The sequence below is a fragment of the Curtobacterium sp. GC_Cur_3 genome, assembly GCF_026544205.1.
Lineage (GTDB): Bacteria > Actinomycetota > Actinomycetes > Actinomycetales > Microbacteriaceae > Curtobacterium.
Genome location: NZ_JALNUI010000005.1, coordinates 1 through 55,983, shown reverse-complemented (window position 1 = coordinate 55,983; position 55,983 = coordinate 1). Strand labels below are relative to the sequence as shown.

At 72.7% G+C, this 55,983-nt stretch carries 54 protein-coding genes (1 of these 54 only partly in view); 39 read left to right on the top strand and 15 right to left on the bottom strand.

Going from position 1 to position 55,983, the window contains the following annotated elements:
- Nucleotides 1–1,636, top strand: the 3' portion of a protein-coding gene (locus OXR63_RS03730; RefSeq protein ID WP_267420163.1) for a serine/threonine-protein kinase. It extends 2 nt beyond the left edge of the window; 1,636 of the gene's 1,638 nt are visible here — the last part of the coding sequence; its start codon straddles the left edge of the window (only 1 of its three bases is visible, at nt 1); it ends in the stop codon at nt 1,634–1,636.
- A 3-nt stretch (nt 1,637–1,639) separates the two neighbouring features.
- On the opposite strand, the gene OXR63_RS03725 is transcribed toward OXR63_RS03730, so the two are convergent.
- Entirely contained in the window at nt 1,640–2,500 is an 861-nt protein-coding gene (locus OXR63_RS03725; RefSeq protein ID WP_267420162.1) for an NmrA family NAD(P)-binding protein, read from the bottom strand.
- Nucleotides 2,501–2,586: 86 nt separating this feature from the next.
- Between OXR63_RS03725 and OXR63_RS03720 the strand changes: the two genes are divergently transcribed.
- Genes OXR63_RS03720 through OXR63_RS03705 form a run of 4 tightly spaced genes read left to right on the top strand, consistent with a single transcriptional unit; the run spans nt 2,587 to nt 7,202 of the window.
- On the top strand, nt 2,587–3,288 hold the full coding sequence (locus tag OXR63_RS03720) for a TetR/AcrR family transcriptional regulator (RefSeq protein ID WP_267420161.1): 702 nt from the start codon (nt 2,587–2,589) through the stop codon (nt 3,286–3,288).
- A gap of 40 nt (nt 3,289–3,328) precedes the next feature.
- A complete protein-coding gene (locus OXR63_RS03715) occupies nt 3,329–6,499 on the top strand; it encodes a GH92 family glycosyl hydrolase (protein ID WP_267420160.1) in 3,171 nt (1,056 codons plus the stop codon).
- Between the two features lie 34 nt (nt 6,500–6,533).
- Nucleotides 6,534–6,878: a hypothetical protein gene (locus OXR63_RS03710; protein ID WP_267420159.1), complete on the top strand. Its 345-nt coding sequence runs from the start codon at nt 6,534–6,536 to the stop codon at nt 6,876–6,878.
- 33 nt (nt 6,879–6,911) lie between these two features.
- Complete coding sequence (locus tag OXR63_RS03705; RefSeq protein ID WP_267420158.1) at nt 6,912–7,202, top strand: hypothetical protein; 291 nt, start codon at nt 6,912–6,914, stop codon at nt 7,200–7,202.
- A gap of 3 nt (nt 7,203–7,205) precedes the next feature.
- On the opposite strand, the gene OXR63_RS03700 is transcribed toward OXR63_RS03705, so the two are convergent.
- Nucleotides 7,206–7,676, bottom strand: coding sequence for a MarR family winged helix-turn-helix transcriptional regulator (locus OXR63_RS03700; protein ID WP_267420157.1), 471 nt, complete (start codon nt 7,674–7,676; stop codon nt 7,206–7,208).
- Between the two features lie 207 nt (nt 7,677–7,883).
- Between OXR63_RS03700 and OXR63_RS03695 the strand changes: the two genes are divergently transcribed.
- From OXR63_RS03695 to OXR63_RS03685, 3 genes are all read left to right on the top strand, one after another.
- On the top strand, nt 7,884–8,537 hold the full coding sequence (locus tag OXR63_RS03695; protein ID WP_267420156.1) for a hypothetical protein: 654 nt from the start codon (nt 7,884–7,886) through the stop codon (nt 8,535–8,537).
- A 103-nt stretch (nt 8,538–8,640) separates the two neighbouring features.
- Nucleotides 8,641–9,525 carry a S26 family signal peptidase gene (locus tag OXR63_RS03690; RefSeq protein ID WP_267420155.1) on the top strand — a complete coding sequence of 295 codons (885 nt, stop codon included), beginning with the start codon at nt 8,641–8,643 and terminating at the stop codon, nt 9,523–9,525.
- Nucleotides 9,522–10,382 (top strand): LamG domain-containing protein, encoded by an 861-nt coding sequence (locus OXR63_RS03685; protein ID WP_267420153.1) that lies wholly within the window; start codon nt 9,522–9,524, stop codon nt 10,380–10,382. Before OXR63_RS03690 ends, OXR63_RS03685 begins: the two co-directional genes overlap by 4 nt.
- A gap of 144 nt (nt 10,383–10,526) precedes the next feature.
- Here OXR63_RS03685 and OXR63_RS03680 read toward each other — a convergent pair whose 3' ends face one another.
- Together OXR63_RS03680 and OXR63_RS03675 are read right to left on the bottom strand one after the other, a co-directional pair.
- A complete protein-coding gene (locus OXR63_RS03680; RefSeq protein ID WP_267420152.1) occupies nt 10,527–11,465 on the bottom strand; it encodes an aldo/keto reductase in 939 nt (312 codons plus the stop codon).
- Between the two features lie 88 nt (nt 11,466–11,553).
- Nucleotides 11,554–12,192 (bottom strand): CG0192-related protein, encoded by a 639-nt coding sequence (locus OXR63_RS03675; protein ID WP_267420151.1) that lies wholly within the window; start codon nt 12,190–12,192, stop codon nt 11,554–11,556.
- Between the two features lie 41 nt (nt 12,193–12,233).
- On the opposite strand from OXR63_RS03675, the gene OXR63_RS03670 reads away from it, so the two are divergent.
- Nucleotides 12,234–13,106, top strand: a complete 873-nt coding sequence (locus tag OXR63_RS03670) for a putative RNA methyltransferase (protein WP_267420149.1) — start codon at nt 12,234–12,236, stop codon at nt 13,104–13,106.
- Nucleotides 13,107–13,248: 142 nt separating this feature from the next.
- On the opposite strand, the gene OXR63_RS03665 is transcribed toward OXR63_RS03670, so the two are convergent.
- Nucleotides 13,249–13,677 carry a VOC family protein gene (locus OXR63_RS03665; RefSeq protein WP_267420147.1) on the bottom strand — a complete coding sequence of 143 codons (429 nt, stop codon included), beginning with the start codon at nt 13,675–13,677 and terminating at the stop codon, nt 13,249–13,251.
- A gap of 62 nt (nt 13,678–13,739) precedes the next feature.
- Here OXR63_RS03665 and OXR63_RS03660 point away from each other — a divergent pair, with 62 nt between their 5' ends.
- From OXR63_RS03660 to OXR63_RS03625, 8 genes are all read left to right on the top strand, one after another.
- The gene (locus OXR63_RS03660; RefSeq protein WP_267420145.1) at nt 13,740–14,732 is read left to right on the top strand and encodes a helix-turn-helix transcriptional regulator; all 993 of its coding nucleotides are present in this window, start codon (nt 13,740–13,742) and stop codon (nt 14,730–14,732) included.
- 40 nt (nt 14,733–14,772) lie between these two features.
- Nucleotides 14,773–14,907 (top strand): hypothetical protein, encoded by a 135-nt coding sequence (locus tag OXR63_RS03655; protein ID WP_267238431.1) that lies wholly within the window; start codon nt 14,773–14,775, stop codon nt 14,905–14,907.
- Complete coding sequence (locus tag OXR63_RS18315; protein ID WP_267420144.1) at nt 14,904–14,993, top strand: potassium-transporting ATPase subunit F; 90 nt, start codon at nt 14,904–14,906, stop codon at nt 14,991–14,993. Before OXR63_RS03655 ends, OXR63_RS18315 begins: the two co-directional genes overlap by 4 nt.
- Nucleotides 14,993–16,681, top strand: coding sequence for a potassium-transporting ATPase subunit KdpA (gene kdpA / locus OXR63_RS03645; protein ID WP_267420142.1), 1,689 nt, complete (start codon nt 14,993–14,995; stop codon nt 16,679–16,681). The genes OXR63_RS18315 and kdpA overlap by 1 nt, the downstream gene beginning before the upstream one ends.
- Nucleotides 16,678–18,819: a potassium-transporting ATPase subunit KdpB gene (kdpB, locus tag OXR63_RS03640; RefSeq protein ID WP_267420140.1), complete on the top strand. Its 2,142-nt coding sequence runs from the start codon at nt 16,678–16,680 to the stop codon at nt 18,817–18,819. Before kdpA ends, kdpB begins: the two co-directional genes overlap by 4 nt.
- Nucleotides 18,820–18,824: 5 nt before the next feature.
- Complete coding sequence (gene kdpC / locus OXR63_RS03635; protein ID WP_267420139.1) at nt 18,825–19,427, top strand: potassium-transporting ATPase subunit KdpC; 603 nt, start codon at nt 18,825–18,827, stop codon at nt 19,425–19,427.
- Between the two features lie 114 nt (nt 19,428–19,541).
- Nucleotides 19,542–22,034 (top strand): ATP-binding protein, encoded by a 2,493-nt coding sequence (locus tag OXR63_RS03630; RefSeq protein ID WP_267420138.1) that lies wholly within the window; start codon nt 19,542–19,544, stop codon nt 22,032–22,034.
- Complete coding sequence (locus tag OXR63_RS03625; protein WP_267420137.1) at nt 22,031–22,708, top strand: response regulator; 678 nt, start codon at nt 22,031–22,033, stop codon at nt 22,706–22,708. Before OXR63_RS03630 ends, OXR63_RS03625 begins: the two co-directional genes overlap by 4 nt.
- Before the next feature lie 16 nt (nt 22,709–22,724).
- Here OXR63_RS03625 and OXR63_RS18310 read toward each other — a convergent pair whose 3' ends face one another.
- Nucleotides 22,725–23,576: a LuxR C-terminal-related transcriptional regulator gene (locus OXR63_RS18310; RefSeq protein WP_267420135.1), complete on the bottom strand. Its 852-nt coding sequence runs from the start codon at nt 23,574–23,576 to the stop codon at nt 22,725–22,727.
- Between the two features lie 113 nt (nt 23,577–23,689).
- Between OXR63_RS18310 and hxlB the strand changes: the two genes are divergently transcribed.
- The 4 genes from hxlB to OXR63_RS03600 all read left to right on the top strand — a co-directional run bounded on the left by hxlB (nt 23,690) and on the right by OXR63_RS03600 (nt 26,780).
- Entirely contained in the window at nt 23,690–24,262 is a 573-nt protein-coding gene (gene hxlB / locus OXR63_RS03615; protein WP_267420133.1) for a 6-phospho-3-hexuloisomerase, read from the top strand.
- Nucleotides 24,263–24,281: 19 nt separating this feature from the next.
- The gene (gene hxlA / locus OXR63_RS03610) at nt 24,282–24,908 is read left to right on the top strand and encodes a 3-hexulose-6-phosphate synthase (protein ID WP_071276907.1); all 627 of its coding nucleotides are present in this window, start codon (nt 24,282–24,284) and stop codon (nt 24,906–24,908) included.
- 172 nt (nt 24,909–25,080) lie between these two features.
- Nucleotides 25,081–26,040: a bifunctional GNAT family N-acetyltransferase/class I SAM-dependent methyltransferase gene (locus OXR63_RS03605; RefSeq protein WP_267420130.1), complete on the top strand. Its 960-nt coding sequence runs from the start codon at nt 25,081–25,083 to the stop codon at nt 26,038–26,040.
- The gene (locus OXR63_RS03600; RefSeq protein ID WP_267420129.1) at nt 26,037–26,780 is read left to right on the top strand and encodes an alpha/beta hydrolase; all 744 of its coding nucleotides are present in this window, start codon (nt 26,037–26,039) and stop codon (nt 26,778–26,780) included. The genes OXR63_RS03605 and OXR63_RS03600 overlap by 4 nt, the downstream gene beginning before the upstream one ends.
- Here OXR63_RS03600 and OXR63_RS03595 read toward each other — a convergent pair.
- Nucleotides 26,737–28,083: an APC family permease gene (locus tag OXR63_RS03595; RefSeq protein WP_267420127.1), complete on the bottom strand. Its 1,347-nt coding sequence runs from the start codon at nt 28,081–28,083 to the stop codon at nt 26,737–26,739. The two genes, OXR63_RS03600 and OXR63_RS03595, sit on opposite strands and share 44 nt — an antisense overlap.
- Nucleotides 28,084–28,266: 183 nt before the next feature.
- Here OXR63_RS03595 and OXR63_RS03590 point away from each other — a divergent pair, with 183 nt between their 5' ends.
- The 3 genes from OXR63_RS03590 to OXR63_RS03580 all read left to right on the top strand — a co-directional run bounded on the left by OXR63_RS03590 (nt 28,267) and on the right by OXR63_RS03580 (nt 32,606).
- The gene (locus tag OXR63_RS03590) at nt 28,267–29,034 is read left to right on the top strand and encodes an HAD family hydrolase (protein ID WP_267420125.1); all 768 of its coding nucleotides are present in this window, start codon (nt 28,267–28,269) and stop codon (nt 29,032–29,034) included.
- Between the two features lie 65 nt (nt 29,035–29,099).
- Complete coding sequence (locus OXR63_RS03585) at nt 29,100–31,616, top strand: glycoside hydrolase family 65 protein (RefSeq protein ID WP_267420124.1); 2,517 nt, start codon at nt 29,100–29,102, stop codon at nt 31,614–31,616.
- A 222-nt stretch (nt 31,617–31,838) separates the two neighbouring features.
- Nucleotides 31,839–32,606 carry an SDR family NAD(P)-dependent oxidoreductase gene (locus tag OXR63_RS03580; protein ID WP_267420123.1) on the top strand — a complete coding sequence of 256 codons (768 nt, stop codon included), beginning with the start codon at nt 31,839–31,841 and terminating at the stop codon, nt 32,604–32,606.
- A gap of 1 nt (nt 32,607) precedes the next feature.
- On the opposite strand, the gene OXR63_RS03575 is transcribed toward OXR63_RS03580, so the two are convergent.
- Nucleotides 32,608–33,123, bottom strand: coding sequence for a DUF1697 domain-containing protein (locus tag OXR63_RS03575; protein ID WP_267420122.1), 516 nt, complete (start codon nt 33,121–33,123; stop codon nt 32,608–32,610).
- Nucleotides 33,124–33,214: 91 nt separating this feature from the next.
- On the opposite strand from OXR63_RS03575, the gene OXR63_RS03570 reads away from it, so the two are divergent.
- Complete coding sequence (locus OXR63_RS03570) at nt 33,215–33,790, top strand: winged helix-turn-helix domain-containing protein (RefSeq protein ID WP_267420121.1); 576 nt, start codon at nt 33,215–33,217, stop codon at nt 33,788–33,790.
- Nucleotides 33,787–35,124: an MFS transporter gene (locus OXR63_RS03565; RefSeq protein WP_267420119.1), complete on the top strand. Its 1,338-nt coding sequence runs from the start codon at nt 33,787–33,789 to the stop codon at nt 35,122–35,124. Before OXR63_RS03570 ends, OXR63_RS03565 begins: the two co-directional genes overlap by 4 nt.
- Before the next feature lie 25 nt (nt 35,125–35,149).
- Here the strand turns inward: OXR63_RS03565 and OXR63_RS03560 are convergent, their stop codons facing one another.
- Nucleotides 35,150–35,413, bottom strand: coding sequence for a hypothetical protein (locus OXR63_RS03560; protein ID WP_267420118.1), 264 nt, complete (start codon nt 35,411–35,413; stop codon nt 35,150–35,152).
- A 112-nt stretch (nt 35,414–35,525) separates the two neighbouring features.
- Here OXR63_RS03560 and OXR63_RS03555 point away from each other — a divergent pair, with 112 nt between their 5' ends.
- Nucleotides 35,526–35,978, top strand: coding sequence for a hypothetical protein (locus OXR63_RS03555; RefSeq protein ID WP_267420116.1), 453 nt, complete (start codon nt 35,526–35,528; stop codon nt 35,976–35,978).
- Between the two features lie 150 nt (nt 35,979–36,128).
- Here the strand turns inward: OXR63_RS03555 and OXR63_RS03550 are convergent, their stop codons facing one another.
- Nucleotides 36,129–37,598 (bottom strand): NCS2 family permease, encoded by a 1,470-nt coding sequence (locus OXR63_RS03550; RefSeq protein WP_267420114.1) that lies wholly within the window; start codon nt 37,596–37,598, stop codon nt 36,129–36,131.
- A gap of 55 nt (nt 37,599–37,653) precedes the next feature.
- On the opposite strand from OXR63_RS03550, the gene folE reads away from it, so the two are divergent.
- The 5 genes from folE (at nt 37,654) to OXR63_RS03525 (ending at nt 41,445) form a co-directional block, all read left to right on the top strand.
- Nucleotides 37,654–38,340, top strand: a complete 687-nt coding sequence (gene folE / locus OXR63_RS03545) for a GTP cyclohydrolase I (protein WP_308202134.1) — start codon at nt 37,654–37,656, stop codon at nt 38,338–38,340.
- Nucleotides 38,337–39,272 carry a dihydropteroate synthase gene (folP, locus tag OXR63_RS03540; RefSeq protein WP_267420112.1) on the top strand — a complete coding sequence of 312 codons (936 nt, stop codon included), beginning with the start codon at nt 38,337–38,339 and terminating at the stop codon, nt 39,270–39,272. The genes folE and folP overlap by 4 nt, the downstream gene beginning before the upstream one ends.
- On the top strand, nt 39,269–40,063 hold the full coding sequence (locus OXR63_RS03535; RefSeq protein WP_267420110.1) for a pyrimidine reductase family protein: 795 nt from the start codon (nt 39,269–39,271) through the stop codon (nt 40,061–40,063). The genes folP and OXR63_RS03535 overlap by 4 nt, the downstream gene beginning before the upstream one ends.
- 48 nt (nt 40,064–40,111) lie before the next feature.
- Nucleotides 40,112–40,765 (top strand): HAD-IA family hydrolase, encoded by a 654-nt coding sequence (locus OXR63_RS03530; RefSeq protein WP_267420108.1) that lies wholly within the window; start codon nt 40,112–40,114, stop codon nt 40,763–40,765.
- Between the two features lie 119 nt (nt 40,766–40,884).
- Complete coding sequence (locus tag OXR63_RS03525; RefSeq protein WP_267420106.1) at nt 40,885–41,445, top strand: type 1 glutamine amidotransferase domain-containing protein; 561 nt, start codon at nt 40,885–40,887, stop codon at nt 41,443–41,445.
- On the opposite strand, the gene OXR63_RS03520 is transcribed toward OXR63_RS03525, so the two are convergent.
- Entirely contained in the window at nt 41,442–42,011 is a 570-nt protein-coding gene (locus OXR63_RS03520; protein WP_267420105.1) for an MOSC domain-containing protein, read from the bottom strand. The genes OXR63_RS03525 and OXR63_RS03520 overlap by 4 nt on opposite strands.
- A gap of 255 nt (nt 42,012–42,266) precedes the next feature.
- On the opposite strand from OXR63_RS03520, the gene OXR63_RS03515 reads away from it, so the two are divergent.
- The 5 genes from OXR63_RS03515 (at nt 42,267) to OXR63_RS03495 (ending at nt 47,847) form a co-directional block, all read left to right on the top strand.
- Nucleotides 42,267–43,817: an AlkA N-terminal domain-containing protein gene (locus OXR63_RS03515; RefSeq protein WP_267420104.1), complete on the top strand. Its 1,551-nt coding sequence runs from the start codon at nt 42,267–42,269 to the stop codon at nt 43,815–43,817.
- The gene (locus OXR63_RS03510; protein ID WP_267420103.1) at nt 43,814–44,332 is read left to right on the top strand and encodes a methylated-DNA--[protein]-cysteine S-methyltransferase; all 519 of its coding nucleotides are present in this window, start codon (nt 43,814–43,816) and stop codon (nt 44,330–44,332) included. The genes OXR63_RS03515 and OXR63_RS03510 overlap by 4 nt, the downstream gene beginning before the upstream one ends.
- Nucleotides 44,333–44,491: 159 nt before the next feature.
- Complete coding sequence (locus OXR63_RS03505) at nt 44,492–45,301, top strand: alpha/beta fold hydrolase (protein ID WP_267420102.1); 810 nt, start codon at nt 44,492–44,494, stop codon at nt 45,299–45,301.
- Nucleotides 45,302–45,350: 49 nt separating this feature from the next.
- Nucleotides 45,351–46,223 (top strand): hypothetical protein, encoded by an 873-nt coding sequence (locus tag OXR63_RS03500; protein WP_267420101.1) that lies wholly within the window; start codon nt 45,351–45,353, stop codon nt 46,221–46,223.
- 148 nt (nt 46,224–46,371) lie between these two features.
- A complete protein-coding gene (locus OXR63_RS03495; RefSeq protein WP_267420100.1) occupies nt 46,372–47,847 on the top strand; it encodes an APC family permease in 1,476 nt (491 codons plus the stop codon).
- A gap of 127 nt (nt 47,848–47,974) precedes the next feature.
- On the opposite strand, the gene OXR63_RS03490 is transcribed toward OXR63_RS03495, so the two are convergent.
- Nucleotides 47,975–48,763 carry a LysE/ArgO family amino acid transporter gene (locus tag OXR63_RS03490; protein WP_267420099.1) on the bottom strand — a complete coding sequence of 263 codons (789 nt, stop codon included), beginning with the start codon at nt 48,761–48,763 and terminating at the stop codon, nt 47,975–47,977.
- Nucleotides 48,764–48,831: 68 nt separating this feature from the next.
- On the opposite strand from OXR63_RS03490, the gene OXR63_RS03485 reads away from it, so the two are divergent.
- Nucleotides 48,832–49,779: a LysR family transcriptional regulator ArgP gene (locus OXR63_RS03485; RefSeq protein ID WP_267420097.1), complete on the top strand. Its 948-nt coding sequence runs from the start codon at nt 48,832–48,834 to the stop codon at nt 49,777–49,779.
- Here the strand turns inward: OXR63_RS03485 and OXR63_RS03480 are convergent.
- Nucleotides 49,761–50,306: a TetR/AcrR family transcriptional regulator gene (locus OXR63_RS03480; protein WP_267420096.1), complete on the bottom strand. Its 546-nt coding sequence runs from the start codon at nt 50,304–50,306 to the stop codon at nt 49,761–49,763. The genes OXR63_RS03485 and OXR63_RS03480 overlap by 19 nt on opposite strands.
- A 135-nt stretch (nt 50,307–50,441) precedes the next feature.
- Between OXR63_RS03480 and OXR63_RS03475 the strand changes: the two genes are divergently transcribed.
- The gene (locus OXR63_RS03475) at nt 50,442–51,479 is read left to right on the top strand and encodes an aldo/keto reductase (RefSeq protein WP_267420095.1); all 1,038 of its coding nucleotides are present in this window, start codon (nt 50,442–50,444) and stop codon (nt 51,477–51,479) included.
- Between the two features lie 24 nt (nt 51,480–51,503).
- On the opposite strand, the gene OXR63_RS03470 is transcribed toward OXR63_RS03475, so the two are convergent.
- Both OXR63_RS03470 and OXR63_RS03465 read right to left on the bottom strand, forming a co-directional pair.
- Nucleotides 51,504–52,283 (bottom strand): DNA-formamidopyrimidine glycosylase family protein, encoded by a 780-nt coding sequence (locus tag OXR63_RS03470; RefSeq protein WP_267420094.1) that lies wholly within the window; start codon nt 52,281–52,283, stop codon nt 51,504–51,506.
- Nucleotides 52,276–55,983: Lhr family ATP-dependent helicase (locus OXR63_RS03465; protein WP_267420093.1), on the bottom strand; the 3,708-nt coding region annotated here is incomplete at its 5' end. The genes OXR63_RS03470 and OXR63_RS03465, both read right to left, overlap by 8 nt.

Here is a 55,983-nt window from a genome sequence, read left to right as displayed (position 1 = left end):
GGCAGAACGGGTCTTCGGCGGCAGGTACCGAGTCACAGGCACCCTCGGGCACGGGGGGATGGCCTCGGTGTACCGCGCGGTCGACGAGCAGCTCGGGCGTGAGGTCGCGGTCAAGGTCTTCCGGATGGGCGCCGTCGACCACGGGGAGCGTGCCCGCGCCGAGGCGGAGATCCAGGTCCTCGCGGGCCTCCGTAGTCCGTCCCTCGTGACCCTCTACGACGCCGCCCTCGACGACGCGGACGGGGACTCCTACCTCGTGATGGAGCTCGTGCCCGGCAGCGACCTCGCCACCCGACTCGGCGAGGGGCCCCTCGACCGCCCCACGACCGCGCGCGTCGGTGCCCAGATCGCCGACGGCCTCGCCGCCGTGCACGCGCAGGGCATCGTCCACCGCGACGTCAAGCCCGCGAACGTCCTGCTCGAGTCCGACGGCTCCCACGTCAAGCTCGCCGACTTCGGCATCGCCCTGCTCCGCGACGCCGCCCGCGTCACCGGCACGGGCGCCGTGATGGGCACCGCCGCCTACCTCGCACCGGAGCAGGTCACAGCCCAGGCCATCAGCGGCAAGTCCGACGTCTACGCCCTCGGCCTGGTGCTGCTCGAGGCCCTCACCGGCACCCGACCCTTCCCGGGCAGCGCGATCGAGTCCGCCACCGCACGGCTGATGCGCTCGCCGGAGATCGACCCGCACCTGCCCACCGCCTGGCGCACGCTGCTGCACGTCATGACGGCGACCGACCCCGCGGAGCGCCCGACCGCCGCCGAGGCGGCCGAGCGCCTGCGCGCACTGGGCCGCGCCGACGTCGAGCCCGCGACACAGCTCCTGCCGGGAGGCCCCGGTACCGTCACAGCGGCGGCGGCTGCGGCCGCCGGGGCGGCAGCAGCCACGGCCGCGATGGACGCCCCGGCCGCGATGGACACCCCGACGCAGGCCTGGGACGACCAGGCCACCCGCGCGATGCCCGTCGACGCGAACGGCGCCGGGGACGACGCGACGCGCCTGCTCCCGGCGGGACGAGCCTCCGACCAGGACGACGTGTCGACCACCGTCCTCGGCGCCCAGCGCGGCGGCGGTGGCACCGGTGGCGGTGTGCCCGCCGCGCCGGTGCGACCGGCACCCCGGCCGGAGGAGCCGGAGCGGAAGAGCCGGCGCGGACTCGTGATCACGCTCGTGGTCCTCGGCGTGCTGGTGCTCGCCGGCGTCATCGGGTTCCTGGCGTTCGGCAACGGCGGCGGGACGCCCGCGCCGACCGAGTCGTCGTCGTCCACGCCGGAGCAGCCGCAGCAGGAGCCGTCTGACGAGGCCTCCCAGCCCGCCGAGCAGCCCTCCCAGCCAGCGGAGCAGCCGTCCGAGCCGGCAGAGCAGCAGCCCTCCGAGCCCGCCGAGCAGCAGCCGTCAGAGCCCGCGGAGCCGTCCCAGCCGGCCGAGCCGACGACCGGCCCGCAGCCGACCGTCCAGCCGACGCTCCCCGTGCAGACGCCAGCGGGCGACACCGGGGCCGCCGGCACGTCGAACGGCACCTCCACGGGTACGTCCGCCGGCACCTCCACCGGCACGACCGACACGTCGGTGGTCGCACCGGCGAAGACCGGGCCCGGCAACTCGGAGAACGCGCCGGGCCACAACAAGGGCTGACGCTCAGCGGGCGAGTGCGGCCTCGATCGCCGCGCGGACGGGCAGCGGCTCCCGACCGAGCAGCTCGCCGAGCAGCGGGTCCACCTCGTCGAACTCCCCGGCCCTGGCGCCCTGGAACATCCCGAGCAGCAGGCGCGCGGCGGGTTCCGGCGTGCCGGAGGTGATCTGCTGGGCGAGCCACTCCTCGTCGTCGACGACGGTGCGCCGCACGGTCGTGCCGGTGACCTCGGACAGGACCCGGGCGACGTCGGCGAACGTGACGGCCTCGGTCGCGGTGAGTGCGGGCGTGGGGCCGTCGAACGTCGGGCCCTGTGCGAGCAGGACGGCGTCGCCGGCGGCCAGGTCCTCGCGGGCGGTCCACGAGATCGGGCCGTCCTCCGGCAGGAGCAGCTCGCCGCGCTCCACCGCCCCGGCGATGAGCCAGCCGACCGTGTGGGCGTAGAAGCCGTTCCGCAGCGAGGTCCAGGGCGTCCCGAGCCCGGCGAGCGCTGCCTCGGTCGCAGCGTGGTCGACGGCGAACGGCACGGGGGAGTCGGCCCGCGTGTCCTGGTGCGCCGTGTAGAACACCCGCTCGGCGCCGGCGTCCCGGGCTGCCCGGGCCGCGGCGGCGTGCAGGGCGACGCCCTCGGGTCCGAGCGTCGAGCCGGACACGACGAGCACGCGGTCGGCGCCCGCGAAGGCGTGGGCCAGGGAGTCCGGGTCGGCGAAGTCGCCCTGACGGACCCGAACGCCGAGCCCGGCGAGGTCCTGCGCCTTCGCGGTGTCGCGGACGCTCACCCCGACCTCGGTCGGCGGCAGGTGGCGGAGGAGTTCGTGGACGGTGCCGGAGCCGAGGGCCCCGGTCGCGCCGGTGACGACGATCATGGTGACGCCTTTCGTGTTAGCGGTGGAAACGCCAGAACCGTAGCACTGGTAGACCACCGGTAACAAGGTTCCGTTATCGTTGCTCAATGAGCATCGTCACGAACGAGCGCGACACCGTCCGGGCACGCATCGTCGACGTCGCGTCCGAACTGCTGGCCTCCGGTGGGCCCCAGGCGGTCACGACCCGGGCCGTCGCCGCTGCGGCCGGGGTCCAGGCGCCGACGATCTACCGGCAGTTCGGCGACAAGGACGGGCTGCTCGAGGCCGTCGCCGACCAGGTCTTCGCCGCCTACGTCGCCGGCAAGACGGTGCCCGACGACGTCGACCCCGTCGAGCACCTCCGCGACTCGTTCGACGCCCACGTCGCGTTCGGCCTCGCCAACCCCGGGCTCACCGCGCTGCTGTCCGACCCCCTGCGGCCCCACTCGGACGCCGAGGAGCGCGGCATCGGGATCCTGCGTGAGCGCATCCACCGGGTCGCCCTCGTCGGTCGGCTCCGTGTGCCCGAGGCCCGCGCGGTGTCGCTCGTGCACGCGATCGGCGTCGGCCTGGTCCTGGCGCTGCTCGGCACCCCGGTGGACGAGCGTGACCCGGCGCTGACCGACGCGGCGTGGGACGCGCTGGCGTCGGCGATCCTGACGGACGACGCCGAGGCCGGACCCGCCGCTGCCACGGACACGCGTGCCGCGGCCGTCCGGCTCGCCGCTGACGACCAGGCGCTCGCCGTGCTGTCCCCGGCGGAGCGCGGGCTGCTGCACGACTGGCTGGCCCGCATCGCCGCGGACTGAGCGGGTTTCGTCCATCCTGTGGAACAAATAGGGTGGGTACGTGCGAGAACTGCAACGGAGCGGTGGCCCGACGACGGCCGTCGCAGCCAGGGACCATGTCGGCTTCACGTCGCTCGAGGGGCTCATCGTCGAGCGACCAGCGGGGTCGGACACGGTCGACGCCCTCGTCCCCGGGTTCGCCGGGCGGACGATCCGGTCCGGGGACCGCCTGTCCTGGGTCTGGTTCCCCGAGCGCACGCTGCCCGACGGCCAGGACGAACCCACCGAGGCCGACCTCGCCCACTTCTGGGACGCGACCGCGTTCACCCTCGACGTCGTCTTCACCGACGGCTCCCGGCTGTCCGACGAGGCACGCGACCAGTACGGCGACGCCCTGACCCCGGCCGCGCAGGACACCGCCCGCAAGCAGTGGGTGGACCAGTGGAACCGGCGCGAGGTCGACCTGACGTCCGTCACGGGGCGCGTCGTCGACCGCCTGGAGGCCCGGCTCGGCTCCGCCCCGCCCGCTGCGGACACGGACACGCGCACGCCCGCCCTGCGCGGCTGGCTCGACGACGTCCGGATCGAGCCACCGCGCCGCCCAGTCCCCACCCGCCCGCTCGACCGCGTCAGGACCACCCGCGGCACGCAGGCGTCGTCCCGGTTCTCCCGCGGCAACAACGCCCCGCTCGTCGGGCTGCCGCACGGCGGGGTCTTCGGGCTGCCGATGACCGACGCCGCCAGCAACCGGTGGCCGTACGCGTACCAGGAGCACAACCGCGCGAGCGACAACCGCCCCGCGATCCAGGCCTTCGCCACGAGCCACATCCCGTCGCCGTGGATGGGGGACCGCGGGGTGTTCCAGGTGATGCCGTCCCCGCTGGCGCAGCCCGAGGTCGACCGCACCGCACGGGCCCTGGCCTTCGACCACGACGACGAGCTCGACGGCCCGCACCGCTACCGCGTGGCGCTCGAGCACGGCGTCACCGCGGAGATGACCCCGGGGGAGTTCGCCCTCGGCTTCCGCTTCACCGGCGTGCGGAGCATCGTGCTCGACCACCACGGCCGGCTGCTCGACTGCGCCGTCCGGGTCGAGGCCGACGGCACGGGGGTCGTCGACGCACACCTCGACGACCGGCCCGGCACCCCCTCGCACTTCGTGCACGTGCGGGTCCCCGGCGTGACCGAGGACCACACCGCGGTCACCGACGGCGTGCTGGCGGGGTGGTTCACCGTCGCCGGGGACACCGACGTGCTGCTCGGCATCTCGACCGTCTCGCCCGAGGACGCCCGTGCGAACCTCGCCGCCGCCGGCCCCTTCGACACCATGCGTGCCCGGGCCGAGGCCGCCTGGGAAGCCGAGCTCGCGACGCTCGAGGTCGAGGGCGCCACCGACGACCAGCTGACCTCGCTCTACTCCGGCCTGTACCGGCTGTTCCTCTACCCGAACCGCGCCGGCGAGACCGCGCTCACGGGCAGCCCACGCCACCGCTCCCCGTACGGCGCCGTGCTCGCGGAGCCGATCCGCGACGAGCCCGGGCCCGAGGTCGTCGACACCGCGATGACGACCACGAACGGGTTCTGGGACACCTACCGCACGGCCTGGCCGCTCCTCGGGCTGCTCACCCCCGACACCGCGGCCGACCTCGCGCAGGGGTTCGTCGAGCACTTCCACGACGGCGGCTGGACCCCGCGCTGGAGTGCCCCCGGCGCCGAGGACTGCATGACCGGCACCACGAGCGACACCGTCTTCGGTGACCTCGTCGCGAAGGGGGTCGACGGCTTCGACGTGGAGCAGGCCTACCGGAGCGCGGTGAAGAACGCGACCGTCCCGCCACGGGACGAGCGTGTGGGACGCAAGGGGAGCCTCCCGGGCGCCTTCCGCGGCCACGTCGACACCGACACCGCCGAGGGGATGTCCTGGACCCTGGACGCCGCGATCAACGACTGGAGCATCGCGGTGCTCGCCACCGCACTGGCGGACCGCGCCACCGAACCCGCCGACGAGGAGCGGTACCGCGCCGAGGCGGAGTGGTTCGCCCGGCGGTCCCTGCAGTACCGGAACGTCTTCGACCGCCGCCGAGGCTTCTTCATCGGCCGCCGTCCGGACGGGCAGTGGCGCGAGGGCGAGGGCTACGACCCCGACCAGTGGGGCGGCGACTACACCGAGACGAACGCCTGGGGCACGATGTTCACCGCCCCGCACGACGGCGCCGGGATCGTCGACCTGCACGGCGGCCAGGAGCGCTTCGACGCGGCCGTCGACCGCTTCTTCGCCACCCGGGAGACCGGCTCGACCGACCGCGCCGGGCACTACGGCTTCGCCATCCACGAGATGACCGAGGCCCGCGACGTCCGCATGGGCATGCTCGGGCTGTCGAACCAGCCCGCGCACCACATCCCGTTCTTCCCGATGTTCACCGGCCGCCACGACGACGCCCACCGCGTCGTCCGGGAGGCCGTCGACCGGCTGTTCGTCGGCTCGGACCTCGGCCAGGGGTACCCGGGCGACGAGGACAACGGCGAGATGAGCGCCTGGTACGTCTTCGCGACGGTCGGGCTCTACCCGCTGGCACCGGCGAGCGGGTCCTACGTGATCGTTCCGCCGTCGGTCCGGCGGGCGGTGCTGCGACCGGTCGGAGGCTCGCCCACCGTCATCGAGACCGCCGGCGACGGCCGGTTCGTCGCCTCGGTGACCGTCGACGGGGAGCCCTGGACGTCCGTGAGCATCCCGCACGCGGTGGTGGTCGGGGCGTCGCGGATCGTCGTGTCGCTCTCGTCATCGCCCACCGGGTGGGCATCGGACACCCGGCCCGTCTCGGCGAGCGAGGTGCACGGGTTCCGGGACACCCCGGTCGACGTGCTGCCCGTCGGGGTCTCGCCGTTGACGGACGACACCGGGCGCACCGTGACGGCGCTCGCCGCCGGGGACGTCGTCGAGGTGCCGGTGTCCGTCGGGTCCGCGTCGCTGTACACGGTGACCGTCGCGGCGGCGGGGACGTACTCGTGGCGAGTGGCGCTCGGGGGGTCGGGGTCGGGTTCGGGTCCGGGCGCTGGTTCGGACGCGGGATCGGGCGCGGGCGTCGTGGTCGTGACGGATGCCGTGTTCGACTGGGCCGGGCAGACGCGGGTGTTCCGGCTCCGTGGTGGCGGGTCGGTGTTCCGGTTCACGGCGGTGACGGACGTCGCGCTGACGCAGCTCGAGCTCATCGCGTCCGACGGACAGCGTTGACCCGCCGTTCACCCGGCCGGAGCATGCTCACCCCATGTCGACGAGCGCACCGTTCGATCCGGAACAGCAGGGCAGTGACGTCCCCGTGGACGGCTCGGACGCCTCCGAGCTCGAGGTCGAGGAGGGGCGGGCTGGTGAGCGCTCGGACTCCGGCTCGGTCTCCGGTTCGGACTCCGGTTCGGTCTCCGGCCCGGACTCCGGTTCGGTCTCCGGTTCGGTCTCGTCCACCGCGGACGAAGCGGACGCGTCACCCGAGCGACTCCACGACGAGGACGAGGCCGGCGGTGGCCCCGTGTTCCGACGGCCGCAGCCCGGTGACCGGATGCACGCGGACGACCTGTCCGAGGAGCTGTCGGAGGACAGCGAACTCGACTCCTAGGCTCCGCTCATCGGCGGCGGGCATGCTCGTCGCATGTCGATGAGCAGTGCGTTCGATCCGTCCAAGGGCCGTGCCATCCCCGAGGACCAGGTGACCGAGAACGGTCTCGAGCTCGACGAGGACCCGGCCCACGGGCTCGACATCGAGGTCGAGGTGGTCAGTCGCGCGGCTGCCGACCCCGCGGTGCCGGCGCTGTTCCTCCCGCCGACGGGGTCGCCGTCGCCCGCGTCCGTCCCGTCGTCCGCCGTGTCCTCGGCGCCGTCGTCCGCCGCTTCGTCGCCCGTCGCTTCGTCGCCCGCGCTGCCGGAGGCCGACGGGGAGTAGCGGTCAGGCGCCGTCGGGGTCCTTCGCGGCGGAGATGGCGGCCGCCTGCTGCAGCAGGCCGTTCGCGATGTCGCTCAGTGCGTGGAGCAGGTCCTCCGCGCCGGCGCCGTCGACCGTGCGGAGCACGTCGGCGTAGCGCTGCCGGACCTCGGCGACCAGGGCCGAGCCCTCGGGGCTGAGGACGAGGTGTGAGCCCCGGCGGTCGTTCGGGTTGCGCTGTCGTTCGACGAACCCGGCGGCCGAGAGCCGGTCGACCATGTTCGTCACCGCGCCCGAGGTCAGGCCGAGGTAGCCCGCGACCTCCGTCGGGGTCGAGTACCCGGTGTCGCTGATCAGGGTGAGGGCGCGGAGGGCGCTCTCGTGGATGCCGGCACGCGCGCTCACCTGCGTCACGACGCTCGCGTTCGCGCGCACGACGGAGTCGAACGCAGCGATGAGCTCGCTGCCGTCGCCGTCCAGTCGTCCGGGCTCCATGTCGGTCTCCCCCGTCGTTGTCTCGTCGCCGGACACTACACGGCACTGTGCAAGAAGCGGTGACGTGACAGGGACGTGTGTGCCCAGGTGCCCCCTGCTCTGGGGACGGACGAGGGGTAGCGGGTGTGTGAACCGTTGATTATCTTAATGGTTAAGCAATCGCACCCCGCGGTGGCTGTCCAAGACTCCCGAACATCGAGGTACCCCGTGTCGAACCCGCTCCGCGTCTCCCCGTTGAAGCGCCTCCGCTTTGCGCCCGTCGCGCTCACCGCGGGCATCTTCGCAGCCGTCCTGCTCTCCCTCTCCCTCACCGGCACCCTCTCCGGGTTCGCGGCGAGCATCACCAACACGAGCAACACCGCCGGCAGCGGCACGTTGATCATGCAGGAGCAGAACGCAGGCGCCACGGTCAGCTGCCTCAGCACCGACGCCGGGTCGGTCTCCACCAACTCCGCGTCCTGCTCCACGATCAACAAGTTCGGCGGCAGCACCACGATGACGCCGGGCAACACGGTCAACACGGCGATCTCGATCAAGAACACCGGCACCGCAGCCGCCAGCACCTTCACGCTGACCCCGGGCGCCTCCTGCACGCAGACCACCCCCACCTCGGCCACCGGCTCCGCGACCGACCTGTGCGCCAAGATGAACCTCGTGATCACCTCGGGTTCCACCACGGTCTTCTCCGGCACGCTCGCCTCCTTCAAGGGTGCCGCCGCCTCCGCCTTCACGATGCCCGCCGCCCCCACCGCCGGTGCCTCCACCCCCTTCAACTTCGCGGTCACGCTGGACTCCAGCGCCGGCAACACCTACCAGGGCCTCGCCGCTTCCGTGCCGATGACCTGGACCTTCACCGCCTGATCCACCCCCACCGGACGACGTCCCGCTCGCTGACCGCGACCGGGGCGTCGTCCGCCCACGTCCACCGCCACGACACCCGGCCCGACCAGAGAGGCAGCAGACCATGAGCCAGACCACGGCCATCCCGCTGAGCGGCACGCTCAGCCGTCCGCTCCTGGGCGGGCACGCGGCAACGCGGACCGAGTCGATGACGGCCTGGGCCGTCGCGGTCGTCGCCGGGCTCCTGCTCGTGGCGGCGGCGGTCTTCCTCGGGAGCGGTGGTCGCTGGTTCGTCGTCGAGACGCCCTCGATGGGTCAGGCGGCCCCGGTCGGCACCCTCGTCCTCGACCTGCCGGTGACGGTCTCCTCGCTCGCGGTCGGTGACGTCGTCTCGTTCGAGACCAGCGCGAACCCGGGCGTCACCTACACGCACCGCATCGTCGAGATCGACCCCGACGGTGGCATCCACACCCGCGGCGACGTCAACGGAGCCACCGACCCGTGGACGCTCACGCAGGAGAACATCGTCGGTTCGCCGATCGCCCTGGTGCCGCACCTCGGCTGGCTGCTCCGCGCGGCCCCGCTCCTGATGATCGGGACCCTGCTCATCTGGGTCCTCACGAGCCCCTTCACCGACAAGGTCACGCGGTCCTCGCTCCGCATCGCCGGGTCAGCCCTGACCGTGTCCTACGCGGCGTTCGTCCTCAAGCCGTTCGTGAACGTCACCACGATCTCGAACACGTCCTCCCCGCGCAACGTCGAGGCGACGATCATCTCCTCCGGCATGTTCCCGGTCCGGGTCGACGCGCACGGCGGCAACACCGTGCACCTCGTCGACGGCGAGGTCGGCCGTGTCACGATCCACGAGCTGACGAAGACCGGCCACTACCAACTGACGTCGAACATCGACCTCGACCCCATGGGCTGGGTGCTCCTCATCGCCCTGTGCCTGATCCCCCTGGTCTGCTGCCTCATGGTCGGCCGCGTCGAGACGGTGCGTGCCGCGTGAACCTCCAGCGCCTGCGTGACGGCAAGGTCGTCGCCCTCCTGCTCGTCGTGGCCCTCGCGGTCGTCGTCCTGCTCAACCAGTTCGCGCCCACCCGGTCCGGCTTCAGCGCGCAGATCGCGAACAGCGCGAACTCCGCCGGCACCGCCGCGTCGAACACCTGCACCGGCCAGGTCGGCTTCGACGCCGCCGCCGCGAAGGCGCTCTTCGCGTACAAGTTCACCGAGGCGACGAACTCCACGACCGCCACGGACTTCTCGGGCAAGGCCGCCAACGGCACCTACCAGGGGCCGATGTCCGCCAGCACGCCGAGCCCGATCGCCTGCCCGCGCGACCCCGGTACGTCCTGGCTGCTCAACGGGTCGTCGAACTTCGTCTCGACGCCGGCGCTCCAGCAGAACCCGACGACCTTCAGCGAAGAGGTCTGGTTCCGCACGACCGTCGCCGGCGGGCTCCTCATCGGGTTCGGTGGCAGCCAGGTCTCGGTGTCCGGGCAGCACGACCGGCAGACCTACCTCAACACCAGCGGCCAGCTCGTGTTCGGCACGTACAACAACGGCACGCAGGTCGTCACCTCACCGAAGTCGTACAACGACGGCACCTGGCACCACGTGGTGTCGACGATGTCGGCCGCGACCGGCATGCGGCTCTACGTCGACGGCGCGCTCGTCGCCTCCAACGCGAACTACACCACGCCCGAGCCCGGCAACGGGTACTGGCGCATCGGGTACGACACGGTCTCCGGCTGGCCCGGGTCGGGGTCGAACTACTACTTCACCGGGTCGATGCGCTTCGCCGCGGTCTACGGGGCGGTCCTCACCGCGACCCAGGTGTCGAGCCACTACGCCGCTGGGCGCTGAGCGTCCCCGGGCTCGCCGAGCACTGGTCACAGCCCCGCCGACACCCGGCCAGCCATCCCTGGGAGGCTCGTGACCTGGCAGGTCTCCACGAGCCTCCCGGCCTGGTCCGCCCCGACCTGCCCGACGTCCCGACCCGGGGACGCCTCAGGGAACGACGTGCCCCGCGGCGGTCAGCACGCGGTACCACTCCTCGCGGCTGAGCTCGATGTCCGATCCGGCGGCCGAGTCACGCACGCGCTGCGGGTTCGTCGTGCCGAGGACGACCTGGAAGTGCGCAGGGTGGCGGGTGATCCACGCGACGGCGATCCCGGTCGGGGTGGCGCCGTGGGCCGTGGCCAGCTCCTCGAGCACGTCGTTCAGCTCCGCGTACTGCTCGCGGTCGCCGAGGAAGACGCCGTCGAAGAAGCCCTTCTGGAACGGCGACCACGCCTGCAGCGTCACGTCGTTGAGGCGCGAGTAGTTGAGGATGTCGTTGTCACGGTCGACGGCCTGGTCGAGCCCGCCCATGTTCGCGACGAGGCCCTGCGTGATGACGTTCGCGTGCGTGATGCTCAGCTGCACCTGGTTGAAGGCGAGCGGCTGCTGCACGGACTTCTTCAGCAGCTCGACCTGCCCGGGGGTGTGGTTCGAGAGGCCGAAGTGGTGCACCTTGCCGGCCGCGTGCAGCTCGTCGAAGGCCTTGGCGACCTCCTCCGGCTCCACCAGGGCGTCGGGACGGTGCAGCAGCAGGACGTCGATGAAGTCGGTGCGCAGGGCGGTGAGCGACTCCTCGACCGAGGACATGATGTGCTCGTACGAGAAGTCGAAGTACGCGCCGTTGCTCGTCGGGCGGATGCCGACCTTGGTCTGCAGCACGATCTCGGCGCGCTCCGCCGGCGACAGCGTGACCGCGGCGCCGAAGCGCTCCTCGCAGCCGTGCCAACCGCCGTAGACGGCCGCGTGGTCGAACATCGTGACGCCCGCGTCACGCGAGGCCGCGTACAGCGCGCGGATCTCCTCGTCGCTCATGTCGTTGATCCGCATCAGGCCGACGACGACGTCGGATGCGGTGAGGTCCGTCTGTGGCAACTCCAGTGTCTTCACGCGGACGATCCTGCCAGCTGCTGGATGCCCGAGACAGGCCCTGCCGGTACCCGCCGCGGGCGGCCCGGTGCACCGGGCGTCGGGCGGATCAGGTGCGCAGGACCGCCACGACGGTGGGCTCGGAACCGGCCCAGGTCGCCGTGAGCGTGCCACCGTCCGAGGTGCCCACCGCGTCCGCTCCGACCACGCGCAGCACCGCGAGGTCGCCGTGCCCCGTCGACACGGTGCTGGTCGTCCCCTCGGTCGCGACCCGCACGGCCGAGACGGTGGGGGAGTCGGCGTCGGATCCGCTGCCCACCGCCGTGCCCTCCTTCGTCGGGGCCGGACCGCCCTCACCCGGCGCTGCCTCCAGGTCCGCCTCGTGCCCACCGGTCGCGATCGCGCGCCGGAGGACGTCCGCGTACACCGGGTCGCCCACCGCGTCGTAGACCCACCGACGCCCGAGCACCGAGTGGTCCATCTCGGTCACCAGGAACCCCTCGGCCCCGGGCAGCGGTGCACCCCGGTAGGTGAGCGGCACGTGCAGCACGGGCCCGTCGCCGACGCGCACCAGGTACGTCTCCACGCCCACTTCGCCGTCCGGGTCGTCGAAGCGGAAGCGACCGAGCGCCACGAGCGCGCCGTCGGACCGGTCGGCGCCGACCCCGCTCCACGGCTGCGACGGCAGCCACGCGGCGATCGCGTCGGTCTTCGACGGGCGGAGTTCGGCGTTGTGGATGACGGCCATGCCCCGACCGTACCGGCCGTGCGCGCCCGTACGCTGGTCCGGTGCGCGACGACCTGCTCCCCGTGCTCGCCTGCCCCGTCTGCCGCGAGCCCCTCGCCCGCACCGGCAGCGGCCAGGCCGGCTGCGCGAACGGGCACCGCTTCGACGAGGCCAAGCAGGGCCACCTCACCCTCCTGCCCGCCAAGCGTCGCGCGCTCACGGCGGACACCCCGGAGATGGTCGACGCCCGCATCCGCTTCCTCGGCCGCGGCCACTACGCCCCCGTCGAGCGGGCGCTCGCCGCGGTCGTCGGGGCAGCCGTCGCACCCGGCGTGGTCCTCGACGTCGGGGCCGGCCCCGGCACGTACCTCGCGCACGCGCTCGACGCCTCCGGCGCGGACGGGAGGCTCGGGGTCGCGCCCGGAGACGCTGTACCTGTCGGCCGTGACCCGGCCATGCGACTGGGGGTCGCGCTCGACCTGTCGGCCGTCGCCGTGCGCCGCGCGGCTCGCGTCCACGCCCGGGCCGGTGCCGTGGTGGGCGACGTGACCGAGCGCCTCCCCGTGGTCGACGGCGCCGCCGCGGTCGTCCTCGACGTCTTCGCGCCGCGGAACCAGCGGGAGTACGCGCGGGTACTGCACGCGGACGGGGTCCTGGTCGTCGTGACGCCGCGGACGGGGCACCTCGCGGAGCTCGCCGAGGCCACGATCAGCGTCGACCCCGAGAAGGAACGCCGGCTGCACGACTCCCTGACGCCGTCGTTCGTCCAGCGCTCGTCCGAGGACCTGACCTGGACGATGGACCTCGACGCCGCAGACGTCCACGACGTCGTGCACATGGGCCCGAGCCACCACCACGTCGCTCCCGACACGGTGTTCGCCCCGACGACGGTGACAGCAGCGGTCACCGTGAGCACCTGGGCGCCGACGGCCTGAGTGGAGCGAGTGGGGCGCGTGGCTGCGCGACGGACGGCCATGTTCCGCGCGCACCGTGACGAATCCGGTCCACGATCCCCGAGGATCGTGAACCGGATCCGTCAGTTCCCGAAATGAGAACCGGTGCCCGAACGCCCCGGTGTCAGCTGGCGATGCCCTCCTCCGGCGCGACGTCGAGCGCCCAGATCACGCCGAAGCGGTCACGGAGCTGCCCCGCGAGCGGTGCCCAGGCGGACGGGGCGAGCGGCTGGCGGATCTCGGCACCCGCGGACAGTCCGTCCCACACCGCGGTGACCTCCTCGGCGTCGTCACCGTGCAGGTAGACGTACGACGCGTTCGTGCCCTGGTCGTACGGCTGGCCCGGCCAGACGTCGAACGCCATGACGTGGACGCCGTGTGCGGACTCGACCTGGCCGAACACGATCCGGTCGGCCCACGCCGGGTCGTCCGAGGCGCCCATCTGGCCGTAGGTCACCGCCGTGGCCTCGGTGCCGAGTGCTGCTGCGTAGAAGTCGAGCGCCGCCCGGGCGTCGCCGTCGAAGTTGAGGTGGGGAGTCGTGATGATCGTCATGGGCATCACTGTGCCGGTCGAAGCGGTCAGATTGTGTCCGCTTCTCGCGCCATACTCGATCCATGTCCGGACCGTCGTCGCGCATGCTCGCGCTGCTCTCCCTGTTGCAGGTGCGCCGGGACTGGCCGGGGGACGTCCTCGCCGAGCGCCTCGACGTCAGCCCCCGCACGGTCCGGCGTGACGTGGACCGGCTGCGCGAACTCGGTTACCGGGTGGAGGCACTCAAGGGCCCGGCCGGCGGCTACCGGCTGTCCGCCGGGTCGGAGCTCCCGCCGCTGCTCTTCGACGACGAGCAGGCCGTGGCGATCGCCCTCGCCCTGGCCGTCGCTCCCGCGAGCGGTGCGGACATCGCGGAGTCCGCCGTGCGGGCGCTCGCCGCGGTCCGCCAGGTGATGCCCGCGCGCCTCCGACACCGCATCGACGCGGTCGAGGTCGTCAGCACCCCGGGCGCGACGAGCGTCGATCCCGAGGTCCTCGTCGCCGTCAGCGATGCGGTCCGTACGCACCAGGTCCTGCGCTTCGACCACGGCGCCGACGACCAGCACGACCGCCCGCCCCGCCGCGTCCAGCCGCACGCCGTCGTGGCGCGGAACAGCCGGTGGTACCTCCTCGCGTGGGACGACGGAGCCGACGACGGCCACGGCGACTGGCGCACCTACCGCATCGACCGCCTGCGCCCTCGGACGCCGACCGGGCTGCACTTCACCCCGAGACCGATCCCCGGCGGTGACCCGGCCGCGTTCGTCGCCGCGCGCTTCAAGGGCTCGGACGTCGTCGACGCCTGGCCCTGCACGGGCACCGTCGTGCTGCACGTCCCGGCGCGTCAGGTCGCGCCCTACCTCGAGCCCGACGCCGTCCTCGAGGACCTCGGCCCCGACCGCTGCCGCCTCACCCTGGGCTCGTGGTCGTGGACCGCACTGGCAGCGAAGGTCGCCGGCTTCGACGCCCCCTTCGACGTCGTCGGCCCCGCGGAGCTCCGCGACGCGACAGGGGCGTTAGCGGAGCGCATGCGTCGCGCAGCGGGGCGTCAGGGAACCGTTAGGACGGCTCAGTAGCGCCGCCCCCGGGGACACCATCGTCAACGCACCCCAACCGGTGCGGCCCACGGCACCTGCCGCGGGCATCGATGATCTCCAGGAGTCCCACGTGTTCGACGTCTTCGTCGTCGCCGGTGTCCTCGCCGTGTTCGGCGTCGTGACACTGATCGCCAAGGGGGTGGAGCGACTGTGATCGCCATCACCGTCATCGCCGCCGTCCTCGGCATCGCCGCTGTCGTGTACCTCGTCTGGGCGCTCGTGCGCCCCGAGCAGTTCTGATGGGCGGGAGTGCACAGACGTGGGCCGGCATCGCCCAGGTCGCAGTCCTCGTGCTGCTGCTCGTGGTCGCGTACCGGCCGCTCGGCGACTGGATCGCGCGCGTGTTCGAGTCCGGGCACCACGGTCGGGCCGAGCGGGTCGTGTACCGGCTCATCGGCGTCGAGCCCGACGCCGAGCAGTCCTGGCCCGCGTACCTCCGCGGCGTGCTGCTCATCAGCGTCGTCGGCGTGCTGTTCGTCTACCTCCTGCAGCGCATCCAGGTCGTGCTGCCGGGTGACCTCGGGCTGCCGGCCGTCGGCCCGTCGCTGGCGTTCAACACGGCGGCGTCGTTCGTCTCCAACACGAACTGGCAGTCCTACTCGCCGGAGGTCACCCTCGGGTACTCCGTGCAGATGGCCGGCCTCGCCGTGCAGAACTTCCTGTCGGCAGCGGTGGGCCTCGCGGTCGCCGTGGCCCTGGTGCGCGGCTTCGCGCGACGCAACACCGGCACGCTCGGCAACGTCTGGGTCGACGTCGTGCGCGGCACGGGCCGGCTGCTCCTGCCGCTGTCCTTCGTGTTCGCACTCGTCCTCGTCGCGGGCGGAGTCATCCAGTCCTGGGGCGCCGGCACCGACGTCACGACGCTGATCGGCGGCACCCAGCACATCCCGGACGGCTTCGTCGCCTCGCAGGAGGCCATCAAGCTCCTCGGGACGAACGGTGGTGGCTACTACAACGCGAACTCGGCGCACCCGTTCGAGAACCCGCAGGCGTGGACGAGCCTCGTCGAGGTCTTCCTCATGCTCGTCATCCCGTTCTCCCTCCCGCGCGCCTTCGGCCGGATGGTCGGCGACCACCGCCAGGGCTACGCGATCCTCGCCGTGATGGGCGCGATCTTCCTCGTGTCCCTGTCGGCGATGTCGATCGCCGAACTCGCCGGCGGCGGTGTGGCCACCCACGCGGCCGGTGCCGCGATGGAGGGCAAGGAGGTCCGCTTCGGGATCCTCGGCTCCACGCTGTTCGGCACGGCGTCGACCGCCACCTCGACCGGGGCCGTGAACGCCATGTTCGACAGCTTCACCCCGCTCGGCGGGATGATGGCGATGCTGAACATGATGCTCGGCGAGGTCACCCCCGGCGGCGTCGGGTCCGGCCTGTACGGCATGCTCGTCCTCGCCGTGATCACGGTCTTCATCGGCGGGCTGCTCGTCGGCCGCACGCCGGAGTACCTCGGCAAGAAGATCCGCGCCAGGGAGATGACCTTCGCCGCGCTCTACATCCTGGTCACCCCGACCGTGGTGCTTCTCGGGACGGCGCTCTCGCTCGTCATCCCCGGCGTCCGCGAACAGGTCCTCGGCACGTCGGTCTTCAACTCCGGCAACCACGGCCTGTCCGAGCTGCTCTACGCCTTCACCAGCGCCGGCAACAACAACGGCTCGGCCTTCGGTGGCCTGACCGCGAACACGACGTGGATGAACTCCGCGCTCGGCGTCGCGATGCTGCTCGGTCGCTTCGTGCCGATGGTGTTCGTCCTGGCGCTCGCCGGGTCGCTCGCCAAGCAGGAGAAGGTCCCCGCCACGGTCGGGACCCTGCCCACCCACCGGCCGCTGTTCATCGGCCTGCTCGGTGGCGTCGCCGTCATCGTCACCGCACTCACGTACTTCCCGGTGCTCGCACTGGGACCCCTCGCAGAAGGACTGGTCCGATGACCATCGCACCCTCCGAACCGGAGGTGACCACGGCCTCCCGGCCGGCCACCCGCTCGTCCGCCTTCGGGCCCCGTCAGCTGCTGGCGGGCCTCCCGGGCGCGTTCCGCAAGCTCGACCCGCGGCTCATGTGGAAGAACCCCGTCATGTTCATCGTGGAGGTGGGCGCGGCCCTGACGACGGTCACCGCCGTCGTCGAGCCCTTCACCCGGTCTGGAGGCTCGGCGGACTCCGCCGCGCCCGTCCCGTCCTCCTTCACCATCGCGATCGCCATCTGGCTCTGGCTGACCGTCGTGTTCGCCAACCTGGCGGAGTCCGTCGCGGAGGGCCGGGGCAAGGCCCAGGCCGACACCCTGCGGAAGACCCGCTCGACCACGAGCGCGCGTCGCGTCGTCGACTACTCCGCCACCGACCCGGCGGCCGTCGCGAACACCACGGAGGACGTCGCGTCCGTCGACCTGGCCAAGGGCGACGTCGTCGTGGTGGTCGCCGGCGAGGTGGTCCCGGGTGACGGCGACGTGATCGACGGCATCGCCTCGGTCGACGAGTCCGCCGTCACGGGCGAGTCCGCGCCGGTGATCCGCGAGTCCGGTGGTGACCGCAGCGCCGTCACGGGCGGCACCCGGGTGCTGTCGGACCGCGTCGTGGTGCGCATCACCTCGACCCCTGGTGAGACCTTCATCGACCGGATGATCCGGCTCGTGGAAGGTGCCGCCCGGCAGAAGACGCCGAACGAGATCGCGCTGAACATCCTGCTCGCGTCGCTCTCGATCGTCTTCGTCATCGTGTGCCTGACGATGCAGCCCATCGCCGGCATGGTCGGCGCGACGGTCAGCATCACGGTGCTCATCGCCCTGCTCGTCTGCCTCATCCCGACGACCATCGGGGCGCTGCTCTCCGCGATCGGCATCGCCGGCATGGACCGCCTGGTGCAGCACAACGTGCTCGCGATGTCGGGCCGCGCGGTCGAGGCCGCCGGTGACATCACGACGCTGCTGCTCGACAAGACCGGCACGATCACGTACGGCAACCGCCGGGCCTCCCGCGTGGTGCCCGTGCCCGGTGTCAGCGAGCCGGAGCTGATGGCCGCAGCGGCGCTCTCGAGTGCCGCGGACGGGACCCCCGAGGGTCGGTCGATCGTGGACCTGGCGCGTGCCGCCGGGGTCGTCACGCCGCTGCCCGACGGCGGGGTCGAGGTGCCGTTCACCGCGCAGACGCGCATGTCCGGCGTCGACCTGCCCGACGGCTCCTCGGTGCGGAAGGGTGCCGCTGCCGCAGTGCTGGCCTGGGCAGACACCTCCGATGCCCGTGTCGTCGCGGCGGTCGACGCCACGGTCGCCGAGATCTCCGACCAGGGCGGCACGCCGCTCGTGGTCGGTCGGCGCTCACCCTCGGGCGCGGTCACGCTGCTCGGCGTCGTGCACCTCAAGGACGTCGTGAAGGACGGCCTGGCGGAGCGCTTCGGCGAGCTGCGGTCGATGGGCATCCGCACGGTGATGATCACCGGCGACAACCCCCGCACCGCGAAGGCGATCGCCGCCGAGGCCGGGGTCGACGACTACCTCGCCGAGGCCACCCCGGAGGACAAGCTCGCGCTCATCCGCCGGGAGCAGGAGGGCGGCAACCTCGTCGCGATGACCGGCGACGGCACGAACGACGCCCCGGCCCTGGCGCAGGCGGACGTCGGCGTGGCGATGAACACCGGGACGACCGCGGCGAAGGAGGCCGGCAACATGGTCGACCTCGACTCGGACCCGACGAAGCTCATCGACGTCGTCCGGATCGGCAAGCAGCTGCTCATCACCCGCGGGGCGCTCACCACGTTCTCGATCGCCAACGACGTCGCGAAGTACTTCGCGATCATCCCGGCGATGTTCCAGGCCGTGTTCCCGGGGCTGGCGGCGCTCAACATCATGGGCCTGCACAGCCCGGCGTCGGCGATCCTGTCGGCGATCATCTTCAACGCGCTCGTCATCGTGGCGCTCATCCCGCTGTCCCTGCGTGGCGTCAAGTACCGCGCAGCCTCGGCGTCGTCGATCCTCGGCCGCAACCTGCTCGTCTACGGGCTCGGCGGCGTCATCGTCCCCTTCATCGGCATCAAGTTGATCGACCTCGTCGTCGGTCTCATCCCGGGGTTCTGAAAACCATGGCATCACCACGTAGTTCCGTCCGTTCACTCGGTGTGGCCGTCCGCCTCACCGTCCTCGCCACCGTCGTGCTCGGCGTCGCCTACCCCCTCGCGGTGTTCGGCGTCGGGCAGGTGGCCTTCCACGACCAGGCCAACGGCTCGATGGTCACCGACGCGTCGGGGAAGGTCGTCGGCTCCTCCCTCATCGGGCAGGCGGTCAGCGGCAAGGACGCCGACCGCTGGTTCCAGACCCGCCCGTCGGCCGCCGGCGAGAAGGGGTACGACGCCGGTGCCTCGTCCGGGTCGAACCTCGGGCCGAGCAACCCCGACCTGACCAAGGCCATCGACGAGCGTCGTACGGCGGTCGCGAAGGCCGACGGGGTCCCCGCCGCCGAGGTGCCCGCGGACGCGGTGACGGCGTCGGGCTCCGGCCTCGACCCGGACGTCAGCCCCGAGTACGCCCGCGAGCAGGTCGCCCGGGTGGCCGAGGCCCGGGGCCTGTCGGAGTCGCGGGTCCGTGCCCTGGTCGCCGCGCACACCGAGGGCCGCCAGCTCGGCGTCCTCGGTGGCCCCGCGGTCAACGTCCTCCAGCTCAACCTGGCCCTGGCGGCGCTGTCCTGACCCGGCCTGCCCGCACCACACCGGGATCCGGACACCGCACCGAGCGATTGCGCGGTGCGGTGTCCAGAACCTGGTTCCGCACGACGCAGCACCACGACGCGAGAGGATGAGCACGTGAAGCGAGGGAAGCTGCGGGTCCTGCTCGGTGCCGCACCCGGCGTCGGCAAGACCTTCACGATGCTCGAGGAAGGGCGTCGCCTGCGTGCCGAGGGCCGGGACGTGGTCGTCGCCGTCGTCGAGACCCACGGCCGCGCCGCCACCGCCGCGCTCGTCGACGGGCTCGAGGTCGTGCCCCGCCGCACCGAACAGCACCGCGGCGTCGAGCTCGACGACCTGGACCTCGCGGCCGTCGTCGCACGCCGGCCCGACGTCGCCCTGGTCGACGAGCTCGCCCACACGAACGCCCCCGGCGGCCCGCACGAGAAGCGCTGGCAGGACGTCGAGGCCCTGCTCGCCGCCGGCATCGACGTCATCTCGACGGTGAACATCCAGCACATGCAGTCCCTCGGCGACGTCGTGCGCGAGATCACCGGCACCGTCCAGCGGGAGACCGTCCCGGACGCCGTGGTCCGCGCCGCCGACCAGATCGAGGTCGTCGACCTGTCGCCGCAGGCCCTCCGCGAGCGGCTCTCCGACGGGCTGGTCTACCCGGCCGCCCGGATCGACGCCGCGCTGTCGAACTACTTCCGCCTGGGCAACCTCACCGCCCTGCGCGAGATCGCCCTGCTCTGGCTGGCCGACGAGGTCGACGACGCGCTCAAGCGCTACCGCGCCGAACACGGCATCGACCACCGGTGGGAGGCCCGGGAGCGCGTCCTCGTCGCCCTCACCGGCGGGCCCGAGGGCGAGACCCTCCTGCGCCGCGGGGCCCGGATCGCGGCGCGGTCCGCGGGCGGGGAGCTCGCGGCCGTGCACGTCACGACGAACGACGGGCTGCGGGAACGCCACCCCGGTGCGCTCGGCAAACAGCGGGCGCTGCTCGAACAGCTCGGCGGGACGTACCACCAGGTGGTCGGTGACGACGTGCCCTCGACGCTGGTGCGGTTCGCCCGGTCGATCGACGCGACGCAGATCGTCATCGGGGTCAGCCGCCGGAGTCGCGCGACCGCCGCCGTCACCGGCCCGGGCATCGGCAACACGGTGATCCAGGAGTCCGGCGACATCGACGTGCACGTGGTCACGCACGAGCGGGCCGGCGGCGGGATCGCCCTGCCGAAGCTCGGCGGCAGCCTGTCCCGGGGCCGCGTGGTCGCCGCGTTCGTGCTCGCCCTCGTCGCGGGGCCGCTGCTCACCTGGGCGCTCAGCCTCACCCACGACCCGGACTCGATCACGGTCGACGTCCTGGCGTACCAGCTGCTCGTCCTCGTCGTGGCGCTGGTCGGCGGGATGCTGCCGGCGGTGTTCGCGGCCGTGCTCTCGGGGCTCAGTCTCGACTTCTTCTTCGTCCAGCCGCTGCACCAGGTCACCGTGCAGCAGCCGTGGCACCTCGTCGCCCTGGTGATGTACGTCATCAGCGCCGTGCTCGTCAGCTTCGTGGTGGACCGGTCCGCACGCCGCTCCCGCACGGCTCGTCGGGCTGCGGCGGAGTCCGGGCTCCTCGTCGGGATCGCCGGCAGCGTCCTGCGCGGCGACGACGCCCTGCAGGCACTCGTCGACCGCACCCGCGAGGCCTTCGGCTTCACCGGGCTGCGTGTCCGCCAGGGCGAGGTCGTGCCGGCGACGTCCGGGACGTTCGAGGAGACGCCGGACGCCACCACGAGCCTCCCGTCCGGTGCGGTCCTGGAGTTCGCCGGCGCACCCGACGACCCGACCCAGCGCCGACTGCTGCGGGTCGTGGAGCAGCAGATCGACGCCGCCCTGGAGCACCGGGCACTCACCCGCACCGCGGTGGACGCCGAGCGGATCGCGGCGGCGGACCGGGTGCGGAGCGCCATCCTCGCGGCCGTCGGCCACGACGTCCGCCGGCCGATCGCGGCCGCCTCGGCCGCCGTGCAGACCCTCCGTGCCAGCGACATCCGGCTGTCCGAGACCGACCGGGAGGCCCTGCTCGCGACCGCCGACGAGAGCCTCGGTCAGCTCGCGGTGCTGTTGGGCGACCTGCTCGACGTCTCGCGGGTGCAGGCGGGGGTGCTCGCGGTCACGCCCGTGCCGCTGCCGCTCGAGACCGTGGTCGCGCCGGCCCTCGACGAGCTGGAGCTCGGGCCTGACGACGTCGACCTCGACCTGCCGGCCGACCTGCCGCAGGTGCTCGCCGACCCGGTGCTGCTGCAGCGCGTCATCGTGAACCTGCTGGCGAACGCCGTCCGCTACAGCCCCGACGGCACGAGCGTCCGGGTGGCGGCGAGTGCGTTCGGCGGCGGGGTCGAGCTCCGCGTCACGGACCACGGGCCGGGCATCCCCGAGGTGCAGCGGAACGACGTGTTCCAGCCCTTCCAGCGGCTCGGCGACACCGACAACGACACCGGGCTGGGGCTCGGGCTGGCACTCGCGCGGGGCTTCACCGAGGGGATGGGCGGCACCATCGAGGTCGACGACACCCCCGGCGGCGGACTGACCATGGTGGTGCGGCTGCCCATCGCCGGACACCTGGGAGTGGAAGCCCGATGAAAGTCTTGATCGCGGACGACGACCCGCAGCTCGTCCGGGCCCTCGGCGTGACGCTGACCGCCCGCGGGTACGACGTCGTCACCGCCCGGGACGGCCGCGCCGCCATCGACGCGGTGATCACCGAGCGCCCGGACATCGTGATGCTCGACCTCGGCATGCCGCGGCTCGACGGGATCGGCGTCCTGCAGGGCATCCGGGCGTGGTCGCAGGTGCCCGTGCTGGTGCTGTCCGGGCGGACGGACTCGGCGGACAAGGTCGACGCCCTCGACGCCGGCGCGGACGACTACGTGACGAAGCCGTTCCAGATGGACGAGCTGCTCGCACGGCTCCGGGCGCTCGGTCGGCGGCGGGTCGTCGCGACCGAGGAGACCCCGTCCATCGCGATCGGCCCGCTGCTCGTGGACCTCGTCGCGAAGCAGGTGACGTCGACCGAGGGGCCCGCGATCCGGCTCACCCCGACCGAGTGGCGGCTGCTCGAGGTCCTGGTCACGAACCCCGACCGGCTGATGACGCGCGAGATGCTCCTGACCGAGGTCTGGGGTCCGACGCACGGCAACGACTCCGGCTACCTGCGGCTCTACATGGCGCAGCTGCGGCGGAAGCTCGAGCCGGACCCCGCGCACCCCCGGTACCTGGTCACCGAGTCGGGGATGGGCTACCGCTTCACGCCCTGAGACAGCAAGGCGTCCGTCACGAGCGGGCCCCGGCTGCGGCGGCGAGTTCGGCGCGGGTCCGGGCCCCGTGCTTCCGGAGCAGGTTCGCCACGTGGTACTTCACCGTGTTGACGGTGATGCCGAGCCCGTCGGCGATCTCCCGGTTGCCGACGCCGGTGACCACGAGGCGCAGCACGTCGCGCTCCCGCGGGGTGAGGTCGGCGTCGTCGGCCACGTCGACCTGTCCGGCCGGCGGGTCCAGGGGGAGCGAGATGTCGAGGACGGAGCCCCACGCGGGTGTCGAGTCGACCCGGAGCCGTCCGTCGAGGGCCGCGACCCGCTCGGCGATCGGCCGCATGGCGTCGTCGTGGGTGTCGAGCGTGCCGGCACCGTCGTCGCGGAGCTGCATGAGCAGGTTCCGGCCGTCGCAGTCCCACTGGATGCGGACCCGCTGCGCCCGACCCTCGTCGGCGAGCGCGAGGACCGCCGTCCGCACGATCGCCCTGGCGGCGTGCGCGACGTCACCGGGCAGGGCCCGACCGGTGGCCGGCGGCTCGACGAACTGCACGTCGAGGTCGCCGAAGCGCACGAGCGGGCGGAGGTCGGCGCGGAGTCGGGAGAACGCCCCGGTCACCGGTTCGAGCAGGGCCCCGCGCTGCAGGTCCGTCGCGGTGCGCAGCTCGACGAGGGCGGCCGAGGCGATCTCGACGGCCTCGGCCCGCGCCGCTGCGTCGCCGACCCGCGACGACCGGAGCACCGCGAGCACCGACTCCAGCGTGAGGGCGTGCCGGTCGGCCTGCTCGGCGACGGTCCTGGCGTGCTCCGCGGCGGCGAGGCGTCCGCCGGGGTCGACCCGGGCCTCCCGGGCGGTGTCTGCTGTGTCGTCCACGCACCGAACCTACGCGGGTCTCCCATCCGTGTGGGTGGGGCCACCCGATCGGGTGGGACCCCCGCCGTGTCGGGTAGCGGTCCGTCCAGGGGCGGAGGGCCAGTGTGGGTTGCATGGCACAACCGACCGTTCCCGACGCGCTCGACCTGGTCGTCCGCGAGCTCGACGACCTCGCCTCGGCACTCCGGTCGGCCGACCCCGCGCCCTTCGCGCAGGCAGTCGAGCTGGTCGAGGGCGCCGACCGGGTCTTCGTGCACGGTGCCGGACGCTCCGGACTCGCGCTCCGGATGACGGCGATGCGGCTGATGCACCTCGGACTCGACGTCCACGTGGTCGGCGAGGTCACGACCCCGGCGATCCGTCCGGGCGACGTGCTGCTCGTCGCGAGCGGCTCCGGCACGACCTCCGGGATCGTCGCAGCGGGGCAGAAGGCGGTCGAGGTCGGGGCATCGGTCATCGCCGTCTCCACCACCGCCGAATCGCCCCTCGCCGAGCTGGCCGCGGTCACGCTCGTGCTCCCCGCCGCCACGAAGACCGACCGCTCCGGCACCGCGTCCGCGCAGTACGCCGGCAGCCTGTTCGAACAGGGCGTCGCGCTGCTCGGCGACGCATTCTTCCACACCCTGTGGGCCAGGGGCGGGCAGTCCGCCGACGACCTCTGGCCCCGTCACGCCAACCTCGAATGAACCACTGAAAGGCACACTCATGCAGCTCCAGTTCGCCATGGACACCCTGACCACCGAGAAGGCCCTCGAGCTCGCCGCCGCGGCAGCCCCGCACGTCGACATCATCGAGCTCGGCACGCCGCTGATCAAGGCCGCCGGCCTCTCCGCCGTCACCGCGATCAAGGAAGCCCACCCGGACAAGATCGTCTTCGCCGACCTCAAGACGATGGACGCCGGCGAGCTCGAGGCCGACATCGCCTTCTCCGCCGGGGCCGACCTGGTCACCGTGCTCGGCGTCGCCGGGGACAGCACCATCGCCGGTGCCGTCAAGGCCGCCAAGGCCCACGGCAAGGGCATCGTCGTCGACCTGATCGGCGTCTCCGACAAGGCCGCCCGTGCCCGCGAGGTCACCGAGATGGGCGCCGAGTTCGTCGAGATGCACGCCGGTCTCGACGAGCAGGCCGAAGAGGGCTTCACCTTCTCGAAGCTCCTCGACGCCGGCAAGGAGTCCGGTGTGCCGTTCTCGGTCGCCGGTGGCGTGAACGCCTCCTCCGTCGCCTCGGTGCAGGAAGCCGGCGCACGCGTGGCCGTCGCCGGCAGCGCGATCTACAGCGCGTCGGACGTCGGCGCCGCCGCCGCGGAGATCCGCGCGGCCATCACGGCCTGACCCACACCACCACGACCGGCCCGACGGGCCTCGGCAGCACGCCGGGGACGTCGGGCCGTCGTCATGTCGGCGCGCGGCTGGGAGCGGCGTGCGGACGGGAGGCTCGCCCTCCTCCGCAGCGTCGCCGTCGGCCCGACTGCCGGTCCGGGTCGGGGAGCGCTAGCGTCATGGCGTGACGACCACGCTGCGGGCCCTGACCGCCGACGACTGGCAGCTCTGGCGGCCGGTCCGGCTGGCGGCGCTCGCGGACGCCCCCGACGCGTTCGGGTCGAGGCTCGCCGACTGGTCGGACGCACCGGAGGACCGCTGGCGCACCCGGCTGTCGATCCCGGGAGCGATCGACCTGGTCGCGTACGACGACGACCACGCCGTCGGCATGGCGAGCGGGGTCCCCGGGGAGGGTGACCACGCCGAGCTGATCTCGATGTGGGTCGACACCGCCGCGCGTGGCCGCGGTGTCGCGGACGCCCTCATCGAGGCCGTCGCGCGCTGGGCCGTCGAGACCGGGGCCGCCGTGCTCGAGCTCGCGGTGATGCCCGACAACGCCCGCGCCCGACGGACGTACGCACGCCTCGGCTTCACCGACTCGACGGTGCCCGGTGACGCCCTGCCCGACGGACGACACGAGGTCGTGATGCTCCGGGCGCTGGCGGGTCTGCCGGAGGCACCACGCGCCTCCAGGCTGGTCGACGTGCTGGCCGGGCTGGTGCGCCCGGGTGCCCACGTGCTCGAACTCGGCTCGGGGGCCGGGCGGGACGCTCTCGCCCTCGAAGCCGCCGGGTTCCGTGTCGAGCGCACCGACGGGGCCAGGAGCTTCGTCGACGAGCTTCGGGCCGACGGCCACGGCGCGCGGGTGCTCGACGTCCGGACCGGGGTCTTCGGCGGGCCGATCGACGCCGTGTTCGCGACCGGGCTGCTCCGCCACGTGCGCCGGGCGGAGCTCCGCGGGGTGCTCCGCCGTGCCCTCGTGGCCGTCCGTCCCGGCGGGGTGCTCGCCGTGACGGTGCAGCGGACCGACGACGCCCTCGCGGCCGACGTCGCCGCTGCCGGCTGGGACGACGTGGTCGTCCGGGCCTCGTCGGACGACGCCGCGTTCACCGTCACCGCACGCCGGACCGAGGAGCCACGATGAGCCGAGCACGCCGATGGACCACCTGGACCGTGGCGGTGGTGCTCGTCCTGGTCGTGGTCTTCCTCGTCTGGGCGAACATCGTCATGCAGGGCACCCGCGCCGCCGCGCTGCAGGTCTGGCGCGACGACCGCGTCGCCGTGCGCGACGCCGGCGACGCCGTGGTGATGACGCCCACCGGCAGTGCGAACGGTGTCGGCGTGGTGTTCATCCCCGGCGCGAAGGTCGATGCGTACGCCTACATGGCGTCGTTCCGGCAGGTCGCCGCCGCCGGCACGACCGTCGTCATCACGAAGCCGACGCTCAACCTGGCCTTCTTCGACCCGCGGCCGCTCACCACGTTCGAGGCCCACGTGCCGTCCGTCCACACCTGGGCCGTCGGCGGCCACTCCCTCGGCGGCGTCCGGGCGTGCCAGCTCGCCGACAGCCCCGACGTCGCCGGCCTGCTGCTGTTCGGCAGCTACTGCGCGAACGACCTGTCCGGGTCGGACCTGGGCGTCCTGAGCGTCTCCGGGTCCCGCGACGGGCTCTCCACGCCCGCCAAGGTCGACGCCGCCCGGGGCCGACTGCCGGCGAGTGCGACGATGACGGAGCTGCAGGGCGTGAACCACGCGGACTTCGGGGCGTACGGCGCCCAGCCGGGCGACCGCACCGCGACGATCCCGCGCGCCCAGGCCCGTGCCGAGATCGCCGCCGCCGTCACGCGGTGGGTCGACGGTCTCCGCGCGTCCGGCCTCCACTGACCCGCGCCACGAGGTAGAGCACGACGCCGACCGCGAGCAGCATCGCCGCGTACAGCCACACCTGCCCGCTCTGCTGGGTGAGCAGCAGGATGCACGACAGCACGCCGAGCACCGGGACGAACGTCCACACGCGGAAGTGGTCGTGCTCCACGCGGTCGCGGCGCAGGACGAGCACGGCGACGTTGGTGCTGATGAAGACGAAGAGCAGCAGCAGCACGACGGTCTCGGCGAGGGTGCCGACGTCACCGACGAGGGTCAGCAGCATCGCGACCACGGTCGTCGCGACGATGGCCGTCCACGGCGTTTTCCGGTTGGGCAGGACCTTGCCGAGCACCGTCGGCAGCAGGCGCTGCTCGGCCATGCCGTACGTCACGCGGCTCGCCATGATCATCGTCAGGAGCGCGCCGTTCGCGACGGCGACCAGGGCGATCAGGCTGAACACCCAGTCCGGGACCGGCACACCCGTGGCCGCGACGACCTGGAGCAGCGGGCCGGACGACTTCTGCAGCTCGGAGGAGGGCAGGGCGATCGCACTCGCCAGACCGACGAGCACGTAGACGACGCCGGCGGTGGCCAGGGCGCCGAACAGGGCCCGCGGGTAGACCTTCCGCGGCTCACGGACCTCCTCCGCGACGTTGGCGGAGGTCTCGAAGCCGACGAACGAGTAGTAGGCGACGATCGCGGCGCTCAGCGTGGCGAGCGCCGGGTTCGCCTCGGACGGGAACGCCCCGATGCGCGAGACGTCACCGCCCCCGCCGCCCATCATGACGGCGACCGCGACGATGACGATCACCAGGCCGGACACCTCGATGATCGTCATCACGACGTTGCTCTTGAGCGAGTCCGAGATCCCGCGGGCGTTCAGGCACGCGACCAGCGCCAGGAACACGATGGCGGTCGGCACCGGCGGCAGGTCGACGAACGTGCCGAGGTAGTCGCCGGCGAAGGCGAGCGACAGGCCCGCAGCACTCGTGACGCCGGCGGCGAGCATGCAGAACCCGACCAGGAACGAGATGATCGGCACCTTGTAGGCGCGCTCGGCGAAGATCGCGGCGCCACCGGCCTTCGGGTACTTCGTCACGAGCTCCGCGTACGAACCCGCCGTCAGGAGCGCGAGCAGCAGTGCCAGCAGGAGCGGCGCCCAGAGTGCCCCGCCGACGTCCTTCGAGAGCGTGCCCATCAGCGCGTAGATGCCGGCGCCGAGGACGTCACCGAGGATGAACAGGTAGAGCAGCGGCCCGGTGATCGCCTGGCGGAGCTTGGAGTCCTGCCGGTCGACGGCGTGGTCGGTGGTGTCGGTCATCGTGTCCCCTTCGTCACGATGAGCGAACCGGTTGTCCGCTGCGCGCCCTCACAGTGACGAGCACGTTCTCCACCGTCGGTGAACTCTCTCCACAGGGGCGGTGCCGCGTGCGGCGTGGCACCTGGAGCGGTCCTAGACTCGGGCGCACCACTCGTTCGACACGACTCCCTGGAAGGTGCGTCCATGACGTCGTCAGACCGGTCCGCCCCTGTGCGCCTCGCCGATGCGCGGGCACTCCTGTTCGACCTCGACGGCGTCCTCACGCCCACCGCGGACGTGCACATGCGCGCCTGGAGCCGCCTGTTCACGCCGTACCTCGCCGCGCACGGCGTCGCGCCGTACACGGAGCAGGACTACTTCGCGTACATCGACGGCAAGCCGCGCTACGACGGCGTCCGGTCGCTCCTCGACGCCCGCGGCATCGAGCTGCCGCAGGGCACCCCGGACGACGACCCCGACCAGGACACCGTCTGCGGGCTCGGCAACCGGAAGAACGCCGAGTTCACCGCGGAGTTGGCCGAGCACGGCGTCGAGCCGTACCCGGGATCGCTCCGCTTCCTCGTCGCCGCGATCGACGCCGGCCTCTCCGTCGCCGTGGTGTCGAGCTCCGCGAACGCCAAGTCGGTGCTCCGGACCGCTGGCATCCTCGAGCGCTTCCCCGTCGTCATCGACGGCATGGTCGCGCGGGAAGACGGCCTCGCCGGCAAGCCCGCCCCCGACACCTACCTCGACGCCGCCAGCCGCTTCGGCCTGACCGCCGCCGAGTGCGTCGTGGTCGAGGACGCCACGAGCGGTGTGGCCGCCGGTCGGAACGGCTCGTTCGGGCTGGTCGTCGGCGTCGACCGCGGCGCGGGTGCCGACGCCCTGCGACAGAACGGCGCGGACGTCGTCGTGACGGACCTCGCCGACCTCATCGCCGAGCTGCCCGAGCCGGCCGTCCCGACGACGTAGGCGGACCACCGGCGCGATCTGCGCCTCCAGGCCGTCCCTGACCACCTCCTCTCCCACGGAGCCCCATGAACCCCATCACCTCGGACCCCCTCGACCGCGTCCGGTACCCGGTCGACGAGTGGGCGCTCGTCGAGACCGAGTACACCCCGGACGAGCAGGGCGTCGCGGAGACGAACTTCGCGGTCGGCAACGGCTACCTCGGGCTGCGCGGCAACCTCGACGAAGGCCGCGGCGGCGTGCAGTACGGCACGTACATCAACGGCTTCCACGAGACCTGGCCGATCCGGCACGCGGAGGACGCCTTCGGGTTCGCCAAGACGGGCCAGACCATCATCAACGCGCCCGACGCCAAGGTGATCCGGCTGTACGTGGACGACGAGCCCCTCGTCCTGGCCGAGGCCGACATCCTGCGGCACACGCGCCGACTCGACTTCCGCGGGGGGTTCCTGCTGCGGGAGACCGAGTGGTCGACGCCCTCCGGCAAGCGCGTCCTGATCCGGTCGCGTCGCCTGGTGTCGTTCACGGACCGGCACCTCGCCGTCGTGGACTACGAGGTCACGATGCTCGACCACGACGCCTCGATCCTGCTCTCCAGCCAGATCCTCAACCGGCAGGACGTCGTGGACGAGTACCACGCCGGCATGCGGGCGGCCGCGTCCGCGTCGGCGTTCGACCCGCGCAAGGCCGAGACCTTCAGCGAGCGCGTGCTCGAACCCCGGCTCAAGCGGAACACGGCGACCCGCTCGCTGCTCGGGTACCAGGCCAAGAGCTCCGGCATGACGATCTGCGTCGGCGTCGAGCACCGCCTCGAGACCGAGAACTCGTGGGACGAGTCCTCCTCGATCGAGGACGACCTCGCCAAGCACGTCTACCGGGTGCAGGCCAAGGCCGGCCAGCCGATCCGCCTGACCAAGAACATCGTCTACCACACCTCCCGCGGGGTGCCGGCGCGCGAACTCGCCGACCGCTGCGACCGCACGCTCGACCGCGCCCACGCCGAGACGGTGGAGGAGACCTTCGCCAAGCAGCGCGTCTGGATGGACGACTACTGGGCGCGCAGTGACGTCGAGATCGCCGGGCAGCCGGAGATCCAGCAGGCCGTCCGTTGGAACCTCTACATGCTGGCGCAGGCGACGGCCCGCACCGACGGCCACGGCATCGCCGCCAAGGGCGTCACCGGTTCCGGCTACGGCGGGCACTACTTCTGGGACATGGAGATCTACGTCCTCCCGTTCCTCAGCTACACGGCGCCGATCGTCGCGCGCAACGCACTGCGGTTCCGATACAACATGCTCGACTCCGCCCGGGCCCGTGCCCGCGAGCTGAACCAGCACGGCGCCCTGTTCCCGTGGCGCACGATCAACGGCGAGGAGTCCAGCGCGTACTACGCCGCCGGCACCGCGCAGTACCACATCGACGCGGACATCGCCCATGCGCTGATGCAGTACGTCCGGGCCTCCGGCGACACCGAGTTCCTGAAGCGCGGGGCGATCGACATCCTCGTCGAGACCGCCCGGCTGTGGGAGGACCTCGGCTTCTGGCGCTCCAACGGCGACCAGAAGTTCCACATCGACGGCGTCACCGGTCCGGACGAGTACACGACCGTCGTCGACGACAACATGTACACGAACGTGATGGCCCGGGCGAACCTGTGGTTCGCGGTCAACGCGTGCCGGCAGCTCAGCGTCGACGACCCGGGCGAGTACGCCCGCATGGTCCGCCGCACCGGTCTCGACGCGTCCGAGATCGTCGACTGGGAGCACGCCGCCGAGTCGATGGAGATCCCCTTCGACCCGCACCGTGGCATCCACCCGCAGGACGCCCAGTTCCTCGACAAGGAACTCTGGGACCTCGAGCGGACCCCCGAGTCCAAGCGTCCGCTGTTGCTCCATTACCACCCGCTCGTGATCTACCGGTTCCAGGTGCTCAAGCAGGCCGACGTCGTGCTGGCGCTGTTCCTGCAGGGCCACGAGTTCACCCCGGCGGAGAAGCGCCGCGACTTCGACTACTACGACGCCCTCACCACGGGTGACTCGACCCTGTCGGCGGTCGTGCAGTCGATCATGGCGGCGGAGGTCGGCTACCACGAGCTCGCCGAGCAGTACTTCCACACCGCGCTCTACGTCGACCTCGCCGACCTGCACGGCAACACCACCGACGGCGTGCACATCGCGTCGACCGGTGGCATCTGGGGCGGGCTCGTCAACGGCTTCGGCGGCATGCGCGACCACGGCGGCAAGATGTCGTTCAACCCGCGGCTGCCCGAGCAGTGGGAGCGCCTGACCTACCGCCTGACGGTGCACGGCTCGCGCGTGCGCGTCGACCTCGAGCAGGAGCACATGACGTTCACGGTCGAGACCGGGTCCGGCTTCACGGCGTGGGTGCACAACCAGCCGTACGACATCGAGGCCGGCGCCCCGACCGTCGTGCCGATCCCGCACCACGGGCCGCGGATGTCCGGGCACGCCCCGACGACGAGCGACATCCAGGGCACGCTCCGCGCGGACGGTTCGGTCATCACGGCGTCGATCCCGACCATCTCCCTGGAGCGCGAACTCGACACGGACGACACCACCGCGTAGCGGTTCCCGGGTCCGGGTCGCGCACCACGGTGCGCGGCTCGGTCCGGCATGGTTGCTCGGTCCGGCGCGGCGTGGGGCTCGGTCCGGCCTGGAGGCGCGGCGCGGCCCCGGCGGTCCGCTCGCCTGGCCGCGTGTCCAGGCCGGTGCGGGCACGGTGTCTGCTGTGCCCATCGGGCCGATGGCGTCTCTCCCGGGCACGGACGTGCAACGAGAGGATCCACCATGGGCAAGCGCTTCGAGGGCAAGGTCGCGATCGTGACGGGGGCCGGCTCCGGCATCGGTGCGGCCACGGCGAGGGCGTTCGTCGACGAGGGGGCCTCGGTCGTCCTCGTGGACAGCGTCGAGGAGAAGGTCCGAGCCGTCGGCGACGACCTGCCGACCGACCGCGTCGTCGTCCTGCGTGCCGACGTCGCTTCGCCGGAGGACTGGGAGACCGTCGTCGCCGCGGCGATCCACCGCTGGGACCGGGTCGACGTCCTCGTGAACAACGCGGGCACCTTCACCTCCGGCGACGTCACCGACATCTCCACGGACGAGTGGCACCGGGTGATCGAGACGGACCTGTCGAGCGTGTTCTACGGCACCCGGGCGGCGCTTCCGTTCCTCCGCGAGACGAAGGGGTCGATCGTGAACACCTCGTCCGTGTCGGGCCAGGGCGCTGACTGGCGCATGAGCCCCTACAACGCGGCGAAGGGCGGGGTGTCGAACTTCACGAAGGCCGCCGCGCTCGACAACGGCCACGCCGGCGTCCGGGTGAACGCGGTCGCGCCGGGCCTGATCTGGACGGACATGACGCAGGAGCAGGCCGAGGACGAGGCCCTCAAGCAGGAGTTCGCCGAGCGCATCGCCCTCGGCCGTGGTGGTCGTGCGGAGGAGGTCGCCGCGGCGGTGCTCTTCCTGGCCAGCGACGAGGCGTCGTTCATCACGGGGGCGATCCTGCCCGTGGACGGCGGCACCATGGCGAGCAACGGGCAGCCCGCGCAGTCCTGACTCAGAGGAGCTTGCGCAGCGTGTTCGTGTTGCGGGTCGTCGTGGTGCGCTTGAACCGTGCGGCGCCGGCCCGCTTCGCGAAGACCGTGTCCGTGCTCGACCCCTTCGGGCACGACCAGTAGACGACACCGTCGCCGCGTGTGACCCGTTCGACCGTGTCGTCGAGCACGAGGTCCGCGAGCAGGTCGTCCAGCGCGGCGTCGTCGGACCCGAAGAGCACGTAGTCGTGCCGGTCGACCGACGACTCGAAGGGGAACGCGCTGACGAGCGCGGCGAGGGCGTCGTGCGGGACGAGCACGATCCAGGCGTCGTAGCCGAAGCGGTCACGGAGCGCCTGCTCGACGTCGGCCTTGAGCTCGGCCTCGCGCATCCCGGACGAGAACACCACGTTGCCCGACGCCAGCACCGTGCGGACGTCGGTGTGTCCGCGCTCCTCGAACAGCGTCCGGAGCTCGGCCGAGCGGATGGTGATGCCGTTCACGTTCACGCCGCGCAGCAGGGCGATCCACCGGGTCATGTCGTGACGGTACCGCGCGCGTGACTCTCACCGTCCTTTCAATTGCACAACGGTGCTTGCGCAACATGTCTTGTGCATCTACGCTGACGGCATGGACGACGACGGACGGATCGACGACCCGGCGCACATGCGGGCCCTCGCGCACCCCACGCGGCTGCGCATCCTCGGGTTGCTGCGCACGGACGGCCCGAAGACCGCCGCGATGCTCGGCGAACTGATCGACGAGGCGCCCGGGACCATCAGCTACCACTGTGGTCGACTCGCGACGGCCGGGCTGATCGAGCCGGCCACCGACCTCGGCGTCGACCGCCGTGAGCGGTGGTGGCGCTCGGTGCACCGGTCCTCGTCGTGGTCGCTGGAGGACGCGCTCGACGACCCCGAGCGCACCCTCGCGGTGAGCGCCCTCGACCGCGCCGTCGCCCGGACGTACGCCGCCAACTACGAGTCCTACGTCGACCACGCGGCGACCTTCGGGCGGGAGTGGGTCGCGGCGGGCAGCAGCTCGGACCGGGTGATGCGGCTGACCGTGCCCGAGCTCACGCAGCTCAGCGCGGACCTGTGGCAGGTGCTCGAGCGGTACCGCGAGATCGGAGCCGAGCACGTCGAGGGTGACGGCTCCGAGCAGGTCGCCGTGCTCGTGCAGGCGTACCGACGGCCTCGCGCATGACGCCGCGCGGGCGGCTGCGGGCACTCCTCGCCGTCCAGGTCGTCTCGCGCATCGGCAACGTCGTCACGACCGTCAGCGTCCCGTTCGCCGTGCTCGCCCGAGGGGGCTCGGCGACCGACGTCGGCATCGCGGCGTTCATGGCGACGGTCCCGATCGTCCTCGGCGGTCCCTTCGGCGGTGCGCTGATCGAACGGGTGGGCTTCGTGCGGTCGAGCATCGGCTCGGACGTGGTCAGCGGGCTGACCCTGCTCGCGATGCCGGTGCTCGCGTGGACCGTCGGGCTGCCGTTCTGGGCACTGCTCGCGCTGGTCTTCGTCAGCGGCCTGTTCGACCTGCCAGGGGAGTCCGCCCGACGGGTGCTGCTGCCGGGGCTCGCGACCGAGGCCGGCGTGCCGCTCGAGCGGGCCGTGGGGCACTTCGAGGCCTCGGCTCGGTTGTCCGTGCTCGTGGGCGCGCCCGTCGGTGGTGTGCTCGTCGCGCTGCTCGGGCCGATGCCAGCGCTCGCCTGCACGGCACTCGCGTTCGGTGGGGCGGCGGTCCTGACCGCGCTGTTCGTGCGGCAGGCGTCGGTCGTCCCGGCGGCCGGGGGCGACGACGGAACCGTCTCGTCCGCCGGGTACTGGCGTGACATCGCCGAGGGCTTCCGGTTCTGCGTCCGCGACCCGTTCTTCCGACTGGTCATCGCGCTCGTCCTCGTCACGAACCTGCTCGATGCGGCACGGTCGACCACACTCCTGCCGCTCTACGCCGACGAGCGTCTCGGCGGGGCGCAGGCGCTGGGCTTCGTGACGGGCACCTTCGGCGGGGCGGCGTTCCTCGGCTCCGTGGCGTTCGGGTACGTCGCCCACCGTGTCCCGCGGCGGGTCACCTTCGTGCTGTGCTTCGTGCTGGCCGGCGGACCGTCGTTGGCCGTGCCGGCGCTCGGCCTCGGGCTGCCGTGGATGCTCGCCGCGTCGGCGGTGTCCGGGGTGGCTGCCGGGTCGCTCAACCCGATCCTCGGGGCGGTCGAGCTCGAGCGGATCCCCGTGCACATGCGGGCCAGGGTGTTCGGGTTGCTCGGGGCGGGTTCGTGGGCGGGCATCCCGCTCGGCGGGCTGCTCGCCGGGTTCGCGGCCGAGGGCATCGGCGTCTCGGCGACCTTCGGCGTGGTGGTGGCGCTCTACACGGTGGTGACCCTCGCGCCGCTCACCGGCGGGGCCTGGCGACTCATGGAGCGACCGGTGCGACCGGTGCGAACGGAGCGCCCGGCGGGACCAGAGCGACCGGAGCGACCGTCGGGGCCGGAGCAGGCGACCAGCGCCGTGCCGTCCACCGAGCCGACGTCGGCTCGGTGAGCTCCGGCCGTGCGCCCAGTCGGCGTCACGACCACGTCCGTGCGACCGCCCACCCGCCGCCGTCCGGGACGATGTCGACCACCAGCGTCTCGCCGTCCTCGGCGGTCACCTGGAAGCGCCACCCCGCGGTCCGTTCGGGCGCGTGGGTGATGGCGGTGGGCAGGTCGGACGGGGTCACGGTGAGGCGCGTCGGAACGTCGGACACCCGCCAGCGGCGTCCCTGCCACACGATGCGCACCGGCATCCCCTGGGCCCACCAGACCGTGGTGGCTGCGTCGATGACGATCATCGGGTCCTCCTCATTCGAACGTGTGTTCGAATGGTAAGCCGCGGTCGGGGGTCCTGCAACCGCCGTCGGATCCCGGGAGCGGTTCCGGGACTGCTCGTGTAGACGGGGTCACATGACGAACGACGGACAGGGACCGGACGCCGCCCACCAGGTGCCAGAGGGGGTGTCCGACGAGACGGTCGAAGCCCTCGGGACGCTCGCCGCGGCACTCGAGGTGCTCGAGCACGCTCGCGGCTACCTCTACGGGTTCCACCGCCTGACGGGCAAGGCGGACCTCGGCTTCGGGGACGCCGTCGAGCAGCTCCGGAATGCCGGGCACACCGAACTCGCGGACCGCATCGACACCGAGCTGATCGGGCGGAACGTCATCGAGGGACGGTGGACGTTCCAGATCGTCGAGGACTACGACGACGGGTACTACGCGCTCGCGAAGGACCTGGAGCGCACGGCGCGGGACGACCTCGCCGGGGGCCGACGCCACCTGCTCGAGGCGGGCATGAAGGAGGACCGGCGCACGCGCGCTCGGCGCCACCACGAGGCGACGCCGGCCGACCTGCCGGAGTAGCCCCGAGCCTCCCGGCCGGCTGCTCGGCGCCGGAGCAGCCCGCGAAACACCGGTGTTCGTGTTCCGCGCCGCGAACATCCGCGGTTCGATCCACGAACACCGGTGTCTTGCGGCTACGGCTCCCGCTCCCGCTCCCGCGGAACGCTCCCGTCAGCCGACGCCGAGCACCGACTCCAGCGGCCCGCGCGCGAAGTACAGCAGGAAGCCCGCGGCGACGACGTAGAGGAGCCAGGAGACCTCGCGGCCGCGGCCGGACAGCGCCTTGATGAGCACCCAGCTGATGAAGCCGACGCCGATGCCGTTCGCGATCGAGTAGGTCAGGGGCATCACGACGATCGTCAGGAACGCCGGCAGTGCGGACCCGAAGTCGGTCCAGTCGATGTCCTTGACCTGCGCGACCATGAGCGCACCGACGACGACGAGCCCGGCGGCGGCGACCTCGAGCGGGACGACCTGGGTCAGCGGCGTGAGGAACATCGACGCCAGGAACAGCAGGCCGGTGACGACGGACGCCATGCCGGTGCGGGCGCCCTCGCCGATGCCAGCGGCGGAGTCGATGAAGACGGTGTTCGACGAGACCGAGGCACCACCACCGGCGATCGCACCGGCACCCTCGACGACGAGCGCCGAGCGGAGCCGGGGGAAGGTGCCGTCGGGCTTCGCGACCCCGGCGGCCTTCGCCAGGCCGGTCATCGTGCCCATCGCGTCGAAGAAGTTCGTGAAGACCAGCGTGAAGACGAGCATCGACGCGGCGAGCGGGCCGATGCGGCTGAAGGCACCGAAGTCGAAGTGCCCGACGAGCGACAGGTCGGGCAGGGCGAACAGCGCGCTCGGCAGGCCGGGGGCGTTGAGGTTCCAGCCGGTCTTGGAGTCGACCGAGGTCGGCACGTGGAAGACCGCCTGCAGGATGATCGCGATGACGGTCGTCGCGATGATGCCGATGAGCAGGGCGCCCTTGACCTTGCGCGCCATGAGCGTGCCGATGATGACCAGGCCGATGAGGAACACGATCGTGGGGAGGGCCCCGACGGAGCCGTCCTCGCCGAGCTGCAGGGGCGGCGACGCCAGTCCCGAGGAGCGCACGAAGCCGGAGTCGACCAGGCCGATGAAGGCGATGAACAGGCCGATGCCGACGGTGATCGCGGCCTTGAGCTGCGCCGGCACCGCCGTGAAGATCATCGTCCGGATGCCCGTCAACGCCAGGATGACGATGATCACGCCGTTGATGACGACGAGCCCCATCGCCTCGGCCCAGGTGACCTGGTGCACGACGCTCACGGCGAGGAACGAGTTGATCCCCAGGCCGGCGGCGATGCCGAACGGCAGGTTCGCGATCATGCCCATCGCGATGGTCATGATGCCGGCGACGAGCCCGGTGGCGGCCGCGACCTGCGCGTTCTCGAGCCAGCCGCCGGTGACGTCCTTCGCGGCCTGGTCGGCGCTGAAGCCCCCGAGGATGAGCGGGTTCAGGATGACGATGTACGCCATCGTGACGAAGGAGACGAGGCCGCCGCGGACCTCCCGGGGGATGGTCGATCCGCGCTTCGTGACGGAGAAGAAGCGGTCGAGGCCGGACGCGACGCGGTTCCGGGGCGGTTCGGTGGTCTTCGTGGCGCTCACTGACGAAGTTTAAAGGAACCTGGCAGCGTCGGGGGACTGGTGTTGGATGGGGTCCGTGAACCACCGCATGGACCGTGCTCGCATCGAGGCCGCCGTGCGCGAGCTCCTCGCCGGCATCGGCGAGGACCCCGACCGCCCCGGGCTCGCCAGGACCCCGCAGCGGGTGGCCGACGCCTACACCGAGTTCTTCGCCGGCCTGGGCCAGGAGGCCGCCGCGATCGCCCGTGACGGCACCGTCCCGGCCGAGGCCGACGAGCGTGGCCAGCTCGTCGTCGTGCGCGACATCCGGTTCCGTTCCGTCTGCGAGCACCACATGCTGCCGTTCCTCGGGGTCGCCCACCTCGCCTACGCCCCGGGCGAGCGCCTGATCGGCCTCGGCACGCTGGCCCGGGTCGTCGACGCACTCGCGTCCCGCCCGCAACTGCAGGAGCGGCTCGGCGAACAGGTCGTCCGGGCCGTGCAGGACGGCCTCGAAGCCCAGGGCGTCCTCGTCGTGCTCGACGCCCAGCACCAGTGCGTGACGACCCGCGGCGAGCGGCAGACCGGCTCCACCACGGTGACGGTCGCGGCGAGCGGCTCCCTGGCCGAGGCGACCGGCCGTGCCGAGGCGATCGCCCTGATCGGCGCCGGGATCGGCGCCGGAGCAGGAGACGGAACCGGAACCGGAGCCGGACCCGGACCCGGACCCGCAACCGCCGGATCGGACACCACCGCCACACCCCACCCCGGGGCGGACGCATGACGCTTGACGGCGCCGCCACGAGCCTCCCGACCGGCTCGGCACCCGGCTGGGTCGTCCCCGACCTGCGCGACCCGGTCCGCACCATCGGCCGCCGCACCTTCGACTTCGACCACCGCATCGCCGTGATGGCGATCGTCAACCGCACCCCCGACTCGTTCCACGACAAGGGCGCCACGTTCGCGCTCGACCGCGCGGTCGAGGCCGCGGTCCTCGCCGCCGAGCAGGGCGCCGACTGGGTCGACATCGGCGGGGTGAAGTTCGCGCCGGGGCCGGAGCTGCCCGCCTCGGACGAGATCGACCGCGTCGTGCCCGTCGTCGAGCAGCTCGCCCAGCAGTCCGACGTCGTCATCAGCGTCGACACCTTCCGGCCTGAGGTCGCTGCCGCCGCGATCGCCGCCGGCGCGAGCGTCGTCAACGACACCACCGGGCTGTCCGACCCGCGGATGGCCGACGTGGTCGCCGACTCCGACGCCACCATCGTCATCACGCACTCCACGGCACCGCCCCGCCAGCAGCTCCCGACCCCGCCCGTCTACGACGACGTGACCGGGTCCGTCGTCGGCTTCCTGCGCGAACGCGTCGACCGGGCCCTCGCCGCGGGCGTCCCCGACGCGCGGATCATCGTCGACCCCGGCCACGACCTCAACAAGAACACCGTGCACACGCTCGAGCTCACCCGGCGGCTGCCCGAGGTCGTCGCGCTCGGCTACCCGGTGCTCGCGGCCGTCTCGAACAAGGACCTCGTCGGCGAGTCCCTCGGCCGTCCCCGCGGCGCACGGTTGTCGGGGTCCCTGGCCGTGGCGACCGTCAGTGCGATGCTCGGCGCCCGCATCGTCCGGATGCACGACGTCGTCGAGTCCGTCGACGCCATGCGCATGGTCGAGGCCACCCTCGGCTGGCGCGCACCTCTGGAATCGAGGCACAACACGTGAACCTGCTGCCCCCGTCCGTCGCGGACCTGTCCGACGACGACCTGGTCGCCCTGTACAGCGCGGCGCCGGCTCCGACTGCGGTCGGGTCGGGTGCCGGACAGGAGGCCCGGGTCGGCTCCGACGCGTCGGCCGCCGGCTGGATCCGGGTCAACTTCGTCAGCACGCTGGACGGCGCCGCGTCGGCCGCCGGCGTCACCGGATCGCTCGGCGGGCCGGACGACCTGCGGGTGTTCGACCTGCTCCGCCGGGTCGCCGACGTCGTGCTCGTCGCCGCCGGCACCGTCCGCGACGAGGGCTACGGGCCGATGCGCCTGCACGACGCCGACGTCACCTGGCGGCGCGAGCACGGCCTGCCGGACCACCCCGTGTTCGCGATCGTCACCGGGTCGCTGTCGCTCGACCCCGCGTCGTCCGTGTTCACCGACGCCCCCGTCCGTCCGCTGGTGCTGACCTCCGACGCGGCCGACCCCGCCGCGCGCGAGGCCCTGTCCGCCGTGGCCGACGTCGTGTCCTGCGGGACGGACTCGGTCGACGTCGGGCTCGTGCGGGAGGCCCTGGTGTCCCGGGGCCTCGCGCGCATCCACTGCGAGGGCGGGCCGTCGTTCCTGGGGTCGCTCGTCGCGGCGGACCTCGTCGACGAGCTGTGCCTGTCGGTGGACCCGTCGCTCGAGGGCGGCGAGGGTCCCCGCATCGTGCGCGGGTCCTCCTCGGAGCTGCGGCGGATGCGGCTGGCGCACGTGCTGCGCGGCGAGGGCGACCTGCTGCTGACGAGGTACGTCCGCTCGCGGTGAGGTGGGCCGCATCCTCGCGCTGTCCCCCTGGCCGGTAGGGTCGGGCACGTGATCGACATCGTGGCGTCCGGGGTCCTCTTCGACATGGACGGGACGCTCGTGGACTCCACCTCGGTCGTTGAAGGAGCGTGGGGCCGCTTCGGCGCTGCGCACGACCTCGCACCGTCGACGATCCTGGCGTTCTCGCACGGGCGCCAGACGATCGACACCGTCGCGCACTTCCTGCCCGACCTCGACCCCGCCGAGCAGCGCCGACTGGCAGACGAGCTCGTCGCCGACGAGGTCGAGAACACCCACGGCATCGTCGAGGTCCCCGGAGCAGCGGCGTTCGTGCAGCGCCTGGTCGACGCCGGCGTCCCCGTGGCACTGGTGACCAGTGCGCCGCGTGACCTCGCGCTCAACCGGATGCGTGCCGCGGGTGTTGCCGTGCCGGACGTGGTCGTCACCTCCGAGGACATCGAGAACGGCAAGCCGCACCCGGACGGGTACCTCCGCGGCGCCGAACTGCTCGGCCTGGCGGCGACGGACTGCCTCGCCTTCGAGGACGCCCCTGCGGGTGTCGAGTCCGCGATCGCCTCCGGAGCGACGACGGTGGTCGTCGGGACGCTCGAGGCCGACGTCACGGTCGGGATCCCGCGCGTCCACGGCTTCGACGGCGTCGAGGTCACGCCCGAGGGCACCGCGTTCCGCATCCGCGGCTGAGGCCCGGCCGCCGCGGGACGCCCGGGTGCGCAGGGAGCGCAGGGCTGAACCGGTGCCCAGCGGACGACGACGACCGTGGACCGCGCAGCCGGAGACCCCGGCTCGTGGAAGGAGCAGTCATGGCAACCCTCGACGGCAAGAAGATCCTCGTCATCGCGACGAACTACGGCGTGGAGCAGGACGAGATCGTCGTCCCGGTCGACCAGCTCCGGGCGCGCGGAGCCTCGGTGACCGTCGCGGCCCAGGAGACCGACACCATCCAGACGCTGGTCGGTGACAAGGACCCGGGCAAGACGGTCGACCCCGACACCACCCTCGCGACCGTCTCGGCGGGCGACTTCGACGCCCTGGTCATCCCCGGCGGCACCATCAACGCCGACAACCTGCGGCTCGACAAGTCCGCCGTGCGCCTGGCCACGAGCTTCACCGAGGCCGGCAAGCCCGTCGCCGCGATCTGCCACGGTCCGTGGACCCTGGTCGAGGCCGGCGTCCTGCAGGGCCGCACGATCACGTCCTACCCGTCGCTGCAGACCGACGTCCGCAACGCCGGCGCCGAGTGGGTCGACCAGGAGGTCCAGGTCGACGACACCAAGGGCACGCTGATCACCTCGCGCACGCCGGACGACCTGCCGGCGTTCGTCGACGCGATCGAGGCGTCGCTCACCGGCGCCTCCGCCTAGCGCGCCGCAGGAACGGGCACGGGGCGGGCCGTGCGGAGCACCGCGGGTCCGAGGCTCAGCACGCCGTCGGACTCGGGGTCGCACCGCACCCCGCCCCGTCCGCGCATCGCCTGGAACGCACCCGGCGCGATCTCGTGATCCATCCAGGCGCAGGGGTTCGCGGGCCGGTACCCCTGGAACAGCGCGGGCCCCTGGCCGGAGTCGAGCGAGAAGGGCTCCCCGCGGAGGGCCTCGACGTCGACGCCGCGCAGGTAGACGTTGCGACGGGTGCGCGTGGGGTCGAGGTCGACATCGAGCGTGCGGCCGACGTCCTCGAGTGCTTCGAGGCCGATCACGGTGACCGAGGCGTGGACGTGCGCCCGCGCGGCGAAGTACCGGTCGCCGACGATCCCCAGCCCGGCGCGGAGTTCGACCCGGTCGCGCAGTTCGTCCTCGTCCGACGGCAGCGCGCCGTCGGCGGGTCGGCCCTCGTAGCGGTGTCGGCGCGCCACCTGGAGGAGCGCGATCTCGACGTGCGTGACGTGCCCCAGCGCGGTGGGGGCGACCGCGTCGGGACCGGGAGCCATGCGGACGACCGTAACCGAGCCTCCCGTCCGGCACGGTGCGCTTGGCCGAACCGCGCCGAGGACACAGCACCGCGCCACTGCCCGGAGTCGTGCGAGCTCGACCACTCCGTGCGAGTTCATCGCACCGCACCGAGTGGCCAACCTCGCACCGGGCGGACGCCCGCGCACCGTGCGACGTGCGACGCGCGACGCGACCGCCACCGCCCCGTCCGATTCCCGCCAGTCCGTGACGGTGGCCCGTGTCAGGCTGACGGCATGGCCACCCCGGACCCCGACGCGCTGCACGCCGAGCGCCACCGCATCGCCGCCTCGCGCGACGCCCGGTTCGACGGCCAGTTCGTCACCGCCGTGCACTCGACGGGCATCTACTGCCGGCCGAGCTGCCCCGCGCGCACCCCGCGCTCGACGGGCGTCACCTTCTACCGGACGAGCGCCGCGGCACACCTCGCCGGCTTCCGCGCGTGCAAGCGCTGCCTGCCCGAAGCGACCCCCGGCAGCCCCGAGTGGGACCTGCGCGAGGACGTCGCCGGCCGCGCCATGCGCCTGGTCCTCGACGGCGTCGTCGAGCGGGAGGGCGTGCCCGGCCTCGCCGCACGCGTCGGCTACTCCGAACGACAGCTCGGCCGCATCCTGACGGAGGAGCTCGGCGCCGGACCGAAGGCCCTCAGCCGGGCGCACCGTGCGCAGACCGCACGCACGCTGCTGACCTCCTCCGACCTGCCGATCGCCGACGTCGCCTTCGCCGCGGGCTTCACGAGCGTGCGCCAGTTCAACGACACCGTGCGCGAGGTCTTCGCGCTCACCCCGACGGCACTCCGCGCCCGCCGTCGCGAGCTCCCCGCCCCCGACGGCGGCCTGCACGTGCACCTGCCGGCACGCGCGCCGTTCGATGCGCAGGGCCTGCTCGACTGGCACGCACTGCATGCTCTCGCCGGCCTGGAGCGGGTGGTCACCTCCGATGCCGGTGTCGTCATCGCCTACGAGCGGCTCGTCGACCTGCCGGGAGGCCCTGGCTGGTTCCGCGCGTCGGCCGCCGTTGCCGACGCGGCCGGCCCCAGGGCCGGCATCGACCTGACCGTGCGGGTCACGGACCTCGGCGACCTGCCGACGCTCGTCGCACGGGTGCGGGCGCTGTTCGACCTCGACGCCGACCCGGTCGCGGTGGACGCCGTCCTCGGGTCCGTGCCCGCGCTGGCCCCTGCCGTCGCCCGTGTCCCAGGGCTCCGACTGCCGGGTGCGGTGGACGCGCACGAGATCGTGTTCCGTACCCTGATCGGCCAACAGGTGTCCGTCGCAGCTGCCCGGACGGCGCAGACGCGGCTGGTCGCGGCGCTCGGAGCTCCGGCGCCCGCGGCGATCGCCCAGGACGGACTCCTCTTCCCGTCCGCCGCCGTCATCGCCGCGTCGGGACACGAGGTCCTGCGCGGGCCGGCTGCCCGCGTGGACACGATCATCCGGGTCGCGGGGGCACTGGCCGACGGTTCGTTGGTCGTGCACGGCGGACAGTCGCTCGACGAGCTCCGCGGCGGGCTCCTCGCCGTCAAGGGCATCGGGCCGTGGACGGCGGACTACGTCGCGCTCCGGGTCCGGCACCACCCGGACGTGTTCCTCCACAGCGACCTCGCCGTGCGGAACGGTGCACAGGAACTCGGGCTGCCCGGTGGGGCGCGTGAGCTCTCCCTATGGTCGGAGCAGGTGGCGCCCTGGCGGAGCTACCTCACGATGCACTGCTGGCGGCCGATCGTCGACCGCGCGACGGCAGCCGCTCGTGCCGCCCACACGAACTCCCGGAAGGACACCCCATGACCGACGCCGTGATCTCCACACTCCACACCCCCGACGGGTCCTTCACCGTGCTCGAAGACCTGCAGGGGCGCGTGCTCGCCTCGGGCTGGACCGACTCGTTCGACCGCATCCTGGCTCGCATCCCCGCGCAGCACCGGCCCGCGCACGTGTCCACGGGCACGGTGTCCTCAGCCGAGGCTGTCGATGCCTTCTACGCCGGGGACATCGAACCGGCGATGCACGTCCCGGTGCGCCAGGTCGGCACCGAGCTCTCGACCGAGGGCTGGCGGCAGCTCCGCCTGATCCCCGCGGGGTCGACCCTGACGTACACCGAGCTCGCGGCGGCGATGGGCCGACCGGACGCCGTGCGGGCGGCGGCGAGCGTCTGCGCCCGGAACGCCCCGGCGTTGTTCGTGCCGTGCCACCGGGTCCTCCGGTCCGACGGCTCACTCGGCGGGTTCGCGTGGGGGCTCGACGTCAAGCGCTCCCTGCTCGAACGGGAGGCCGTGGGCACCACCGCGCTCGTCCAGCGCTGAGCCCGCGGTACCACCCGCGTCGAGGGGCCGAGCGGTACGTCTGCCCCTGGAAGCGGGGGGAGACGTACCGTTTGCGAACTGTCACACTCGGACCACCGACATCCGCACGGCCCAGTCGAGGGCCCGACGCAGCCTCGTCGACACACCTCGAAGGACCCCATGCACGCTCCCGTCGACCGAACGGTCACCTCCGCCGACGGCACACCCATCGCGGTGACCGAGGCGGGCAGCGGCCCCGCCGTCGTCGTGGCAGCCGGTGCGTTCGACCACCGCGGCACCCCGTACATCCAGGCCGTCTCCCGCGTCCTCGCGGAACGGCACACGGTCGTCACGTACGACCGTCGTGGCCGGGGCGCGAGCGGCGACACCGACCCGTGGACGATCGAGCGGGAGTCCGACGACCTCCGTGCCGTCGTCGAGAGCGTCGACGGACCGGTCACCGGCCTCGGGGTCTGCGTCGGCGTGGGCGTGGTGCTGCACGGCATCGCGGCCGGCGTCCCCCTCGACGGCGCCCTGCTGTGGGAACCGCCGTACCGCGCGAGCGTCGACCCCCACGCCGAGGACGTCGTCTTCGCAGACACGCTCGACGAACACGTCGCGGCCGGTCGCCGTGGTGCCGCCGTGCGGGCGTTCCTGGCGCAGGTGCTCGGCATCCCGATGGGGCAGATCGCCGGCGTCCGCCTGAAGCCGGCGCTGTGGCGTGCCCTGCTCGCCGACGCGCACGTGCTCCCGCGGGACGTCCGCATGCTCAACGGTCTCGCGATCCCCGAGCGGGTGCTCTCCTCGGTCGGCGTCCCCGTGCTCGTCGCCTCGGGCACCGAGTCCCCGGACTGGATGGGTCCCGCTGCCCGTGCCGCGGCCGAGGCGATCCCGGGATCCGACCACACCGTCGTCCCCGGGCAGGGGCACGTCCCCGACGCCGAGGCCCTCGCCGCCCTGCTCGACCGCGTCCGGACGGCGCAGCACTGACCCCGCGGCGGACGCCCACCGCGGCCCACGGTGCTGCGAGGATGGACCCGTGAGCGCACCCCGACTCGGACTCCTCCTGGACGTCGACGGCCCCATCGCCAGTCCCGTCTCCCGCACCATCGCGATCCCCAGCATCATCGACGACCTCATCGCGCTCGCCGCCGAGGGGATCCCGGTCGTGTTCAACACCGGTCGGAGCGACGCCTTCATCCGAGAGCAGGTCGTCGGACCCCTGCTCGCCGGTGGCCTCGCCCCCGGCGGCCGCGTGCACGCCGTGTGCGAGAAGGGCGCCGTCTGGTGCTCGATCGGCCCGCAGTACGAGGACGGCATGGGCGACGTCACCGTCGCCGAGGACCTGGCGCTCCCGCGTGACTACGCCGACGAGATGCGCGAGCTGGTCCGCGACGAGTACGCCGACCTGGTGTTCTTCGACGAGACCAAGCGCGCGATGGTGTCGATCGAGCAGCGCGTCGAGGTCCCGAACGCCACGTACCTGGCACGACAGCCCGAGTTCGACGCGAAGGCGATGGCGGCACTCGTGCGGCGCGGCCTCGGTGTGCGACGGCTCGACGACGTCCGCCCCGACGCGTCCGGCGCCGTGCAGTGGCGGATCGACCCCACGATCATCTCCACCGACGTCGAGTCGGACCGCAGCGGCAAGGACATGGGCGCCGAGCGCTCGCTCGAGCTCCTGGCCGAGGACGGCGAGCTCCCGCTGACGTGGCGCACGATGGGCGACTCCCGCAGTGACTACGCGATGGCCGACTGGCTGCACGCGAACGGCCACGACGTGGCGCACGTCGACGTCCGTCCGGCCGACGGGGTCCCGGTGACGCCGTACCCGGTCCTCACCGCTCCCGACGGCGTCATCCACGACGAGGCCGGAGCCCGGTTCCTGGCGGACTGGCGCCGGTCCGCCTGAGCCGGGCCGAGCCTCCCGTCCGGGTGGAGACGGCCACCGGCCGGGCCGCGGCCGCGCACGATCCCGCCCATGTCACCTGTTTGCGCCCCGCGTCGGGACACCACTACGCTTCCGGGGTCCCACGCCAGCCGATGACGGGAACGACCCCATGGCATCCTTGCTCCGCACGAAGTCGATCGAGGCCTCGCTGGCCGACGCCGACGAACAGGGCCGCTCGCTCAAGCGCTCCCTGAAGACCTTCGACATCGCCGCGATGGGCATCGCCGTGGCGGTCGGTGCCGGCATCTTCTCGGTCGGTGCGAACGCCGCCGCGAACTTCGCCGGCCCCGGCGTCATCGTGTCGTTCCTGCTCGCCGCCGTCACGTGCGGGCTGGCGATCATGTGCTACGCCGAGTTCGCCTCGACCATCCCCGTCGCCGGCTCGGCGTACACCTTCACGTACGCCACCATGGGCGAGCTGCTCGCGTGGATCGTCGGGTGGGACCTCATCCTCGAGACCCTGACGGCCAGCGCCGTGATCGCGAAGTACTGGGGCATCTACCTCAGCACCGCGTTCGACGTGTTCGGCATCACCCTGCCGAGCACCATCGCGATCGGGCCGATCGGCTTCACCTGGGGCCCGGTGCTCATCGTGGGCGTCTTCACCGCGCTGCTCGCGTTCGGCACCCGTCTGTCCAGCCGCGTGTCCGCGGTGATCACCGTCATCAAGGTCGCGATCGTCCTCTTCGTCATCGTGGTCGGCGCGTTCTTCGTCAAGGCCGCGAACTTCACGCCCTTCATCCCCGCCGCCGAGCCGTCGAAGGGCCCGGAGGGCAGCGTCTGGACCCAGTCGCTCGTCTCCTTCGCCACGGGGTCCGAGCCCGCGCAGTACGGCGTCTTCGGGCTGCTCGCCGCCGCGTCGCTGGTCTTCTTCGCGTTCATCGGCTTCGACGTCGTCGCCACCAGCGCCGAGGAGACCGAGAACCCGCAGAAGACCCTGCCCCGCGGCATCTTCATCGGCCTCGGCATCGTGACGCTGCTCTACGTCGGCGTGAGCATCGTCATCACGGGCATGGTGTCGTACAAGCAGCTCGCGCAGGAGGACGCCCCGTCCCTGGCCTCCGCCTTCGACATCGTCGGACTGCCCTGGGCCGCCGGCATCATCGCGATCGGGTCGCTCATCGGCCTGACCACCGTCGTGATGGTGCTGCTCCTCGGCCTGTCCCGCATCGTCTTCTCGATGAGCCGCGACGGGCTGCTGCCCCGCTGGTTCTCGGTCACGAACCCGAAGACGCAGACGCCCGTCCGGGTGCAGCTCATCGCCGGGATCGTGGTGGCGGTGCTCGCCGGGTTCACGCCGGTCGAGAAGCTCGAGGGCCTGATCAACATCGGCACGCTCTCGGCCTTCGTGCTCGTGTCGATCGGCATCATCGTGCTGCGGAAGTCGCGCCCGGACGCACCGCGGTCCTTCCGTGTGCCGTGGTCGCCCGTGATCCCGATCCTGTCCGCCGTGCTCTGCTTCTGGCTGATGCTCAACCTCGAGGTCGAGACCTGGCTCCGCTTCGTCGTCTGGCTCGTCATCGGCTTCGCGATCTACTTCGGGTACAGCCGCAGCCACAGCCGGGTGGGTCGCCGGGAGCAGTAGGGGCCCGCGGACGCACTGCACCGGGTTCCGGACACAGCACCGCGCGATCGCGTGGTGCTGTGACCGTTTCCCGGTGCGGTGGGCGACGGGTCGCGGCGGCAGGCGGTTCGGTTCGCGGCGCGCGCCGTCAGGCGCCGACGACCAGCAGCACGCCGAACACGAGCATGACGACGGCCACGCACCCGTCGAACACCCGCCAGGTCAGAGGCCGCGCGAACAGCGGTCGGAGCAGCCGCCCGCCGAACCCCAGCGCCCCGAACCACAGGCAGCTCGCCGCCACCGCGCCGACCGTCCACCACCAGCGGTCGTCGACGCCCTGCTGGTTCGCCACGGACCCGAGGAACACCAGCGTGTCCAGGTAGACGTGCGGGTTCGCCCACGTGAAGACGAGCATGGTCAGCACCGCGGTGCGCATGGCGGGTCCCGTCCGGCTGCTCGGGCTGTTCGGGCTGCTCGGGCTGCTCCGGCTGTTCCGGCTGTTCCGGCCTGGAGGCTCGGGCCGGCTCCGCCCCGTCGGCTGCGGCACCGACGCGGTCGCCACGGTCGTGCGCACACGCTCCGCTCCCACCCCCACCACGGCGACCCCGTCGTCCTCGGCCGCGACCCGGATCGCATCGCCCGACGGGCGCAGCGCCCGTCGCGCCGCCAGCACCCCGTACGTCAGCAGGAACGCGGCCCCCACGTACCGGATCACGACGAGCGCCGCGGGGAACCGCTCGACCACGGCCCCGACGCCGAGCACCCCGGCCAGGATGAGCAGCGCGTCCGACACCGCGCACACCAGCACCGCTGCCGCCACCACCCGGACGCGAGCGGTCACGGCCAACCGGAGCAGGTACGTGTTCTGCACGCCGATCGCCACGATGAGGGCGAGTCCGGTGCCGAGGCCGGAGAGTGCGGGGAGCAGGACGGTCACAGGTCGACCGTAGGAGATCCTGCGCGTGTAGGACAGCTCACGTTCCTGTCGGGCCGTAAGCTCGGCTCATGCTCCGCCTCCAGCGTGAACACCTCGAGACACTGCTGACGGCCGTCGACCTCGGGACCTTCGACGCCGCGGCCCGCGCGCTGTCGATCACCCCGTCCGCCGTCTCGCAGCGGATCAAGGCGATGGAGCAGCTCGTCGGCCGGGTCCTGCTGCAGCGGACGACGCCGATCGTGCCGACGGCCGACGGCACCGTCGTGCTGCGGCACGCCCGGCAGGCCCGCCTGCTCGACGAGGAGACGGCGCGGGACCTCGGCGGAGCGGCGACCGACGACGGAGACCGTGTCCCCTCGATCCCGCTCGCGGTGAACGCCGACTCGCTCGGCACGTGGTTCCTCGACGCCCTGGCGGTGGTCCGTCGTGACACCGAGGTGGTCTTCGACCTGCACCGAGCGGACCAGGACCGCACGGCCGAGCTCCTGCGGTCCGGCACGGTGACGGCGGCGGTCACGGCGGAGTCCGATCCCGTGCAGGGCTGCTCGTCCGTGGCGCTCGGCATCGACCGCTACCGCGCGGTGGCCTCGCCGGCGTTCGTCGAGCGGTACCTCAGCGGCGCTGACTCCGAGCGGCGGATGCTGCAGCGGCTCGACCGGGTGCCGCTCGTGGACTACGACCACGACGACGACCTGCAGCAGGGCTTCCTGCGCCGGGTCGTCGGGCACGCGCCCCGGGGTCCTCGCCACTTCGTGCCCACGTCGGCGGACTTCGCCCGCGCGGTGACGCTCGGCTTCGGGTGGGGTCTCCTGCCGGAGGCCCAGTGTCTGGATGCCCTGGAGCAGGGCGCCCTGGTCGAGCTCACGCCCGGTCGTCGGGCTGATGTCGCGCTCTGGTGGCAGCGGTGGAACCTGGCGTCCCCGCTGCTGGAGCGGGTGACCGACGCGGTGCGGGCGACTGCGGCCGAGCGGCTGCACCCGCCGGCGTCCGGTGGGCGTCAGGCGGTGGCGCGGTAGCGCAGGCCGTCCACGAGCAGGGCGACCATGCGCTGGCTCTGCTCCGGGCTGGGCGAGCCGTGGCACAGGTCGCCCACCGCGCGCAGGAGCTGCGGTGCGTCGACGTCGGCGCTGATGGTGCCGGCGGCCGCAGCGGCGTCGAGCAGCCGCGTCAGGGCGTCGCCCAGGCGGCCGATGAAGTAGGCGGGCAGCGCCTCGAACGCGGGGTCGCCCGAGTGCAGTGCGGCGGCGAGCCCCCGCTTCGTCGCGACGAACTCGGTGAACCGCTGGAGCCACAGCGCGAGGGCCTCGTCGGGAGCGTGCGCGGCGGCCAGGTCGTCCGCGGCGTCGGCACAGGCCTCGACCGCGTTCCGGAAGACCGCCACCACCAGGTCTGAGCGCTGGGGGAAGTGTCGGTACAGCGTCCCCACACCGACCCCGGCGTGATCGGCGATCACCTTCGCGGGAGCGTCGACACCGTCGCTGGCGAACACGGCCTTCGCGGCGTCGGTCAGGGCGTCGAGGTTGCGGCGGGCGTCGGCGCGCATGGGGCTCCTGGTCGACGGGTCGGACAACGGGGTCTTGCGTAAACGGAACCGCTTTCCGTATAGTTCCGGAAGGACGTTCCAGTTCGGCCCACGATACGGCACCGCGACTCGGGACGCCATCGACAGGAGGAACCCATGCAGTACCGCACCCTCGGCACCACCGGCGTCCAGGTCAGCCCGTTCGCCCTCGGCGCCATGATGCTCGGCACCGACGGCCGCATCGGCAACGGCGACGAACAGGACTCGATCCGGATCGTGCACCGCGCGCTCGACGCCGGCATCAACCTCATCGACACCGCCGACCGCTACTCGCAGGGCGGGTCGGAGGAGCTCCTCGGCAAGGCGCTGAAGGGCCGACGCGACGACGTCGTCCTCGCGACGAAGTTCAACGGGCCGATGGGCGACGACCCGAACCGGCAGGGCAACTCGCGCCGGTGGATCATGCGTGCCGTCGAGGGCTCCCTGCGCCGCCTGCAGACGGACCACCTCGACCTGTACCAGGCGCACCGTCCGGACGACACGGTCGACCTCGAGGAGACGCTGTCCGCCCTCACCGACTTGGTCCGGAGCGGCAAGGTGCGGATGATCGGTACGTCGGACTTCCCGGCGTCGATGCAGGTCGAGGCGCAGTGGACGTCCGAGCGTCGGGGCCTCGAGCGGTTCCGCACGGAACAGCCGACCTACTCGATCCTCAACCGCGGCATCGAGCGCGAGGTCCTGCCGGTCGCCCAGCGGTACGGCATGGGCACGCTCGTGTGGAGCCCGCTCGCCGGTGGGATGCTGACCGGGCGGTTCCGGAAGGGCCAGGACAGCGACCTGGCGCGCGTCGGCATGTTCCGCCACAACCAGGACGAGCGGCGCATCGACGCCGTCGAGCAGATCGTGGCGCTGTCCGAGGAGACCGGCATCCGGATGACCCACCTGGCCCTGGCGTTCGCGATCGCCCACCCGGGCGTGACGAGCGCGCTGATCGGCCCGCGGTCGATGGAGCAGCTCGACGACCTGCTCGCCGGTGCCGACGTGGTGCTCTCCGACGAGGTGCTCGACCGCCTCGACGCCATCGTCCCGCCGGGCACCGACGTCGGGCGGCTCGACCAGCAGTACGAGCCGCCGGTGATCAGGACGGCAGCGCTCCGTCGTCGTCCCGTCGAGGACCGGCCCGCCGCCGTCTGACCCCGGCCGGAGTCGACGGAACCGTCAGGACTGGCAGCGCGGGCACCAGTAGGTGTCGCGCAGCGTCAGGTCGGACTCGCCGAGCTCACCCCGGCGGATCGGCGTCCGACAGCGCAGGCAGGGCTTGCGCTCGCGGCCGTAGACCCAGAAGCGGCGGCCGGGCCGGTCGACGCCCGTCGTCACGCGGGCGCTGCGGTCGCGGTTCGTCAGGATGAGCCGGTGCGCCAGGGCGATCATCCGCGTGGGGTCCTCGACCTCGCCGGCCGGCCGGGTGGGCAGGACGCCGCGGAGGAAGCAGAGCTCGTTCCGGTAGACGTTCCCGAGGCCCGCGAGCACCCGCTGGTCCAGCAGCGCGAGACCGATCGGCCGAGCGGGGTCGGCGACCAGGTTCGCCTCGGCGACGGCGGCGTCCCAGTCGGGCCCGAGCAGGTCCGGTCCGAGGTACCCGACGATCTCGGACTCCTGGTCGCGGGGCACGACCTCGAGCACCCCGAGGGTGAAGCCGACGGTCGAGACGTCCTCGGCGTCGAGCACGGCCCGGGCCTGGTGCGCGGGACGACGCCAGCGGTCGCCCGGCGCGTAGACGTCCCAGCGGCCCTCCATCTTCAGGTGGGAGTGCACGGTCAGGTCGCCGATCCGGTGCAGGATGTGCTTGCCCCGGGGCACGACCTCGTCCACGGTCCGGCCGACCAGGTCGAGCGTGGCGTACGCCGGCACGCGGAAGTCACTGCGCGTCAGGACCTTGCCGGCCAGCGCCGTGTGCAGGCGGTGCGCGGCGCGGTAGACGGTGTCGCCCTCAGGCACGGAGCCGCACCCCCTGCGGTGTCGCCGTGAAGCCGGCAGCGCGCAGGGCGTCGCCGAACGGGGACTCCAGCACGAAGACGCCGTTCACGCGTTCGACCGAGAGCTTGCCGAGTCCGCTCCGGACGGTCGTGGCGATCGAGGTCGCGGCCGCGGTGAGGTCGGCCGGGTCCTCGGTGAAGGTCAGCACCGACTTGCCGCCGCGCTCGACGTAGACGCCGAGTTCGCCGTCGACGAGCACCACCAGGGCGCCGGCCTTCCGCCCGGGCCGGTGCCCGCGCGCGGTCTTCGCGACCGGTTCCGCGGAAGCGCGAGGAACAGCGACGGCGGAACCGGCGGCCGTGCCGGCGGCAGGCTCGGCACCGTCGGGGTCCGCCATCTCCCCGTCCGTCGGCCACGGCAGCGACGCCCCGTACGGGTTCGCCGGGTCGGTCGCTGCCAGGGTGATGACCTCGCGCACCCGGTCGGGGTTGGCGCGCTCGTCCTCGTCGAGGTCCCTGGCGTAGGTGCGCAGGCGGTCGATCGTCGGGCTGGTCGCGAACTGCGCCGCCCCGAGGCCCTCGATGAAGTACCCGCGGCGTGCCCGACCCGACTCCTCGAACCGAGCGAGGACCCGGTACACGCCGGCGAACCCGCCCCGGACGCCCTCGACCTGCACGGCACCTCGGGTGACCACGCCGTACCGCTCGAGCAGCTGTTCCGCCGTGGCTGCCGCCCGCACGGTGGCGTCGGCCTCGGCGAGCGGCAGCAGCGACCAGCGGCCACCCACGCTGGGCGGCCCGGACTGCGTCGGCAGCGTCGGGCGACGACGACCGCGGTAGGCCCGGGTGCGCGGCGCGGTGGTGCTCTTGGCGCGTCCGCCGAGCATCGCCCGCAGCGGCGCGAACGTGTCGTTCGTGATCTGCCCGCCCCAGACCAGGTCCCAGAGCGCCGTCGTCAGGGCCTGGTCGTCGGTGCTGCCGACGGCTTGCCCGAGCTGCCGGAAGAAGTACGCGCCGCCGCCGGCCAGGGCGCCGAGCACGTCCCGCTGCAGCTCGGTGGTCTCGTCGCCCGAGGGTTCCGCGAGCGTCGTCGCGGCGGTGTCGGCCAGGTGCAGCCGGACCCAGCCGTCGTTGCCGGGCAGGGTGCCGCCGCCGGACCACAGGACCTCGCCGGTGGCGGTGAGTTCGTCGAGCATGCTCGGTGCGTAGTCGGACACCCGGACGGGCAGGACGAGGGACTCCCACGCGCTGGCGGGCAGGGCGACGCCGGCGAGCTGGTCGATGACCTGGAGCACACCGTCGATCCCGCGCAGACCGCCGCGGGTGCCGGGCGTGCGGACGTGCTGCCACGCGGGCAGGAACCGGGCGAGGGTGTCCGGGGAGACCGGCTCGACCTCGTGCCGGAGCGCGGCGAGTGACCGCGTGCGGATCCGGCGCAGCACCTCGGCGTCGCACCACTCGGCGCCCTGGCGGTCGGGGCGGAACTCGCCCTCGACCAGGCGGCGGTCGGCGACCAGACGGCGCAGGGTGTCCTGCACGACGGCGATGCCGAGTCCGAGGCGCGAGGCGGCGTCCTGCGCGGCGAACGGCCCGTGCGACCGGGCGTACCGGCCCACCAGGTCGCCGAGCGGGTCGGCGACGGGTTCGATGAACGCGGTGGGGACGCCGATCGGCAGCGGGACCCCGAGGGCGTCGCGGAGCCGGGCGGCGTCCTCGATCACGGCCCAGCGGGTGGCCCCGGCGTGGGAGAACGACAGGACCCGGCGGTCACGTTCGAGTGCCTCGAGCGTGGTGCGCAGGGTCTCCCGCGCGGCCGGGCGTTCCTCGTCCGTCGCCGTGGCGAGCCAGCTGCGGTCGACGGCTTCGTCGAGGTCGATCGCACCGACCAGGCGCAGGACGTCGACCAGGCCCTCGGTGTCCCGGGCCCGGCGGTCCGGCGAGAGCCGCTGCAGGTCCTGCTCGGTCGACGCGATCACGGCCGGGTCGAGCAGTTCGCGGAGCTCCGCGCGACCGAGCAGCTCGCTGAGGAGCGTCGAGTCGAGCGAGAGTGCCGCTGCCCGGCGTTCGGCCAGCGGGGAGTCGCCCTCGTACATGAAGGCGGCGACGTACCCGAACAGCAGCGAGCGGGCGAAGGGAGACGGGGTCGCGGTCTCGCTCTCGACCAGCCGGATGCCGCGCCGGGCGATCTCGTCCGCGATGCCGAGCAGCGCCGGCACGTCGTAGACGTCCTGCAGGACCTCGCGCACGGTCTCGAGCACGATCGGGAAGGTCGGGTACTTCTGGGCGACCTCGAGCAGCTGGGACGCCCGCTGCCGCTGCTGCCACAGCGGGGAGCGTCGGCCCGGGTCGCGGCGGGGGAGCAGCAGCGCGCGGGCGGCGCACTCGCGGAACCGTGCGGCGAACAGGGCCGAACCGCCGACCTCGTCCGTGACCACGGCCTCGAGGTCGTCCCGCTCGAAGACGAACAGGTCGGCCCCGGGCGGCTCGGCGTCGGTCTCGGGGATGCGCACCACGATGCCGTCGTCCGCGGCCATCGCGTCGCCGTCGATGCCGTGCCGTTCGCGGAGCCGTGCGGCGACCGCGAGGGCCCACGGCGCGTGGACCTGCATGCCGTACGGGGAGTGCAGGATCAGGCGCCAGTCGCCGAGCTCGTCGCGGAAGCGCTCGACCACGAGCGTGGTGTCGTTCGGCACGTGCCCGGTGGCAGCCCGCTGCTCACGCAGGAAGGTCAGGAGGTTCGTGACGGCACGCTCGTCGAGTCCACCGGCGGACACCCGGGCACGGGCATCGGCGTCGGAGGCGGACTCGACCTCCCTGATGTAGGCCCCGGTCGCGCGCCCGAGCTCGGCGGGGCGCCCGATGCCGTCGCCCTTCCAGAACGGCACCCGGCCGGGCTGCCCGAACGCCGGGCTGACGATCACGCGGTCGTGTGTGATCTCCTCGATGCGCCAGCTGGTGGCACCGAGCGCGAAGACGTCGCCGACGCGGGACTCGTAGACCATCTCCTCGTCGAGCTCGCCGACGCGGGATGCCTTCTCGCCGACCATGAACACCCCGAACATGCCGCGGTCGGGGATCGTGCCACCGCTCGTCACGGCGAGGCGCTGTGCGCCGGGACGCCCGGTGAGCGTGCCGTGGACGCGGTCCCAGACCAGGCGGGGACGGAGCTCGGCGAACTCGTCGCTCGGGTACCGCCCCGTGATCAGGTCGAGCGTGGCGTCGAACGCCGAGCGGGGCAGGCCGCTGAACGGGGCACTGCGGCGCACGAGCTCGAACCAGTGCTCGACGTCGAGGGTGTCGACGGCCCCGGCGGCGACGGTGTGCTGCGCCAGGACGTCGAGGGGGTTCGCGGGCACCGAGATGGACTCGATCTGCCCGGACACCATGCGCTCGACGGTGACGGCGCTGTGCACGAGGTCGGCGCGGTGCTTCGGGAAGAGGACCCCTCGGGAGATCTCCCCGACCTGGTGCCCGGCGCGGCCGACGCGCTGCAGGCCGCTGGCGACCGACGGCGGGGCCTCGACCTGCACGACCAGGTCGACCTCGCCCATGTCGATGCCGAGCTCGAGCGAACTCGTCGCGACGACGCACCGCAGGCGGCCGGACTTCAGGTCGTCCTCGATGATGGCGCGCTGGTCCTTGGACACGGAGCCGTGGTGGGCCCGCGCGAGCACGGGGACGGCGCCGGCGGTCTGCCCGGACGCGCCGATCATCTCCGCCGG

Excerpts from the sequence above, each read along its gene's own strand:
- OXR63_RS03485 (WP_267420097.1), top strand. The coding sequence starts at position 48,832 with ATGCTCCGCCTCCAGCGTGAACACCTCGAGACACTGCTGACGGCCGTC.
- OXR63_RS03710 (WP_267420159.1), top strand. The coding sequence starts at position 6,534 with ATGTCGACGAGCGCACCGTTCGATCCGGAACAGCAGGGCAGTGACGTC.
- OXR63_RS03700 (WP_267420157.1), bottom strand. The coding sequence starts at position 7,676 with ATGGAGCCCGGACGACTGGACGGCGACGGCAGCGAGCTCATCGCTGCG.
- OXR63_RS03480 (WP_267420096.1), bottom strand. The coding sequence starts at position 50,306 with ATGCGCGCCGACGCCCGCCGCAACCTCGACGCCCTGACCGACGCCGCG.
- OXR63_RS03590 (WP_267420125.1), top strand. The coding sequence starts at position 28,267 with ATGACGTCGTCAGACCGGTCCGCCCCTGTGCGCCTCGCCGATGCGCGG.
- OXR63_RS03595 (WP_267420127.1), bottom strand. The coding sequence starts at position 28,083 with ATGACCGACACCACCGACCACGCCGTCGACCGGCAGGACTCCAAGCTC.
- OXR63_RS03660 (WP_267420145.1), top strand. The coding sequence starts at position 13,740 with ATGTCCGGACCGTCGTCGCGCATGCTCGCGCTGCTCTCCCTGTTGCAG.
- OXR63_RS03565 (WP_267420119.1), top strand. The coding sequence starts at position 33,787 with ATGACGCCGCGCGGGCGGCTGCGGGCACTCCTCGCCGTCCAGGTCGTC.
- kdpC (WP_267420139.1), top strand. The coding sequence starts at position 18,825 with ATGGCATCACCACGTAGTTCCGTCCGTTCACTCGGTGTGGCCGTCCGC.
- OXR63_RS03580 (WP_267420123.1), top strand. The coding sequence starts at position 31,839 with ATGGGCAAGCGCTTCGAGGGCAAGGTCGCGATCGTGACGGGGGCCGGC.
- OXR63_RS03525 (WP_267420106.1), top strand. The coding sequence starts at position 40,885 with ATGGCAACCCTCGACGGCAAGAAGATCCTCGTCATCGCGACGAACTAC.
- OXR63_RS03725 (WP_267420162.1), bottom strand. The coding sequence starts at position 2,500 with ATGATCGTCGTCACCGGCGCGACCGGGGCCCTCGGCTCCGGCACCGTC.
- OXR63_RS03505 (WP_267420102.1), top strand. The coding sequence starts at position 44,492 with ATGCACGCTCCCGTCGACCGAACGGTCACCTCCGCCGACGGCACACCC.
- folP (WP_267420112.1), top strand. The coding sequence starts at position 38,337 with ATGACGCTTGACGGCGCCGCCACGAGCCTCCCGACCGGCTCGGCACCC.
- OXR63_RS03510 (WP_267420103.1), top strand. The coding sequence starts at position 43,814 with ATGACCGACGCCGTGATCTCCACACTCCACACCCCCGACGGGTCCTTC.
- OXR63_RS03555 (WP_267420116.1), top strand. The coding sequence starts at position 35,526 with ATGACGAACGACGGACAGGGACCGGACGCCGCCCACCAGGTGCCAGAG.
- kdpB (WP_267420140.1), top strand. The coding sequence starts at position 16,678 with ATGACCATCGCACCCTCCGAACCGGAGGTGACCACGGCCTCCCGGCCG.
- OXR63_RS03515 (WP_267420104.1), top strand. The coding sequence starts at position 42,267 with ATGGCCACCCCGGACCCCGACGCGCTGCACGCCGAGCGCCACCGCATC.
- hxlA (WP_071276907.1), top strand. The coding sequence starts at position 24,282 with ATGCAGCTCCAGTTCGCCATGGACACCCTGACCACCGAGAAGGCCCTC.
- OXR63_RS03475 (WP_267420095.1), top strand. The coding sequence starts at position 50,442 with ATGCAGTACCGCACCCTCGGCACCACCGGCGTCCAGGTCAGCCCGTTC.
- OXR63_RS03570 (WP_267420121.1), top strand. The coding sequence starts at position 33,215 with ATGGACGACGACGGACGGATCGACGACCCGGCGCACATGCGGGCCCTC.
- kdpA (WP_267420142.1), top strand. The coding sequence starts at position 14,993 with ATGGGCGGGAGTGCACAGACGTGGGCCGGCATCGCCCAGGTCGCAGTC.
- OXR63_RS03705 (WP_267420158.1), top strand. The coding sequence starts at position 6,912 with ATGTCGATGAGCAGTGCGTTCGATCCGTCCAAGGGCCGTGCCATCCCC.
- OXR63_RS03520 (WP_267420105.1), bottom strand. The coding sequence starts at position 42,011 with ATGGCTCCCGGTCCCGACGCGGTCGCCCCCACCGCGCTGGGGCACGTC.
- hxlB (WP_267420133.1), top strand. The coding sequence starts at position 23,690 with ATGGCACAACCGACCGTTCCCGACGCGCTCGACCTGGTCGTCCGCGAG.
- OXR63_RS03665 (WP_267420147.1), bottom strand. The coding sequence starts at position 13,677 with ATGACGATCATCACGACTCCCCACCTCAACTTCGACGGCGACGCCCGG.
- OXR63_RS03575 (WP_267420122.1), bottom strand. The coding sequence starts at position 33,123 with ATGACCCGGTGGATCGCCCTGCTGCGCGGCGTGAACGTGAACGGCATC.
- OXR63_RS03560 (WP_267420118.1), bottom strand. The coding sequence starts at position 35,413 with ATGATCGTCATCGACGCAGCCACCACGGTCTGGTGGGCCCAGGGGATG.
- OXR63_RS03690 (WP_267420155.1), top strand. The coding sequence starts at position 8,641 with ATGAGCCAGACCACGGCCATCCCGCTGAGCGGCACGCTCAGCCGTCCG.
- OXR63_RS03585 (WP_267420124.1), top strand. The coding sequence starts at position 29,100 with ATGAACCCCATCACCTCGGACCCCCTCGACCGCGTCCGGTACCCGGTC.
- OXR63_RS03625 (WP_267420137.1), top strand. The coding sequence starts at position 22,031 with ATGAAAGTCTTGATCGCGGACGACGACCCGCAGCTCGTCCGGGCCCTC.
- OXR63_RS03600 (WP_267420129.1), top strand. The coding sequence starts at position 26,037 with ATGAGCCGAGCACGCCGATGGACCACCTGGACCGTGGCGGTGGTGCTC.
- OXR63_RS03675 (WP_267420151.1), bottom strand. The coding sequence starts at position 12,192 with ATGGCCGTCATCCACAACGCCGAACTCCGCCCGTCGAAGACCGACGCG.
- OXR63_RS03720 (WP_267420161.1), top strand. The coding sequence starts at position 2,587 with ATGAGCATCGTCACGAACGAGCGCGACACCGTCCGGGCACGCATCGTC.
- OXR63_RS03495 (WP_267420100.1), top strand. The coding sequence starts at position 46,372 with ATGGCATCCTTGCTCCGCACGAAGTCGATCGAGGCCTCGCTGGCCGAC.